At 59.9% G+C, this 57,158-nt stretch carries 57 protein-coding genes, 1 tRNA gene and 1 riboswitch (1 of these 59 running past the window's edge); of the genes, 33 read left to right on the forward strand and 25 right to left on the reverse strand.

Translation table 11 applies throughout. The features are described 5' to 3' along the window. Positions 1-2,422: Hint domain-containing protein (locus tag VWZ81_RS13180; RefSeq protein WP_416543294.1), on the forward strand; the 2,422-nt coding region annotated here is incomplete at its 5' end. Between the two features lie 68 nt (positions 2,423-2,490). Here VWZ81_RS13180 and VWZ81_RS13185 read toward each other — a convergent pair. After that, complete coding sequence (locus tag VWZ81_RS13185; protein WP_340544476.1) at positions 2,491-3,258, reverse strand: helix-turn-helix transcriptional regulator; 768 nt, start codon at positions 3,256-3,258, stop codon at positions 2,491-2,493. Between the two features lie 126 nt (positions 3,259-3,384). On the opposite strand from VWZ81_RS13185, the gene VWZ81_RS13190 reads away from it, so the two are divergent. From VWZ81_RS13190 to VWZ81_RS13250, 13 genes are all read left to right on the forward strand, one after another. After that, the gene (locus tag VWZ81_RS13190) at positions 3,385-5,367 is read left to right on the forward strand and encodes a CocE/NonD family hydrolase (RefSeq protein WP_416543295.1); all 1,983 of its coding nucleotides are present in this window, start codon (positions 3,385-3,387) and stop codon (positions 5,365-5,367) included. A gap of 22 nt (positions 5,368-5,389) precedes the next feature. After that, positions 5,390-6,952 carry an ABC transporter substrate-binding protein gene (locus VWZ81_RS13195; RefSeq protein ID WP_416543296.1) on the forward strand — a complete coding sequence of 521 codons (1,563 nt, stop codon included), beginning with the start codon at positions 5,390-5,392 and terminating at the stop codon, positions 6,950-6,952. A 73-nt stretch (positions 6,953-7,025) separates the two neighbouring features. Continuing rightward, positions 7,026-7,964 (forward strand): ABC transporter permease, encoded by a 939-nt coding sequence (locus VWZ81_RS13200; protein ID WP_416536542.1) that lies wholly within the window; start codon positions 7,026-7,028, stop codon positions 7,962-7,964. 11 nt (positions 7,965-7,975) lie between these two features. Then, a complete protein-coding gene (locus tag VWZ81_RS13205) occupies positions 7,976-8,833 on the forward strand; it encodes an ABC transporter permease (protein WP_340546277.1) in 858 nt (285 codons plus the stop codon). After that, entirely contained in the window at positions 8,830-9,813 is a 984-nt protein-coding gene (locus VWZ81_RS13210) for an ABC transporter ATP-binding protein (RefSeq protein WP_340544472.1), read from the forward strand. The genes VWZ81_RS13205 and VWZ81_RS13210 overlap by 4 nt, the downstream gene beginning before the upstream one ends. Then, on the forward strand, positions 9,810-10,733 hold the full coding sequence (locus VWZ81_RS13215; RefSeq protein WP_416543297.1) for an ABC transporter ATP-binding protein: 924 nt from the start codon (positions 9,810-9,812) through the stop codon (positions 10,731-10,733). Before VWZ81_RS13210 ends, VWZ81_RS13215 begins: the two co-directional genes overlap by 4 nt. A gap of 10 nt (positions 10,734-10,743) precedes the next feature. Next, on the forward strand, positions 10,744-12,348 hold the full coding sequence (locus VWZ81_RS13220; protein WP_416543298.1) for an amidohydrolase: 1,605 nt from the start codon (positions 10,744-10,746) through the stop codon (positions 12,346-12,348). Positions 12,349-12,610: 262 nt separating this feature from the next. Next, the gene (locus VWZ81_RS13225) at positions 12,611-13,117 is read left to right on the forward strand and encodes a YciI family protein (protein ID WP_416536539.1); all 507 of its coding nucleotides are present in this window, start codon (positions 12,611-12,613) and stop codon (positions 13,115-13,117) included. Between the two features lie 4 nt (positions 13,118-13,121). Then, positions 13,122-14,357 (forward strand): RNA polymerase sigma factor, encoded by a 1,236-nt coding sequence (locus VWZ81_RS13230; protein WP_416543299.1) that lies wholly within the window; start codon positions 13,122-13,124, stop codon positions 14,355-14,357. Positions 14,358-14,424: 67 nt separating this feature from the next. Next, positions 14,425-14,811: a VOC family protein gene (locus VWZ81_RS13235; protein ID WP_416537260.1), complete on the forward strand. Its 387-nt coding sequence runs from the start codon at positions 14,425-14,427 to the stop codon at positions 14,809-14,811. Between the two features lie 12 nt (positions 14,812-14,823). Then, positions 14,824-15,222: an MAPEG family protein gene (locus tag VWZ81_RS13240; RefSeq protein ID WP_340544464.1), complete on the forward strand. Its 399-nt coding sequence runs from the start codon at positions 14,824-14,826 to the stop codon at positions 15,220-15,222. Then, complete coding sequence (locus VWZ81_RS13245) at positions 15,222-15,566, forward strand: TfoX/Sxy family protein (protein ID WP_416537259.1); 345 nt, start codon at positions 15,222-15,224, stop codon at positions 15,564-15,566. The genes VWZ81_RS13240 and VWZ81_RS13245 overlap by 1 nt, the downstream gene beginning before the upstream one ends. A gap of 9 nt (positions 15,567-15,575) precedes the next feature. Then, entirely contained in the window at positions 15,576-16,253 is a 678-nt protein-coding gene (locus tag VWZ81_RS13250; RefSeq protein WP_416543300.1) for a DUF2461 domain-containing protein, read from the forward strand. A gap of 613 nt (positions 16,254-16,866) precedes the next feature. Here the strand turns inward: VWZ81_RS13250 and VWZ81_RS13255 are convergent. From VWZ81_RS13255 to ychF, 3 genes are all read right to left on the reverse strand, one after another. Beyond that, positions 16,867-16,956, reverse strand: a tRNA-Ser gene (locus VWZ81_RS13255). Between the two features lie 177 nt (positions 16,957-17,133). Then, complete coding sequence (locus VWZ81_RS13260) at positions 17,134-18,054, reverse strand: nucleoside hydrolase (RefSeq protein WP_340544460.1); 921 nt, start codon at positions 18,052-18,054, stop codon at positions 17,134-17,136. A 154-nt stretch (positions 18,055-18,208) separates the two neighbouring features. Next, positions 18,209-19,306 carry a redox-regulated ATPase YchF gene (ychF, locus tag VWZ81_RS13265; RefSeq protein WP_416537256.1) on the reverse strand — a complete coding sequence of 366 codons (1,098 nt, stop codon included), beginning with the start codon at positions 19,304-19,306 and terminating at the stop codon, positions 18,209-18,211. A 297-nt stretch (positions 19,307-19,603) separates the two neighbouring features. On the opposite strand from ychF, the gene VWZ81_RS13270 reads away from it, so the two are divergent. The 7 genes from VWZ81_RS13270 (at position 19,604) to VWZ81_RS13300 (ending at position 25,678) form a co-directional block, all read left to right on the forward strand. Further along, the gene (locus VWZ81_RS13270) at positions 19,604-20,116 is read left to right on the forward strand and encodes an acyloxyacyl hydrolase (protein ID WP_340544457.1); all 513 of its coding nucleotides are present in this window, start codon (positions 19,604-19,606) and stop codon (positions 20,114-20,116) included. 108 nt (positions 20,117-20,224) lie between these two features. Further along, a complete protein-coding gene (gene trpA, locus VWZ81_RS13275; RefSeq protein ID WP_340544456.1) occupies positions 20,225-21,016 on the forward strand; it encodes a tryptophan synthase subunit alpha in 792 nt (263 codons plus the stop codon). A gap of 153 nt (positions 21,017-21,169) precedes the next feature. Next, positions 21,170-22,333 carry an alpha-hydroxy acid oxidase gene (locus tag VWZ81_RS13280; protein ID WP_340544455.1) on the forward strand — a complete coding sequence of 388 codons (1,164 nt, stop codon included), beginning with the start codon at positions 21,170-21,172 and terminating at the stop codon, positions 22,331-22,333. A gap of 128 nt (positions 22,334-22,461) precedes the next feature. Beyond that, positions 22,462-23,091: a 50S ribosomal protein L25/general stress protein Ctc gene (locus tag VWZ81_RS13285; RefSeq protein ID WP_340544454.1), complete on the forward strand. Its 630-nt coding sequence runs from the start codon at positions 22,462-22,464 to the stop codon at positions 23,089-23,091. A gap of 200 nt (positions 23,092-23,291) precedes the next feature. Next, the gene (pth, locus tag VWZ81_RS13290) at positions 23,292-24,044 is read left to right on the forward strand and encodes an aminoacyl-tRNA hydrolase (RefSeq protein WP_416543301.1); all 753 of its coding nucleotides are present in this window, start codon (positions 23,292-23,294) and stop codon (positions 24,042-24,044) included. 77 nt (positions 24,045-24,121) lie between these two features. Further along, positions 24,122-25,285, forward strand: a complete 1,164-nt coding sequence (locus VWZ81_RS13295) for a serine hydrolase domain-containing protein (protein WP_416543302.1) — start codon at positions 24,122-24,124, stop codon at positions 25,283-25,285. A gap of 9 nt (positions 25,286-25,294) precedes the next feature. Beyond that, positions 25,295-25,678 (forward strand): DUF2237 family protein, encoded by a 384-nt coding sequence (locus tag VWZ81_RS13300; RefSeq protein WP_340544451.1) that lies wholly within the window; start codon positions 25,295-25,297, stop codon positions 25,676-25,678. 93 nt (positions 25,679-25,771) lie between these two features. Here the strand turns inward: VWZ81_RS13300 and trpB are convergent, their stop codons facing one another. From trpB to miaB, 17 genes are all read right to left on the reverse strand, one after another. Then, complete coding sequence (trpB, locus tag VWZ81_RS13305) at positions 25,772-27,025, reverse strand: tryptophan synthase subunit beta (RefSeq protein ID WP_416543303.1); 1,254 nt, start codon at positions 27,023-27,025, stop codon at positions 25,772-25,774. A 135-nt stretch (positions 27,026-27,160) separates the two neighbouring features. Then, complete coding sequence (locus tag VWZ81_RS13310; protein ID WP_416543304.1) at positions 27,161-27,811, reverse strand: phosphoribosylanthranilate isomerase; 651 nt, start codon at positions 27,809-27,811, stop codon at positions 27,161-27,163. Positions 27,812-27,817: 6 nt separating this feature from the next. After that, complete coding sequence (locus VWZ81_RS13315) at positions 27,818-28,168, reverse strand: LapA family protein (protein WP_340544448.1); 351 nt, start codon at positions 28,166-28,168, stop codon at positions 27,818-27,820. Further along, positions 28,168-28,452 carry an integration host factor subunit beta gene (gene ihfB / locus VWZ81_RS13320; protein WP_008560927.1) on the reverse strand — a complete coding sequence of 95 codons (285 nt, stop codon included), beginning with the start codon at positions 28,450-28,452 and terminating at the stop codon, positions 28,168-28,170. The genes VWZ81_RS13315 and ihfB overlap by 1 nt, the downstream gene beginning before the upstream one ends. Before the next feature lie 341 nt (positions 28,453-28,793). Continuing rightward, positions 28,794-30,473, reverse strand: a complete 1,680-nt coding sequence (gene rpsA / locus VWZ81_RS13325; protein WP_340544437.1) for a 30S ribosomal protein S1 — start codon at positions 30,471-30,473, stop codon at positions 28,794-28,796. 392 nt (positions 30,474-30,865) lie between these two features. Continuing rightward, positions 30,866-31,471, reverse strand: coding sequence for a (d)CMP kinase (cmk, locus tag VWZ81_RS13330; protein WP_340544436.1), 606 nt, complete (start codon positions 31,469-31,471; stop codon positions 30,866-30,868). Further along, on the reverse strand, positions 31,468-32,817 hold the full coding sequence (gene aroA / locus VWZ81_RS13335) for a 3-phosphoshikimate 1-carboxyvinyltransferase (RefSeq protein WP_416543305.1): 1,350 nt from the start codon (positions 32,815-32,817) through the stop codon (positions 31,468-31,470). Before aroA ends, cmk begins: the two co-directional genes overlap by 4 nt. Before the next feature lie 128 nt (positions 32,818-32,945). Next, positions 32,946-33,710, reverse strand: coding sequence for a tRNA (guanine(46)-N(7))-methyltransferase TrmB (gene trmB, locus VWZ81_RS13340; protein WP_416543306.1), 765 nt, complete (start codon positions 33,708-33,710; stop codon positions 32,946-32,948). Positions 33,711-33,815: 105 nt separating this feature from the next. Beyond that, a complete protein-coding gene (locus VWZ81_RS13345; protein WP_340544432.1) occupies positions 33,816-34,463 on the reverse strand; it encodes an ATP-dependent Clp protease proteolytic subunit in 648 nt (215 codons plus the stop codon). Between the two features lie 245 nt (positions 34,464-34,708). Further along, positions 34,709-35,890, reverse strand: a complete 1,182-nt coding sequence (metK, locus tag VWZ81_RS13350; RefSeq protein ID WP_340544431.1) for a methionine adenosyltransferase — start codon at positions 35,888-35,890, stop codon at positions 34,709-34,711. A gap of 6 nt (positions 35,891-35,896) precedes the next feature. Continuing rightward, positions 35,897-35,945, reverse strand: a riboswitch (SAM-SAH riboswitch). 61 nt (positions 35,946-36,006) lie between these two features. Continuing rightward, the gene (gene lnt, locus VWZ81_RS13355) at positions 36,007-37,518 is read right to left on the reverse strand and encodes an apolipoprotein N-acyltransferase (protein WP_416543307.1); all 1,512 of its coding nucleotides are present in this window, start codon (positions 37,516-37,518) and stop codon (positions 36,007-36,009) included. Further along, complete coding sequence (locus VWZ81_RS13360) at positions 37,515-38,414, reverse strand: hemolysin family protein (protein ID WP_340544429.1); 900 nt, start codon at positions 38,412-38,414, stop codon at positions 37,515-37,517. Before VWZ81_RS13360 ends, lnt begins: the two co-directional genes overlap by 4 nt. 5 nt (positions 38,415-38,419) lie before the next feature. Then, complete coding sequence (ybeY, locus tag VWZ81_RS13365; protein ID WP_416537249.1) at positions 38,420-38,950, reverse strand: rRNA maturation RNase YbeY; 531 nt, start codon at positions 38,948-38,950, stop codon at positions 38,420-38,422. A gap of 127 nt (positions 38,951-39,077) precedes the next feature. Beyond that, positions 39,078-40,085, reverse strand: coding sequence for a PhoH family protein (locus VWZ81_RS13370; RefSeq protein WP_416536521.1), 1,008 nt, complete (start codon positions 40,083-40,085; stop codon positions 39,078-39,080). A gap of 153 nt (positions 40,086-40,238) precedes the next feature. Continuing rightward, on the reverse strand, positions 40,239-40,535 hold the full coding sequence (locus VWZ81_RS13375) for a hypothetical protein (protein WP_340544426.1): 297 nt from the start codon (positions 40,533-40,535) through the stop codon (positions 40,239-40,241). An 11-nt stretch (positions 40,536-40,546) separates the two neighbouring features. Beyond that, positions 40,547-41,098: an OmpA family protein gene (locus VWZ81_RS13380; protein WP_340544425.1), complete on the reverse strand. Its 552-nt coding sequence runs from the start codon at positions 41,096-41,098 to the stop codon at positions 40,547-40,549. 206 nt (positions 41,099-41,304) lie between these two features. After that, positions 41,305-42,627, reverse strand: coding sequence for a tRNA (N6-isopentenyl adenosine(37)-C2)-methylthiotransferase MiaB (gene miaB / locus VWZ81_RS13385; RefSeq protein WP_416536518.1), 1,323 nt, complete (start codon positions 42,625-42,627; stop codon positions 41,305-41,307). Between the two features lie 142 nt (positions 42,628-42,769). Between miaB and VWZ81_RS13390 the strand changes: the two genes are divergently transcribed. Further along, entirely contained in the window at positions 42,770-43,639 is an 870-nt protein-coding gene (locus tag VWZ81_RS13390; protein WP_416543308.1) for a glycosyltransferase family 2 protein, read from the forward strand. A gap of 36 nt (positions 43,640-43,675) precedes the next feature. Here the strand turns inward: VWZ81_RS13390 and VWZ81_RS13395 are convergent, their stop codons facing one another. Then, a complete protein-coding gene (locus tag VWZ81_RS13395) occupies positions 43,676-44,473 on the reverse strand; it encodes a phytanoyl-CoA dioxygenase family protein (protein ID WP_340544421.1) in 798 nt (265 codons plus the stop codon). Between the two features lie 125 nt (positions 44,474-44,598). Between VWZ81_RS13395 and VWZ81_RS13400 the strand changes: the two genes are divergently transcribed. Continuing rightward, positions 44,599-45,498, forward strand: a complete 900-nt coding sequence (locus VWZ81_RS13400; RefSeq protein WP_416543309.1) for a LysR family transcriptional regulator — start codon at positions 44,599-44,601, stop codon at positions 45,496-45,498. 35 nt (positions 45,499-45,533) lie between these two features. Here the strand turns inward: VWZ81_RS13400 and irrA are convergent, their stop codons facing one another. Continuing rightward, positions 45,534-45,950 carry an iron response transcriptional regulator IrrA gene (gene irrA, locus VWZ81_RS13405; protein ID WP_260099685.1) on the reverse strand — a complete coding sequence of 139 codons (417 nt, stop codon included), beginning with the start codon at positions 45,948-45,950 and terminating at the stop codon, positions 45,534-45,536. 234 nt (positions 45,951-46,184) lie between these two features. On the opposite strand from irrA, the gene fabA reads away from it, so the two are divergent. The 3 genes from fabA to VWZ81_RS13420 are packed head-to-tail and all read left to right on the forward strand — an operon-like array spanning position 46,185 to position 48,768. Further along, positions 46,185-46,694 (forward strand): bifunctional 3-hydroxydecanoyl-ACP dehydratase/trans-2-decenoyl-ACP isomerase, encoded by a 510-nt coding sequence (fabA, locus tag VWZ81_RS13410; RefSeq protein WP_340544418.1) that lies wholly within the window; start codon positions 46,185-46,187, stop codon positions 46,692-46,694. A 46-nt stretch (positions 46,695-46,740) separates the two neighbouring features. Next, positions 46,741-47,970 (forward strand): beta-ketoacyl-ACP synthase I, encoded by a 1,230-nt coding sequence (gene fabB, locus VWZ81_RS13415; protein ID WP_340544416.1) that lies wholly within the window; start codon positions 46,741-46,743, stop codon positions 47,968-47,970. A 6-nt stretch (positions 47,971-47,976) separates the two neighbouring features. Further along, positions 47,977-48,768 carry an enoyl-ACP reductase FabI gene (locus VWZ81_RS13420; RefSeq protein ID WP_340544415.1) on the forward strand — a complete coding sequence of 264 codons (792 nt, stop codon included), beginning with the start codon at positions 47,977-47,979 and terminating at the stop codon, positions 48,766-48,768. A gap of 75 nt (positions 48,769-48,843) precedes the next feature. Here VWZ81_RS13420 and VWZ81_RS13425 read toward each other — a convergent pair whose 3' ends face one another. Together VWZ81_RS13425 and VWZ81_RS13430 are read right to left on the reverse strand one after the other, a co-directional pair. Further along, positions 48,844-49,917 (reverse strand): NAD(P)H-dependent flavin oxidoreductase, encoded by a 1,074-nt coding sequence (locus tag VWZ81_RS13425; RefSeq protein ID WP_416543310.1) that lies wholly within the window; start codon positions 49,915-49,917, stop codon positions 48,844-48,846. An 83-nt stretch (positions 49,918-50,000) separates the two neighbouring features. Beyond that, entirely contained in the window at positions 50,001-50,429 is a 429-nt protein-coding gene (locus VWZ81_RS13430; protein ID WP_340544413.1) for an FKBP-type peptidyl-prolyl cis-trans isomerase, read from the reverse strand. Between the two features lie 198 nt (positions 50,430-50,627). On the opposite strand from VWZ81_RS13430, the gene VWZ81_RS13435 reads away from it, so the two are divergent. From VWZ81_RS13435 to VWZ81_RS13465, 7 genes are all read left to right on the forward strand, one after another. Next, positions 50,628-51,314: a haloacid dehalogenase type II gene (locus tag VWZ81_RS13435; protein ID WP_416536512.1), complete on the forward strand. Its 687-nt coding sequence runs from the start codon at positions 50,628-50,630 to the stop codon at positions 51,312-51,314. A 7-nt stretch (positions 51,315-51,321) separates the two neighbouring features. After that, a complete protein-coding gene (locus VWZ81_RS13440; protein WP_416543421.1) occupies positions 51,322-52,194 on the forward strand; it encodes an alpha/beta fold hydrolase in 873 nt (290 codons plus the stop codon). Next, positions 52,191-53,165, forward strand: a complete 975-nt coding sequence (locus VWZ81_RS13445) for a threonine ammonia-lyase (RefSeq protein ID WP_416543311.1) — start codon at positions 52,191-52,193, stop codon at positions 53,163-53,165. The genes VWZ81_RS13440 and VWZ81_RS13445 overlap by 4 nt, the downstream gene beginning before the upstream one ends. 52 nt (positions 53,166-53,217) lie before the next feature. Further along, positions 53,218-54,420, forward strand: a complete 1,203-nt coding sequence (locus VWZ81_RS13450; RefSeq protein WP_416543312.1) for an endonuclease/exonuclease/phosphatase family protein — start codon at positions 53,218-53,220, stop codon at positions 54,418-54,420. Positions 54,421-54,516: 96 nt separating this feature from the next. After that, complete coding sequence (pcaD, locus tag VWZ81_RS13455; protein ID WP_416543313.1) at positions 54,517-55,308, forward strand: 3-oxoadipate enol-lactonase; 792 nt, start codon at positions 54,517-54,519, stop codon at positions 55,306-55,308. Further along, positions 55,301-56,023, forward strand: a complete 723-nt coding sequence (locus VWZ81_RS13460) for an alpha/beta fold hydrolase (protein ID WP_416543314.1) — start codon at positions 55,301-55,303, stop codon at positions 56,021-56,023. Before pcaD ends, VWZ81_RS13460 begins: the two co-directional genes overlap by 8 nt. After that, positions 56,023-57,158: the 5' portion of a class-II fumarase/aspartase family protein gene (locus VWZ81_RS13465; RefSeq protein WP_416543315.1), read on the forward strand. Its footprint extends 214 nt past the window's final position; the window shows 1,136 of its 1,350 coding nt (coding positions 1-1,136); its start codon is at positions 56,023-56,025; the stop codon falls past the right edge of the window. Before VWZ81_RS13460 ends, VWZ81_RS13465 begins: the two co-directional genes overlap by 1 nt.

Here is a 57,158-nt window from a genome sequence, read left to right on the forward strand (position 1 = left end):
GGGCGCTGACACGATTTCGGGCGGTACTGGCGCTGATAGCCTGTCGGGCGGGGACGATGCCGACACATTTGTGATCGAGGACGGCTTTGGCGCGGACACGATCATCGGCGGCGAAGGGGTCACCACCGGCACGGATTACGACACCATCGACCTTTCCGCCGTGACCAACCCGGTCACCGTGACCTTCACCGGCTCCGGCGCGGGCACGATAAGCGACGGGACAAGCACGCTCAGCTTCTCGCAGATCGAGCGGCTGATCCTGGGCGCCTCAGCCGATGTGGTGGATATTACCAGCGACACAGACGGAATGGAGATTATCGCCGGGGCCGGCAATGACACCGTGACCGGCGGCTCCGGCAACGACACGATTGCGGGCGGCGACGGGGATGATCTGATCGACGGCGGTGATGGCGACGACTTCCTCACAACCGGCCTTGGCAACGATACCCTGATCGGTGGCTCCGGCAATGACACGTTGATGAACTCCGACGGCGATGACAGCCTGGTCGGCGGTGCGGGCAATGACAGCATCGTTGCCACCGGCGGCAATGACACGCTCGAAGGCAACGACGGCGACGATACGCTTGAAGGCGGTGCTGACAATGACAGGCTGGTCGGTGGCACTGGCGCCGACAGTATGTCGGGTGGCGACGATGCTGACACGTTTGTCATCGAGGACAACTTTGGCGCGGACACGATCATCGGCGGCGAAGGGGTCACCACCGGCACGGATTACGACACGCTTGATCTGTCGGCCGTCACCGTTCCGGTCACGGTAACCTTTACCGGTACCGGCGCGGGCACGATCAGCGACGGCACCAGTACGCTCACCTTCTCCGAAATCGAGCGCGTAATCCTGGGCGACTCAGCCGATGTGGTGGACGCCACCAACGACGCAGGCGGGATCGAGATTATCGCAGGCGGCGGCAACGACACCGTGACCGGCGGATCCGGGAACGATACAATCGACGGTGGCGATGGCGAGGATACCATCGACGGTGGCGCGGGCAATGACAGCCTTCTTGGTGGACTCGGTGCCGACACTATCTCGGGTGGTGCTGGGGCGGACACGATTGACGGCGGCAACCAAAGCGATCTGATCCTGGGCGGTGACGGCAACGACGTGATCACCGACTCAGGCCTGAACCTATCGGATGACACCATAGACGGTGGCTTGGGCGATGACACCATCGACGGCGGTCTGGGCAAAGACAGCCTCACCGGTGGCGATGGAAACGATAGTATCGCCGGTGGTGATGGTCAGGATACCCTTCAAGGCGGAGATGGCGCGGACTCCCTCGACGGCGGCGGCAATAATGACGTGATCGACGGCGGCGCGGACGCCGATACAATCACCGGCGGCACCGGTGCCGACACGATCGAGGGTGGCACCGGGGACGACGTTATTGACCTTGGTGCCGATAGCGACAGGGATACCCTGGGAGTGTCCGATCTTGCCGGGTCGGATATCGTGACGAATTTCGACATGACCGACAGCGGCGATGGCACCACGGTAGACCAATTCGATGTCTCGAATCTGGTCGATGCAGATGGCAATCCGGTCAATGCCTGGGATGTTGTCGTCAGCGACACCAATGGCGACGGGACAGGTGATGCGGTGCTGACCTTTGTCAACGGCGAGTCGGTGACGCTGGTTGGCGTTCAGCGTTCGCAGGTGGACAACGCCCAGAAACTCAATTCGATGGGCATCCCGTGTTTCACGCCCGGTACGATGATCGCAACCCCAAGCGGCGAAACCAAGATAGAAACGCTGAAGCCCGGCGATCTGGTCACAACTCTTGAATACGGCCCGATGCCGATACGCTGGCTGGCCCTGTCGGAAGTCGCAGTTAAAACTGCGTCTCTACCGCAGAACCTCACGCCGGTCCGGATCAGGCCGGGCGTGCTGGGCAATGCACGTGCGCTGGTGGTGTCGCCGCAGCACTGCGTCCTGCTGACAGATCAGCTCACGAATGCGTCCTACTATGTGCGGGCTAAGCATCTGGCTGAAGAAACTACATTGGCTTCTTTTGCGCGGGGTCGTCAGAGCGTCACGTATATCCATCTTATGCTCGACAAACATGCGACGCTGATATCCAATGATATCCCGAGCGAAAGCTTCTATCCTGGGCCGATGGCTATGAAGATGATGTCGGCCGTAACTCGCCTAGAACTATACGCCCTACTCCCTGAATTGGATCAGATGCCTGTCGAACAAGCCTACGGGGCGCGGGCCGCAACCGTTCTATCACGCAATGAACTGCAAATACTCAACGGGCGCCTTGGACTTCTTCAAGGCAGGCGGCTGGCGGGCACCCCACCCTATTGGACTCACAGCCACAGGGGGCGCGAAACTGGCAGCCCACTAAGGTTTCACCCGATAACCAACCGCAGTTTTTGTGTCGAAAACGTCGACAGGTGACAGCCGGTTAGCGGCTCTCTGCCAGTTGGTCCTCACCCGGAAGAGACACGGTGAAATCGCAGTCCTATTCAGTCCTGCGCGTCCGCCAGCTGGTTGCGCACGATTACGTCGATCCTTGTGTCGTTGAAGCGAAAGATACCTGTTTGCTTCAGAGCATCCCGGACCGAGGTGCTTTCAGATAGCCGTTTCCAGACGGTCGGCGACGAGTATGGGGCCATACGCGGTTTGGTGGCGACGCCCATTGTCATCCCGTTCAGATATCTGACCTGTTGGCGATGCGCGGGAAACAGAATGGACTCCGACAAGAATCCATCCTCGCTGTTTGCGCTTTCCAACAGGTAGATGCGATTGCCCTTATAGGCTGCCAGCCCGGTATATTTCGTCCGTTGAACGATGCTTTGATCATCGCTCAAGGCACGTTCGAAGGTATGCGAAACGATATAGCCGTCCTGTTCACGCAGCCAGATCAGCGTGCGCATGATCTTGCCTTCCCAGGTCGGCGTTGTGAAATGGCCGTGATAGAACCCCAGGTACCGACGCAGCGGACCGGCCTGGTTCTCGAAAATTCTGGACAGCACGCGCGCCGGGCTTTTGCGGGAGGGCGCCGTCAATCTGTTCATCCTGCCCAAGAAGGCCGGGTGATCCAGGTCGAGGTCCTGTTCGCTGATATTGAAATGCCGGGCGATGCGCCGAAGGTTGTGCGCCGAGGGCATTCCACCGCCATTGAGGTATCGATTGAATTGCTGACGGTTCAAGCCGATATCGCGGCAGACCTGCGCAATGCTGCCGTAGTCAGCGCAGAGGGATCGCAGGTTCCGCGAAAAGTTTTCCGACATGCGACAAGTCCTTCGCACATAGACGCATTAATGCTTATAAAAGCTTAAACCTGCGTACAGTTGCTTACTAGGTGGTTTTTGATTTTCGTTCCAATTTTCGCTTGTGAGTCGCAAACGGTGATCGGCGTGCAAAACGAAATCAAGACACTAGAGAATGAGTGGATCCCTCTTCCCGACGGGCGAAAACTGGCGGCACGGGTCTGGCTTCCCGCTCTGCCGGGGGCTGCGCCGGCGATCCTGGAGTATCTCCCCTATCGCAAGCGGGACGGAACGGCAGCGCGTGATGAAACCACACATCGGGTGTTTGCCGCCCATGGCTATGCCTGTGTGCGGGTCGACATTGCCGGGACCGGCGACAGCCAGGGCCGTTTTGACGATGAATACTCCGAACAGGAGCTCTGCGATGGCGAAGAGGCTCTGAAATGGATCGCAGGCCAGGACTGGTGTGATGGCCACGTCGGAATGATCGGGATCAGCTGGGGTGGCTTCAACGGCCTGCAGCTTGCGTATCGCCGACCGCCGGAATTGAAGGCGGTTGTCACCATGGCCTCGACGGCTGACCGCTATGCCGATGACATTCACTACATGGGCGGCTGCCTGCTCAGCGATAACGCCAATTGGGCGGCACAGATGTTTGCCTATCTGTCTCGCCCTGCTGATCCCGACCTGCGGCCCGACTGGCGCGATGACTGGATCGCGCGGATGGAGCTGCTGCCTGATCTTGCCGCCGACTGGCTGGCGCACCCCACAAGCGATGAGTTCTGGAAACACGGATCGGTTTGCGAAGACTGGTCACGGATCGAGGTGCCGGTTCTGGCAATCACAGGCTGGGCGGACGCTTATGTCAACACGCCCCTTACCCTGGTTGAGAACCTGACTTCGCCGACCAAAGCGCTGATCGGCCCCTGGGAGCACCGCTATCCGCATATCTCAAAGATCGAAGCCGCAGACGCCCATTCGGAGATCATCGGATGGTTCGACCGATGGCTGAAAGGCGAGTTGAACGGGGCTGAAACACTGCCTGCCTTGCGAACATTCGTGCAGGAACATGACAACCCGTCCGGCAAGAACCAGCCACGCAGGGGTCGGTGGGTGTCAGAGGAAAGCTGGCCATCGAACACCATTCAGGAGCGCATTTATTTTCTCGGCGATGGTGCGCTGTGCCCAGCGGCCAAAGCCGGGGAGGTCGATATTGCCAATCCTGCCAGCGTCGGGTCCGCCAGCGGCTATTTCTGCCCGGGGATGCGGATCGACAACGAGCTGCCGGGCGATCAGGTCGAGGACGACAGGCACTCCACCTGCTTTGACATTTCGCTGGACGCGCCGCTTGAGATCGTTGGACGCCCGCGTCTGAAGCTGGCGTTTCGTGTTGATCAACCGGTTGCCCAGGTGGTGGCCCGGCTCTGTGATGTCGCGCCGGATGGCGTGTCGCAACGCATCACCTATCGGCCCTTCAACCTGACCCATCACAAAAGCCACGAAACCCCGGACGCTTTGGTGCCGGGCGAACGCTACGAGGTTGAGTTCGAACTGAACGCCTGTGCCCATCGGCTGCGCGCGGGGCATCGCCTCCGTCTGGCGCTGTCGACATCCTACTGGCCGATCGTCTGGCCCTCGCCCAAACCTGTGACGATCACGCTGGACTGCCCGGGCAGCCAGTTGACACTGCCTCAGCGACGCGTGGCTGGTGAACCGGAGCCTGCCAACCCCGGACCGCCAGACAAATTTCCGACATTGGCTGCGGATGTCCTGCGTGATCCGTCGAGCACGTCACGGCGTGGAACCGACGATGAAGGACGGACAACGCTCGACGCATTTGACGATTTCGGCATGTCGCGCGATCCCTATCACGGCCTTATCAGCGGCAGCCATGTAGCGACGCATTATTCCATCCATCCCGATGATCCCGCCAGCGCCAAGATGGTGGCCGACTGGCGGTTCGAGTTCCGCCGCGACGACTGGCAGGTTCGGATCGACACGCATTCGCGCATGTCCTGCGACGAGACGCATTTCTACCTGCACCGCAGTTTGCGGGCCACGGAAGGGCCCGATGAAACCGAAGTCCTGTCAAAAGAATGGTCGCGGACCATTCCGCGCGGGCTTCTCTGAACAACCCAACGGGGAGATCACAATGAAGATCGAATGGATGAAGGCACCAACAGGACGCCGAAACTTCCTAAAAGGCGCGACAGCGCTTGGTGCGGCCGCCGCAATGCCTATGGGCTGGGCGGGGACCGCTTTTGCCCAGCATGATGGCGTCCTGCGCGTCCGCGCCTATGGCGACGCTCCGAACATGGATCCCGCGCATAGTGTCGGCGTTGTGGAAGAGGAGATCCACGCCGCAATTTACAACAAGCTGATCCAGTACAAGCCCGGCTCCGAATGGGGCTGGCAACTTGATGCGGCGTCGATGATCGAACAGGTGGACCCGACCCATATCAAATTCGCCCTGCGCGATGACATCGGCTTTACCAACGGCCATGGCGCGATGACAGCCGAGGATGTCAAATTCAGCTTCGAACGGATCGTGGCCGAGGCCACCGAAAGCCCGAACAAGCCGGATATGGGACCGCTCAGCCATGTTGAGGTCACTGGCGAGCGCGAAGGCACCATTGTGCTGAACGAGCCCTTCGCGCCGCTCTGGTCTATTGCCTTGCCCTATATCACCGGCAACATCGTGTCCAAGGCCGCGGTTGAGGCCACTGGCGGGCGGATCGGCTCCGACCCGGTCGCCGAAAGCGGCCCCTATCTGCGCGCGAGCTGGAGCCCCAAGGAGAAGACAGTGTTGCAGCGAAACCCCAACTGGAAAGGGGACGCACCGGCCTGGGATACGATTGAAGTCTACCCGATCGACGATGAAAACACCGCCGAGATCGCATTCGAGGCAGGCGAGCTGGACCTGACCCGCGTCTCGCTAGGATCGGTCGCGCGCTACCGTGGCGGCGTTCCAAACGGCGGGACCCTCGTCGAAAACCCCTCGCTGTTCTATGTCTGGCTGGGGATGAATCTGGATCACCCGAAACTACAGAACCAGAAACTGCGGCAGGCGATCCAGCATGCCATCGACGTGCCGACAATCCTGGAGGCCTCCTACTTTGGCGCGGCGGATCCGTCGACAGGCATCATCGCACCGGGTCTGGCAGGAAACCGTGCTCAGGGTCTTGTGGCGCCGCAGGCCAACATTGAAAAGGCAATGGCACTGCTTGCGGAATCCGGCGAGACAAATGTCTCCCTCACGCTCGATATCCTGAACAAGACGACCTACACGACGATGGCTCAGGTCATTCAGGCGATGCTGGCGCAAATCGGGATCACGCTGGAAATCAACGTTCTGGAATCCGGTGCGTTCTGGGCGAGCGGCGAAAACGAAGATCTTCAACTGGTGCTGAACCGCTTCTCGATGGCGCCTGATCCCTCCTATGCAACGGCCTGGTTCACCACTGAACAGGCAGGCATCTGGAACTGGGAACGTTTCCGCAATGACGAATTCGACAAACTCCACGCCGCCGCATCTGCGGAAACCGACAATGCAGAACGCGCTGCAATGTATCAGCGAGCGCAGGACCTGATGGAAGAAAGCGGCGCCTATCGCTTTATCACCCATGAAGCAACGCCGGTCGTGCATTCCTCGCGTGTTGTTCCGGCCCTGCGCCCGGATGGGCTTTCGCTGCTCAGATACTTCGGCAAGGCGTAACCTCCCTACGTCTCTGCGTGTGGCTGCCCTCGGGCGGCCGCACGCGATTACCCCGCCCAGAAAGGCCCGATCGATGTTCAACTTTGCTCTGAGGCGGTTTGCGCTTGCGGCGCTGATCCTCTTTGTTGCGGTAACACTCATGTTCCTGATGATCCGTGCAGTCCCCGGCGATCCGGTGCAGATCATGCTTGGTCCGCGAGCGACCCCGGAGCTTCAGGCACGGCTCACCGCCGAACTGGCGCTGGATCAGCCGATTTGGCGGCAACTGGTGATCTTTTACAGCAACATGATGCAGGGCGATCTGGGCACCGACGTGTTTTCGGGCCGCTCGGTCACCCAGATTGTCTTTCAACAGCTTCCCTTCACGCTTGAGCTGATCTTTGCGTCGATCCTCTGGTCTGCCGCCCTCGGCATCGGGCTTGGCGCCTATGCCGCGGCCCATCCCAACACCCTGATCGACCGAAGCGTCGCGGTGCTGTCGGTGAGTTTCGTCGCGGCCCCCGCATTTGTCGTGGCGCTTTTGTCGCTTTTGCTGTTTGCCGTGCAGCTCCAGTGGTTCCCGGCGATTGGTGTCGGTGACGGGTTCTGGGACCGGCTGGATCATCTGGTTTTGCCCGCGTTTGCAATCGGGCTGAGTTGGGTCGGGTATATCGCGCGGCTTGTACGTGCCTCGATGCTGGAAGTGCTTGGTGAACACCACATCCGGACCGCCCGCGCCTTTGGTCTCTCCGAGCGACGGATCGTCATGGTCTACGCGTTGCGGATCGCCGTTCTGCCGGTCGTCACCGTGATCGGCGTCGGGATGGGCTTTCTGCTCAGTGCGGCCGTTTTTGCCGAGATCGTCTTTGCCCGGCCCGGTCTGGGCAAATTGGTGATCGATAGCATCACCACCCGCAACTACCCGATCGTCATGGGCTCGGTGCTCATCTCAACGGGGCTGTTCGTTATCTCGACCGCCGTTGCGGACCTCGTCAACGCCTGGCTGGACCCGCGCGCGAGGACCTCGACATGACGTCCTCGACCATGGGTAAACCGCGCTCCGAACTCGGCATTATTCTCAAAGGCGTCGCCGGGAACCCGCTGGGCCTGATGGGGCTGATCATCGTCGGGGCCATCGTGTTCAGCGCCATCTTCGCGCCATGGATTGTGCCCTACGATCCGATTGCCATGAATATTCAGGACCGTATGCAAGGCCCATCGGCCAGCCATTGGCTGGGCACCGACCAGCTGGGCCGAGATACCTTCAGCCGCGTGATCATGGGCGGACAGGTGGCGCTGAAGGTCGCCTTGCCTGCGGTCTTTGGTGCCATGGTGATCGGTCTGACACTGGGAATGATCGCGGGCTACGGGCCAAAATGGCTCGACAATCTGCTGATGCTTCTGTTTGACACCATCCGGTCATTCCCAACCGTGATGTTCGCGCTGGCCGTCGTCGCGCTGGTGGGTCCCAGCCTGCAAACTGTGGTTTTCGTGGTCATGGCGACCTCGATCCCGACCTATGGCCGTGTGGCGCGCACGCAGACGCTCACATTGCGCAACTCGGAGTTCATACTGGCCGAACGCTCCATGGGGGCCAGCATGGCCCGTATTCTGGGTGTCCATTTGCTACCCAATATCATTGGCGTCCTGGCGGTTCTGGCTGCCATGGACATCCCCACGGTGATCGCGCTTGAGGCCGGTCTGTCGTTCCTCGGTCTAGGGGTAAAACCGCCGACACCCAGCTGGGGTGCATTGTTGAAAGATGGCTATGCCCTGATCCGGCAAACGCCGTGGTTGGTGGTCGGAGGCGGCCTGCCGATCATCATCGCAACGCTGGGCTTCACCTTCCTCGGCGAATCCCTGCGCGACGTGGTTGACCCGAAATTGAGAAAGAACCGATGACCGAAACCTTGTTGGAGATCGACCATCTCAGCGTCGACTATAAAACCGAACGCGGCGACCTGAAAGCCTTGCGCGATATCACCTTTGACGTCCGCAAAGGGGAAATCGTCGGGATCGTCGGCGAAAGCGGCTGCGGAAAGTCGACGCTGATCTCGTCGATCCTGCGGTTGACGGCACCGAACACGCGGTTCCGTGAGGGCGCGGTACGGTTCAAGGGGCAGGACCTGTTGCAGGCCAACGAGCGTCAGATGCGCGCCCTGCGCGGCGACGATATCTCAATCGTCTTCCAGGACCCGATGCAGACCCACAACCCGGTGCTGACCGTCGGTCAGCAGATGGTCGATATCCAGCACCGGTCCTCCGCGTCCAAGGCCGCAAAACGCGCAACCGCCGCGAAAATGCTGGGGGCTGTGGGCATTCCCGATCCCGACGCGCGGCTGAACCAGTTCCCGCATGAATTCTCTGGCGGGATGCGCCAGCGGATCGCCATTGCCATGGCGCTGATGTCCGAGCCTGACCTGCTGATCGCCGATGAACCCACAACGGCACTGGATGCCACGCTTGAAGTACAGATTATCGAACGCTTGCAGGAGCTTCAGCGCGAAATGAACTGCGCGATCCTATTCATCTCGCATCATCTGGGCGTGATTGCGGAACTCTGTGACAGGGTGGTGGTGATGTATGCGGGCGCAGTCGTCGAAAGCGGCGATGTACGCGAGATCTTTCACAACCCGAAACATCCCTACACCCGCCGCCTGATCGAATGTGATCCGGGCCACATCAAGACCCGCGCCCGTGTCCTGCCGACCATTCCGGGCGAAGTTCCCGATCTGGCGAACCTGCCCGGCGGCTGCATTTTTCGCGACCGGTGCGATCAGGCAATCGCCCGCTGCGCGGCAGACGTGCCGCCACTTGAGCGACTGGGAGACGACGGTCATCTGGCTGCCTGTTGGCTGAACCATGAGGAGATGACGGCGTGAGCCTTCTGTCTGTTGATAACCTTCAAACCAGCTATGGTCGGGTCAATGTGCTGGCTGGCGTCAGCTTTGACGTGGCCCCGGGCGAAACCTACGCGCTTGTCGGCGAAAGCGGATCGGGCAAGACAACCGTCATTCGCGCAATTGCCGGGCTGGCCCCGGCGCAGGCCGGTTCGGTCAAATTCGACGGCAGGGAAATCCGCGGCCTGCCCGAACGGCAGCTGCGCCCCCTGCGCAAGGACATCGCCATGATGTTTCAGGATCCGGTCGGAAGCCTGTCTCCGCGGCTGACCATCGGCAGTCTGATCACGGAACCCTACAGGATTCAGGGCATGAAGAGCCGCGACCTGCACGCCGAGGCGAAGCGCCTGCTGGAGATGGTCAACCTGCCTGCGCATTTCGCCGACCGCTATCCCTATCAATTGTCCGGCGGTCAGGCACGGCGTGTCGGGGTGGCCCGCGCACTGGCGCTGGAACCCAGGTTGATCCTGGCCGACGAACCGACAGCGGGATTGGACGTCTCCGTGCAGGGCGAGTTGCTGAACCTGCTCAATGAACTGCGCGAACGGCTGGGGCTGGCCATGGTGATCATCACCCATAACCTCAGCGTCGTGCGCCATGTGGCCGACCGTATGGGGATCATGTATCTGGGGCGGCTGGTGGAAGAAGGCACCACCGAAGCAATATTCGAAAGCCCGCGCCATCCCTACACCCGCTGCCTTCTCAGCGCGAACCCGGAACCTGACCCTGACGCCCGGCTGGAACGCATCGCGCTGAAGGGCGAACCGCCGAGTCTGATGAACCGGCCAAAGGGATGCGAGTTCCGCGAGCGCTGCCCCTTTGCCCATGACATTTGCACCCAAACACCCAGATGGGAGGTGACCGCAGGCCATGGCCTGCGCTGCCTCGCGCCACTCTCGTAGCGAGCCCGCAATGACAGCCACGCTTTATTCCAACGGCACCATCCTGACGATGGACGTCGAAAACTCTCAGCCCGAGGCGGTGCTGACCGAAGGCGGATTGATCCGTGCCGTCGGCGACGAAACCGTCCTGCGCGCCCAGATGCCCGGCGGCACGCGGCTCCATGACCTGCAGGGCCAGACGCTTATCCCGGCCTTTATCGACCCGCATGGGCACTTTCCCGATCCGGGGTTCATTGCGCTTTTCCGTGTCGATCTTGCGTCACCGCCACGTGGCGACTGCATCGATATGGCAACGGCGCTAAACCGCCTGCGTGCCAAGGCAGCCGACACCCCAAAAGGCGAATGGGTTATGGGGGTTCTTTTTGACAACACCGCAATCGCCGAGGGTCGGATGCCGACCCGGGCTGAACTGGACGACGTGTCCACAGATCATCCCATCTGGGTGCTTCATGCCTCGGGCCACAATGGCGTCGCGAACTCCGCCGCCCTTGAAATGCGCGGCATCTCACGGGATACGCCGGACCCACTGGGCGGCCGCTATGGCCGCCGGGATGACGGCGCGCTGACAGGTCTCATCGAAGGCCTGTCCGCCATGGGCGAAATGGGCGATACCGATTTCCTGATCAATCGCGAAAGATTCTGGCAGGGTTTCGCGGTCTGCCGCGACGATTACCTCGCCCATGGCGTGACCTATGCGCAGAACGCCTGGACCTCGCGGGTAATGCTGGAGCATTTTGCCTCGCTCGGACCAGACAAAGATCCCGGTATCGACCTGATGCTGCTGCCCATTGGAGAGCTTGAACCGGGGCTTTGGGACACTCTCGACTGGCCCGGCAATCGGCATTTCACCCTTGGCCCCCGCAAGCTATTTACCGATGGGGCATTCCAGCTTCAGACCGCCTATCTCTCTGCGCCCTATCACCGGCCAATTGACCCGAAACATTCCTGCGGGATGCCCTATGTGGCCGCTGAGGAACACCGCCGCGAAGTCAGGAAACTACATGACCTCGGCCACCAGATCCATTGCCACTGCAACGGTGATGCCGGGGCCGACATGTTCATTGATGCCGTGGCCGCCGCCTTGGCCGACACCCCACGCGCGGATCACCGCCACACGATCATTCACGGCCAGACCCTGCGCGACGACCAGCTTAGCCGTATGGCTGAGCTTGGCATCACGGTCAGCTTCTTCTCGGCCCATATCCATTTCTGGGGCGATCGCCATTACAGTACGTTTCTCGGCCCCGAGCGCGCCAGCCGCCTGTCCCCCGCCGCGTCGGCCGAGCGATTTGGGGTCCGCTACACCCTGCACAATGACGCCTCCGTAACGCCAACCAGGCCGCTGCATCTGGCCCATTGCGCCGTCAACCGCACCACATCAAGCGGGCGGCTGCTCGGGGAAAGCCAGAAAATCAGCGTCCTCTCGGCCCTGCGGGCACAAACGATAGACGCGGCCTGGCAGGTCTTCCAGGAAGATATTCGTGGATCAATAGAGCCGGGAAAATGCGCCGATCTTGCAGTTCTCTCAGGCAATCCGATTGCGGCCTCAGAGAACCTTCTGGATTTGAAAGTGACGGCGACAATTCGAGCGGGCAAAATGGTGTCGGGAGACTGACCCTCCGACGAGGTCTGTGTGACTGTGGTCGTGACGGGTTCATTTTTGATCGCTTCACAACCTATTCAGAGAGACCATAGCCGAGGACACAGATTGCAGCAGCTTTGCATTTGGCAATTACCCAATCTCGTATGCGTGTGCGCCCGCAACATGCCTCATCTCCATTGCGCTGTTGCATTGGGAGGGGATGCCACGCTCAAGCGTTGCAAAGAACCAATAGGACGCAGACCTGCTAGAATACCCGCCGCGCAAGCGCAGCGTCATGGGCGATTACAAGGGTTCGCGATCCAGCCGCGCGACCAGCAATCATCTTTTTTCAGAAATCCACGCAGGTATTGTCGGATTTGCATTGGCCCGCGCGTTCTTGCAGCATGTGATCAGTGCACTGGAGAAAACCATGATCTATGCAATTACAATCTACGGAGAAGCCGGGCTTTTTGAAACACTCCCCAAAGAACGGCAGGACGAAGTGCTGGCCGGACATGGCGCGTTGCAGGAGGCGCTGAAGAAACGAGGGGAGTTCATCTCGATCAAGCTGATGCCGCCAACCTCGGCAGTGATGCTTGACCCTGCACCGGCGGTCGATCAGCCTCCGTTGATTGTGGATGGGCCCTATGCCGAGACCAAAGAGAGTTTCTTGGGATTTTACGCCGCCGACTTTGAAAACCTGGACGATGCTCTAACCCATGCCAAGATGATCTCATCCCCGGTGGTTCGGCTAGAAGTGCGGCCCGTGGCCTGGGCTGGAGGTGCGATTTCATCGGAATAGGCATGTGTCGGACTGGCTAGAAGCAACAATCACCAGACAGCGTCCGCAGGCGCTGGCCGCGCTGACCCGCTACTTTCGCGATATAGACATCGCGGAGGACGCCTTTGCAGAGGCCTGTCTCAAAGCCCTCAAGGTCTGGACGGACATCGGCGCACCCCGTGATCCTTTGGCCTGGCTGCTGGCCACCGCCCGCAACGCGGGGCTCGACACGCTGCGCAAGTCCCAGCGGCACCATGCCATCCTGGCGCGGCACTGTGCAGAGTTTCAACCCATGACAGAGGCACCCCCTGATCCCGATGAACTGCGCGATGACGTCCTGCGCCTGTTGTTCATCTGTTGCCACCCGGAGCTGGAACGGCGCGATCAGATTGCCATCGCGCTGCGCATCGTCGCCGGGCTCAGCGTTGCGGAAATTGCACGCGGCTTCCTGATCAAACCGAAGGCCATGGAACAACGGATCACCCGCGCGAAGAAGAAAATTGCCAGTGGTACCGTCGCCTTTGAAACGCCCAGCCCGCAGGAGCGGGGCGCGCGGCTGGGTGAGGTCTCGCTGATGGTCTACCTGATGTTCAACGAGGGCTGGTCGGCTTCTGGTGGTGAGACCCAGATCAAGCTCACAGTCTGCGAAGAGGCAATCCGCCTCGCTCGTCTGCTGGCAAACCTGTTCCCGGCCATGGGCGAGCAGGCGGCGCTTCTGTCGCTCCTGCTGTTTCAACATTCGCGGCGTGACGCACGCATGGATGCTGATGGCCAGCTCGTCCCGTTGGAGGATCAGAACCGCAGCCGATGGGATCTCTCCCAAATCGCCGAGGCGACGGCGCTGCTACAAAAGGCCCAGAGGATCAATCATCGGGGGGTTTACATCATTCAGGCCGCGATTGCTGCGGTCCATGCCCGCGCGCCCTCCGCAGAAGAGACCGATTGGTCACTGATCGCTGCGCATTACGCCGCGCTCTATGCCCTGCAGCCTTCGCCCGTTGTGCGTCTCAACCTCATCGCAGCGGAGGCACGGATTGAAGGCCCTGCCTACGCGTTGGCCGCGTTGGAGCCGCTGGCTGACGATCTGTCGCAATACCGCTGGTTTCATGCCATGAGAGGCCGACTGTTGCAGGACACCGGCAATCATCCAGCGGCCATCAAGGCGTTTGAAGCAGCGCTTTCACTCAACCCGACAGCACCGGAACGCGCCGCCGTTCAAGGAAAAATCGCGCTCAGCAAAAAAGAACTGCCCGACGTGTAGGGGTTGGGAGTGGTCATGCGTCCTTGGGTCAGACCTGCATTCGGGCAGGCAAACAGGGAGAAGACATATGAGCATTCTTGAGATGACAGCAATTGGAAACGCCGGCTGGATCGGGCACTCCGGGCCGGATCAGGAGAAGGCCAAAACCTTTTATCAGGAGGTGCTAGGCTGGACCATCAACAATATGCCGATGCAGGACGGGTCCAGCTACTCGGCGATTGCGGTGGGCGAAACGGCGATTGGCGGTTTTTCTCCCATGCCCGAGGAGAGCGGAAGCTGGACGATTTTCTTTACCGTTGCCGATGTGGACAGCTGCGTGACCACCGCAAAGGCCAAAGGCGCAACCGTCCTGCAAGCCCCCATGGATATGCCCGGTGTCGGTCGCATGGCAACGCTCACAGATCCGCAGGGCGCCCGCTTTGCAGTGATCACCTATGCCCAGAACCCGGCCTAAGGACGCGCTCAGATGGAACAAACACCACAGATCGCGCTGGCCGTAACGGCGATTTTCGTCCTTCTCAGCATCCCGATGGCGATCTCGGTCGGGGTGCGCCGGGCCAAAACCGGCATCCTGCTGCTGCATGGTGACGATGATGTGCTGCTGCGCCGGATCCGGGCCCATGGCAACTTTGTCGAATATGTGCCGCTTGCGCTTCTGGCCCTCGCCGGTGCTGAAATCGCCGGAACCGCAGCCTGGCTGGTGGCCCTATGCGGTGCCGTGCTCATCCTGGCGCGGCTCATCCACTACTTTGGCCTGCTTGCATCGGCGGATAGTAAAGGGCGCGCCGTCGGTGCCGCGCTGACAACCTTGGCGATGTTCATGCTCGCCATCGCCATCCTGTGGCAACTATTTGGGGCTGCCTGATGCCTTATGACGAAGGCCTTAGCCAACACATGCGCGGCGCACTCGCCGCGCATGTGGGGATCACTGAAAAGCGGATGATGGGCGGTGTGTGTTTTTTCCTGAACGGCAATATGCTTTGCGGTGCGCGACGGCACAAAGATGGTGTCGGGCGGTTTATGTTCCGTATCGGCAAGGAGAACGAAGCGGCCGCCCTTGCAGACCCGACCGCCCGCGTCGTCATCCACGGCAAGCGCAAGCTGGGTGGCTTCATCCTGGTAGATGAGGCCGATTGCCCGGACCCCGCAATGAAGCGCTGGCTGCAGCAATGCCTGGCACATGCAGCAGCCCTGCCCGCCAAAAAGTGAGGGACAATCATGAATACATTCGACAGCTACAGCCCCGATGCGCTGCAATTCCTGCGCGATCTGAAGGCGAACAACACCAAAGACTGGTTCACGGCACATAAAACGACATATGAACACTGCATCAAAGATCCCACCAAGGTCTTTGCGGCTCACATGGAGAGCGCACTTGGTGCGCTGACCGGTCAACCGCATAGCAGCAAGATCTTCCGTATCCATCGCGACGTCCGCTTCTCCAAGGACAAGACGCCCTACAACGCTCATATCCACGTCGCCTTGAGACCAGAAAGAACAACCGCGCAGCCGCCCATGTGGTTCTTCGGTCTCTCGCCTGAGAAGCTGACGCTGGGCTGTGGCGTGTTTCAATACGACAACGAAGCACTCGCCAATTTCCGCAGGGCGATGGCGGGTCCTAAAGGGGCCGAGTTGATCGCATTGACGGACGAACTGCGTGCCTCAGGTATCCGCATCGGTGAGCCGGACCTGAAACGGGTCCCCAAAGGTTTTGATAAGGATCATCCGAACGAGGTTGCACTGCGACGCAAGGGGTTTGCCGCATGGATCGACATCACCGACACAGCCTTTGTCACGGGGCCAGATCTCGTCGAACGTAGCACTGCGACGTTTCAAAAGCTCATCCCGGTATTTGACCTGCTTTCCGACATCGGCTCCCCTACCGGCCCCTGCTAAAGAATCCGCAGTATCATCGGCACGGTCGCAATATGACACTTGTGTGGGAATACAGGCGGTTGACGCGCGTCATTTGATAGGCCTGAAGCACCTCTAGATGACAGAGCCCGATAGACGGCGGCAGAGCGGAGGCCGATCTCAGCGTGGCGCGGTGACCATAATGAATTTACTCGGCTTGCTTATCGCCGCAAAACCATATCGGGCGACCGGCCGCCAAGTCGGTTGGCGAAGGCCTCGGTGAACGACTATTTGCATCCATGGCCATGTGCTTACAGCCGAGGCGCGACCGGTAAGCGGATTGCTTCACGGACACAGAGAGGATTCCGGCGCGATTGCCGACGTTGTCCGCTTGGAGCATGGCGCCTTGAGCGAGATAGTGGCAGCCCGCCGCTCGATCCAAGACACAGGCTGATCCAGACCGTTTCGCGCGGCCCGCACCTGCGATACCGGCGCCCGACGCGAAAGCGAAGGTGGTCAAGAGGACCACATTCACGGCCCTCAGGGCAGAGCGATCCCCAATATGTGCGGCTCATCAGCCGGATGGAAATCCATCGTGAGCGCCCTATTCCACCCCAACATTAAGAGAAACAGAATACGACAATATTGAGGAAGATGGCGGAGACGATGGGATTCGAACCCACGAGACCCTTCCGGGCCTACTCCCTTAGCAGGGGAGCGCCTTCGACCACTCGGCCACGTCTCCGCTGACCCGTCTATCAGCGCAACCAAGCCAAGAACAAGGGCGAAATGCTGTTTTCGGCAAAAAAATTGCAGCCCTTGACCAGGGGGACAAAAACAGCAATCGCCCCGCCGCAGGCGTGCTGCAGCGGGGCGATGTGAGACGCTGTTCGGACGAAGGAAACCATCGTCGCGCACCGCTTCAGGGCAGGATGGCAAGCCGCTTCAGGAACAGAGTTTTCACCGCATCGGCGTCAACTGCCATGTAGACGTCGATCGGCTTGCGGTCGCTGTCTGTGGCAAGGCGGGTTTCGCCTGACGTTTCACCGTCGCAGGACACCTCCATTGCAACCGAGCGCGCCGTGAACAACTCAGGATGCGTGCAGGCAATGACTGCGGCCGGATCATGAAGCGAGCAGCCGTCAAACTTGCCGACGGTTTCATAGAAATGCAGGTAGAAGACCGACATTTCTTGCAACATCCCACCCAGCTCAGGGGATTGCGCGGCAATGGCGGAGAAATCCTCGGCGGTGCACAGAATGCGATGCGTGACATCCAGACCGACCATCTCGACCTGCGCGCCGGAGCCGAAGACGACGTCGGCCGCGTGGGGGTCGTGATAGATGTTGGCTTCGGCGTGGGGGGTGATATTGCCGCCCTCTTCCAGCGAGCCACCCATGATCACGATCCGTTTCACATTTTTTGCAAACTCGGCGTCGCGCTGAATCGCATGGGCGATATTGGTCAGCGGACCAATCGGACAGATCACCAGCTCACCCTTGTGCTCGCGCGCCATGCGGATCAGGAAGTCAGCTGCATCCTCCTCCAGAGCTTGCCCTTTCGGCGTCTTGGCCGGAATGTCGCCAAACCCTTCGGCGCCATGCACATGGGCAGAGGGCGTAAACGGCGGCAGCACCAGCGGGGTCTCGGCGCCATGGGCGACTGGCAGGTCCAGACCCGCAGCTTCCAGCAAACGCAACGCGTTACGGGTGGCCGTTTTGGTGGTCACATTGCCAAAGATTGTCGTCAGCCCGAGTAGCTCGATATCCGGGGCCGCGGCCGCGTAGAAAATCGCCATGGCATCGTCGATACCGGGATCCGTGTCGATGATCAGCTTTGTCATTTTTATCCTTCCGACTAATTAATCGTGCGGGTTTAGCATTTCCGTTAGCGGCAACTCAAGCCTGCCACTTTCAGGAATAGACAACAGCTGTATCAAGAAAATGCCCGCCTTCACTGGAAGACGGGCACCAATATTGTCGCGGAGAGCAGAAAGATCAGGTGTTGAACAGGAAGTGCAGCACATCGCCATCCTTGACGATGTAGCTTTTGCCCTCGGCGCGCATCTTGCCCGCTTCCTTGGCACCCTGTTCGCCGTTATGGGCGATGAAATCGTCATAGGCGATGGTTTCAGCGCGGATGAAACCTTTCTCGAAATCGCCGTGGATGACGCCCGCCGCCTGCGGTGCCGCAGTACCGGACCGGATGGTCCAGGCGCGTGCTTCCTTGGGGCCAACGGTGAAATAGGTCTCCAGGTGCAACAGCTGGTAGCCTGCACGGATCAGCCGGTCGAGACCAGCCTCGGCAAGTCCCATTTCGGAGAGGAACATCTCTGCTTCCTCCGGCTCCAGCTGGCTGATTTCTTCTTCGATTTGGGCCGAGATGATCACATGGCTGTTGCCCTGAGCCGCAGCCATGTCCGCCACTTTGGCCGAATGCTCGTTGCCCTCGACCGATTCCGACTCGCCGACGTTGCAGACATAAAGCACTGGCTTGGTTGTCAGCAGTTGCAGCATTTTCCAGGCCTTGGCGTCCTCTGCGTCGACCTCGACCAGACGCGCGGGTTTGCCATCTTCCAACATCGCCTGTGCCGCCGCCAGAAGGCGGTCCTGCTGCTGAGCTTCCTTGTCGTTGCCCTTCAGCTTACGCACCAGATTGGCGCGGCGTTTTTCAATGCTTTCTAGGTCGGCCAGCATCAGTTCAGTCTCGATCACCTCGGCATCGGCAACCGGGTCAACGCGCCCTTCAACATGGGTCACATCGCCATCTTCAAAGCAGCGCAGCACATGGGCGATGGCATCGGTTTCGCGGATGTTGGCGAGAAACTGGTTGCCCAGACCCTCGCCCTGCGAAGCGCCTTTGACCAGGCCTGCGATATCAACAAATGTCATCCGCGTCGGGATGATCTGTTTAGAGCCCGCAATGGCCGCCAGCTTGTCCAGCCGGGCATCGGGCACGCCGACTTCACCGACATTCGGTTCGATCGTGCAAAACGGAAAGTTCGCCGCCTGCGCCGATGCGGTTTTCGTCAATGCGTTGAACAGGGTCGACTTGCCGACGTTCGGCAGACCCACGATTCCCATTTTAAAGCCCATTTCGGCCTCCTGATGCCACTTGGGAGGTGCTTCTAGGCAGCATTTCGAAGTGACGCAAGCGCGCATCTCCCGCCCCCTCCGCCAAGCGCCCCGGTCGAGGCTGGTGCAAAGAGCCGTGAAGACCTAGTCCCGATGCGGAGGTTCTGAGCAAGGAAAATTTCAAAACAAGGTGCAACCAATTGGCGACACTCGCGTTCCTTTGATCGGAATGTGATCCCTTTGCCCCGCCAGAAGGTGGACATTCTTATGATTTAACGGCTCATTTCAGCTAGGCTGACCAAAACGAGACTATTGACAATGACATTACGCACCTTCGTTACCGCGACGCCCCTCGCCTGCGCCCTGACGCTTGCCAGCGCCCTCCCTTCGGCTGCCGCCGACTGGATCTTTGGTGCAGGATATTCAAGCTTTTCCCGTGAAGGGGCAGAGGATAGCGCATTGATCTCGGTGGAATACCAGCATGATGCGTTCTGGCAGCGTGGCAACTTCGACGCAGCCTTTGGTGCCGCACTTGATTTGCAAACCACTGGCGATCTGTTCATCGGCGCAGGTGCGGTCGGCACGTGGCATCTCCAGCGCGGCTGGTTCATTGAAACCAGCGTAATGCCCGGTGCCTACGCCGAGAGTGTCCGGCTCAACGATCTGGGCTCAACATTTGAAATTCGCAGCGCAATCGCCCTTGGCAAGGAATTCGCAAATGGCAAATCTCTGTCGCTGGCGCTGACCCATAAATCAAACGCATCCACAGCCGATATCAACCCCGGGGTAAATTCGCTTCTGCTACGCTGGCACGTCCCCTTCAAGGGCTAGAGGCAGGCGCCCGCCTGGCGGAGGAGCAGCGTGGCAATAAGGCGAGCGGGATTGATTTCCGCCGCAACATTCGGCACACCGAAGCGGACACATTCAAAAGGCCCGATCATGACCCGCATTGATGCCAAATTCGCCGAACTGAAAGCTGCCAGCAAAAAGGCCTTTGTCGCCTATGTCATGGCGGGTGACCCTGACTTCGACACCTCGCTTGAACTGGTAAAGGGGCTGCCCGCGGCGGGCGTCGATGTGATCGAACTGGGCCTACCCTTTACCGATCCGATGGCCGATGGCCCGACCATTCAGCTGGCCGGACAGCGCGCGCTGGAAGCCGGTATGACCCTTGAGCGCACACTTGAGCTGGCGCGTGCGTTCCGCGCCGAAGACGACACCACACCCATCGTGATGATGGGATACTACAACCCTATCTATAGCCGGGGCGTTGATAAGTTCCTCAAAGACGCCAAGGCAGCTGGCATCGACGGGTTGATCGTGGTTGACCTGCCGCCGGAAGAAGACAGCGAATTGTGCCTCCCCGCGCAGGAGGCAGGGCTGAATTTCATTCGACTGGCCACTCCTACCACCGACGACAAGCGCCTGCCCCGCGTCCTGCAAAACACCTCCGGTTTCGTCTATTACGTCTCGATCACCGGGATCACAGGTGCAGCCGAAGCCGAAGCGACCAATGTCGGACCGGAAGTGGCGCGGATCAAAGCCAATACCGATCTGCCTGTTATCGTCGGCTTTGGCATCAATACGCCTGAAAAATCAAAGGCCATCGCCTCCGTCGCCGATGGCGCGGTGGTCGGCTCTGCCATTGTCGGCCAGATTGGCGCAGGCAAATCCGTCGCCGAGGTCCTCAGTTTCGTAAAGTCTCTCTCTGACGGGGCACACGCTGCCTGATCGCAATCAGCTGATCGCCGCCAACAATCATCAGGCCGCATCCCATCGGGTGCGGCTTTTTTGCCGTTCACATCCGCGCGCGAGCATCCTGCATTGCATCTCACCCGATGGATTGGTAATAAATTATTACCAAACAAGGGCGAGGATGACACCGTGCCAGTCATTACCAATATCGACGATCTGAAACGCATCTATGAACGGCGTGTCCCACGCATGTTCTATGACTATGCAGAAAGTGGCAGCTGGACCGAGCAGACCTTTCGCGACAACACCAGCGATTTTGAAAAGATTCGACTGCGCCAACGGGTGGCGGTCGATATGGCTGGCCGCAGCACCGCAAGCCGGATGATCGGGCAGGAAGTGTCGATGCCTGTTGCCCTCGCGCCGGTTGGTCTGACCGGTATGCAACATGCCGATGGCGAGATAAAAGCAGCCCGCGCCGCCGAGGCTTTCGGCGTGCCGTTCACGCTGTCGACAATGTCCATCAACTCGATCGAGGACGTGGCCGAGGCTACGACAAAACCCTTTTGGTTTCAGCTTTATACGATGAAGGACGAGGATTATGTCCGTCGTCTGATCCGGCGTGCAAAAGACGCCAAATGCTCCGCCCTGGTAATCACGCTGGACCTCCAAATTCTTGGCCAGCGGCACAAGGATCTGAAAAACGGCCTTTCCGCACCGCCGAAGCTGACCCCAAAGACCATCGCCAACCTGATGACCAAATGGACCTGGGGCCTGCAGATGCTGGGCGCCAAGCGGCGCAACTTCGGCAATATCGTCGGCCATGTGGACGGTATTTCGGACGCCTCGTCACTGGGTGCCTGGACAGCGGAACAATTCGACCCCTCGCTCGACTGGGGCAAGATTGCCAAGCTGATCGAGCTTTGGGATGGCAAGGTCATCCTGAAGGGAATTCTAGATGTAGAAGATGCCAGGATGGCAGCAAAAGTTGGTGCCGACGCAATCGTGGTCTCCAATCATGGTGGCCGCCAGTTGGATGGCGCACTGAGCTCCATTCAGATGCTTCCTGCAATCATGGAGGCTGTAGGCGATCAGATCGAGGTTCATTTGGACAGCGGCATCCGCTCCGGCCAGGATATCCTGAAGGCACTTGCCCTTGGCGCGACGGGAACCATGATCGGGCGCGCCTTTGTTTACGGGCTCGGCGCTATGGGACAGGCCGGCGTCACCCGGGCACTGGAGGTGCTGCACAAGGAGCTGGATACAACAATGGCGCTATGCGGTGAGAAATCTGTCGCCAATCTGGGTCGTCACAACCTGCTGATCCCCGAAGATTTCGGCGGGCGCTGGCAGTAACATACGGCGCGGCGACAGCCGTATTTCCGGTTTGCGACTTGCAATATCAGCCAATCCGGTCTATGCGCACGGCTTCACGCGGGGTGACAGCCTTGGAGGCACCCCCATTATCAAATTGGAGAATTATCATGGCTGGTCAGATTCCTGATCTTGTTTGCCAAGAACGTACGGGGTCGGGCAAGGGCGCCGCTCGTGCAGCACGTCGTGCTGGCATGGTTCCTGGTGTTGTTTTCGGTGGCGATGCCGAACCGATGTCGATCCAGATCCCCTTCAACGAACTGCTGAAAAAACTGAAAGCCGGCCGCTTCAAGTCCACCCTGTGGAACCTGAAAGTGGAAGGCCAGGAAGACGTGCGCGTGATCTGCCGCGACGTTCAGCGTGACGTTGTCAAGGACCTGCCGACACACTTCGACCTGATGCGTCTGCGTCGCACCTCGAAGGTGAATCTCTTCGTTCCCGTAGAGTTCATCAACGAAGACAAAGCCCCCGGCATTAAGCGTGGCGGCGTTCTGACCGCCGTCCGTCCCGAGGTTGAGCTGGTTGTGACCGCTGGCGACATCCCCGAGAAGCTGGTTGTTGATCTTGACGGTCTGAATGTTGGCGATACCGTCACCATCTCCTCAATCAAACTGCCGGAAGGCGCAAAGCCGACCATCGACCGCGATTTCGTTGTAGCCAACATCTCCGCTCCGTCGGGCCTGAAGTCCGCTGACAACGAAGCGTCTGAAGACGAAGCCGAAGTGGCCGCAGAAGAATAAGCTCCGACCGAAAGGTCCGGAACGACGAAGCGAGGCCATCTTTGGCCTCGCTTTTTTTTGTAGATATGGGCGGCAGTCTTGGCAGGTCGCCACCTTTCAAACGGATGTCGAATCGCGTCAGGGGCTGGATTTTTGTTCGCAAACGCGCCATGTAGCCTGATGAGATAGAGCCCCACACCAAACACATCGTAGAATTGTCCATGAAACTTTTTGTTGGCCTCGGAAACCCCGGCGCGAAATATGCAGGCAACCGGCACAATATCGGCTTTATGGCGCTGGATCAGATTGCGAGCGACCACGGGTTTTCGCCCTGGAAATCAAAGTTCCAGGCCCAGATCAGTGAAGGTATGCTTGGCGAAACCAAGGTCCTGCTGCTGAAACCGCAGACCTTTATGAACCTGTCCGGTCAGTCCGTCGGTGAAGCTATGCGGTTCTATAAACTCGCCCCCGTCGATGTGATTGTCCTGCACGATGAGCTGGACCTTGCACCGGGGAAGGCGCGGGTGAAACAGGGCGGCGGCCATGCAGGCCATAATGGGCTGCGCTCGATCCATTCTCATATCGGTGCAGATTACGGTCGCGTGCGGCTCGGTATCGGTCACCCGGGTCACAAGGACGCCGTTGCAGGATATGTGCTACGCGATTTCGCGAAGGCAGATGAGGTCTGGCTCGATGATCTAATGCGCGGTATCTCCGACGGCGCCGCCCATTTGGCGGCGGGAGATGGCGGAAAATTCATGAATGCCGTTGCCCTGCGCGTGGCTCCACCGCGCAGCTCGAGCGCCGGGCCGGCGCCAAAGGGACAGAAAGCTGCCGTACCTTCGGAAAAAGCGGCAAAATCCGGAGACACGGCCAAGTCGCAGCCCTCCCAGCCTTCACAAGCCGATAGAACTGACACCGGCAATCAACCCCAGCCATCCGCCATAGAGCGGCTGCTGAACAAGTTCAAGTAATCAAAGTTTCCGTTGCGTCCTGTTTGCGCGGGCAGGCTCCGGCTGGCTAGGCTCAGCCGCGCCCGAGGAGGATTTTTATGCGTCGATATTTAAAGCTATTTTCCTATTTTCTCATAACCTTACTGATCTGCGCGGCCGCCCTTGCCTATTGGCAGCGAGAGTCGCTGAGCCGTCTGATGGCCGTGAACAGGCTGTTTGATGCAGATCGTATTGTTTCTAATTTCTCAAATATGGAGGCGGCATTCCTGACGGTCCCCCTTGATCGTGGCGACACTGCGGTCAGCCCCCTGCCGCGCGGCGTTGAAATGACGCTGCCAGCCGGCGCCCAAGACTGGATCAATGAGCGGACGGTTACGTCTCTCTTGGTACTGAAGGGCGGTCAGCTTCGTCACGAAAGCTATTATCAGGGGACAAAGCCGGGTGATCTGCGGATTTCCTGGTCGATGGCCAAGAGCTACCTCTCGGCGCTGCTGGGCATTCTGTTGCAGGAGGATAAGATCCGCTCGCTCGATGATCTTGTCATCGAGTATGCGCCCGACCTGAAGGGCAGTGCCTATGAGCGGGCCAGCATCCGCAATGTGTTGAATATGGCCAGCGGAGTTAAGTTCAACGAGGATTATCTGGACTATAACTCCGACATCAACCGTATGGGGCGCACGCTGGCGCTTGGCGGCACGCTGGATGAGTTCGCCGCTGGCCTGACCGAAACAATCGGAGCCCCGGGCGAGGCCTGGCAGTATGTCTCCATCGACACCCATGTGCTGGGAATGGTCATCCGCGGGGCAACGGGCCGCACCGTCCCGGACCTCCTGTCAGAGAAAATACTGAGGCATCTCGGCCTGGAACAGGCGGGCTATTATCTGACGGATGGCGAGGGCGTTGCCTTTGTGCTGGGAGGGATCAACCAGACCACGCGCGACTATGCACGCTTTGGTCAGATGATTGCCCAGAACGGCCGCTACAACGGCATGCAGGTGGTTCCGCAGGCCTGGATCACCGCCTCCACCCGGCCATCGGCGCCGACAAAGGCCGGTCGTATCGGGTATGGGTTTCAATGGTGGATCCCCAAGAATGCCGTACCGGGCGAATTTCTGGCCAGAGGGGTCTACGGGCAGTATATCTATATCAATCAGGCCCGCGAGGTGGTGATTGTGGTAACCAGCGCTGATCGGCGGTTCCGTGATCCCGGTGTCGCTGATGAAAACGTCAGAATACTGCGGGCCCTTGCCAAATCTCTGTAGGATCCGACCATGGACCAAGACGACAGCATAAACGTATTCGGGAGAGCCCTGGCCTCCTGTTCCACCGCTCCGATGACCGGGTTCTTTCGTGACGGCCATTGCAACACCTGCGCGCAGGATCAGGGCAGCCATACGGTCTGCGCGGTGATGACGGATGAGTTTCTGGCCTATTCCAAATACGTCGGCAATGACCTCTCCACACCGCGCCCCGAATTCGGCTTTGCCGGGCTGAAGGCCGGGGACAGCTGGTGCCTTTGTGCCGCGCGTTTCCTTCAGGCGGCTGACGAAGGTTGCGCACCACAGGTCAACCTTGCGGCGACACATAAGCGTGCTTTGGAGATCGTTCCGCTCAGCGTGCTGAAAAACCATGCTGCATCAGGGGAAACCTCTTAGGCGCAGCGGACCGCCTGCGAGCCTAGAGCCACGAATAAAGGCGCCCGCGATGCGAGGCGCCTTTTTCTTGATTATTCGCGCATTGTGGCAGGTTCAGTCGCTGTCGCGGCCTTCGGTGTCAGACATGTCAAAGCCGAGGTGACGGGCGACGGTAAAGATATCCTTGTCGCCACGACCACACATGTTCATCACGATGATATGGTCTTTTGGCAGATCCGGTGCGATCTTCATCACATGCGCCAGTGCATGGCTTGGCTCAAGCGCCGGGATGATCCCCTCCAGCGCACAGGATAGCTGAAACGCTTCCAGCGCCTCCTTATCGGTGATGGAGACGTAGTTGGCGCGGCCGATATCATTCAGCCAGGCGTGTTCCGGCCCGATCCCCGGGTAGTCCAGTCCGGCAGAGATCGAAAAGCCCTCAAGGATCTGCCCGTCGTCGTCCTGCAACAGGTAGGTTCGGTTGCCGTGAAGCACCCCCGGGCGACCGCCAGTTAGAGATGCGCAATGCTGCATCTTCTCGTCAACACCCTTGCCGCCGGCCTCGACCCCGATGATGTTGACCGATTTGTCATCAAGGAAGGGGTAGAACAGGCCCATGGCGTTCGATCCGCCACCGATGGCCGCAATCACAGTGTCAGGCAGGCGACCCTCCCCCTCCTGCTCCGCGAGCTGCCAGCGGACCTCTTTGCCGATCACGGCCTGGAAGTCGCGCACCATCGCCGGATAGGGGTGTGGGCCAGCCACCGTCCCGATGCAGTAAAAGGTGTCGTGGACGTTGGTCACCCAGTCGCGCAGCGCGTCATTCATGGCATCTTTCAGCGTTCCACGCCCCGAGGTGACCGGGATCACCTCAGCACCCAGAAGCCGCATACGGAAGACATTGGGCGCCTGACGCTGCACATCATGAGCGCCCATATAGACCACACATTTCAGGCCGAACTTGGCGCAGACCGTTGCTGTTGCGACACCATGCTGCCCGGCGCCCGTCTCGGCGATGATCCGGTTCTTGCCCATGCGGCGGGCGAGCAGGATCTGCCCCAGAACATTGTTGATCTTATGCGCGCCGGTGTGGTTCAGCTCATCACGCTTCAGATAAACCTTGGCACCGCCGAGATGGTCCGTCAGCCGCTCGGCGAAATAGAGCGGGCTGGGGCGACCCACATAGTTCTTCCAAAGGTCATCCATCTCCGCCCAGAAACTTGGATCATCCTTGGCGCGATCATACTCCTCTTCCAGGCTGAGGATCAGCGGCATCAGGGTCTCGCTGACAAACCGTCCCCCGAAAATACCAAACCGTCCCTGTTCGTCGGGACCGTTCATGAAGCTGTTGAATAGATCTTCGGCCATGGTTCTTTCCTTCTTCGCGGCGCTCGATATGAGTATAGCGCAGCCTGCCCCGGGTAAAGAGAGGTGCAGCGGATTATCGAGGCTGATGCGCAATGTCGCGGCGCTGGCGTTGGATCGCCGGAGCCAAGGTGCCGCTCAGCGGCGTGGCGCACCGGCGGCTTCACAGAATGCACGAATGCGGGCCGGATCCTTCACGCCAACCGTGCTCTCTGCACCGGAGGCCACATCGACCTGGCGCGCGCCGGTGACCCGGATCGCCTCGGCGACATTCTCAGGCGTCAAGCCGCCTGCCAGCATCCAGGGCCGCCGCCAGTATTTCTTGCGCGCCAGCAGACCCCAGTCAAAGATGACCCCATTGCCGCCGGGAAGAACGGCCCCCTTCGGCGCCTTGGCATCGACGAGAATCTGGTCCGCAACGGATTCGTAGGCTTCGATCCCCTGGATATCCTCAGCATTCGAGACTCCTAGAACCTTCATCACCGGCAGGCCGTAGCGTGCTTTGACCTGCGCAACCCGCTCCGGCGTTTCCTGCCCGTGCAACTGAACCATGTCCAATGGTACAACACTGGTGATTTCATCCAGCAGGGCGTCATCCGGATTGACCACCAACGCGACCTTGCACAAGCCCATCGGCGCCTCAACAGCAAGTACTGCCGCCTCCTGCGGGGTCACAGACCGGGGGGATTTCGGAAAGAAGTTGAAACCAATATAGGCGGCGCCCGCCTCAGCCGCAGCCGCGATGTCGCCCGGCGTTTTCAGCCCACAGATCTTGACCCGAATGTCCATGGGGCGTCAGCTCGCTTCGTCGAGAATAGCGAGGACCTCGTCCTTGCCCTCGTGTTTCTGCTTCTTCAGGCGATTGACCTCGCGCGAGAGCTTCTTCGCCTCGCGAGCCTTCAGATCTGCTTCGCGGCGATGTTTGTGTTCACGCAGCCATTCGATGATGAAGCCGATGATCAAACCAACCGCAATGCCACCCAGAACCACCACAAACAGCGGCAACGTGATCTGAAAATTATATCCCAGAAGTTCGGCAAAAGCCGTGGGCATCAGTTTGAGTTCAACCAGCCCCCGATTCGCCAAAGAAACAGAGATAAGGGCGATAGCAATCACCCCAAGATAGGCATAGCGAATATAGCGCATCAGGCTTTTCCGTTCAGGCGATCCCTCAAGAGTTTACCTGTCTTGAAGAACGGCACGTGTTTTTCCTCAACATGGACCGTTTCGCCGGTACGGGGATTGCGACCAACCCGCGCATCCCGCTGTTTCACCGAAAAGGCGCCAAAGCCCCGCAGCTCCACACGATCACCGCGCGCCATTGCGTCGGTCACCTCTTCGAACACGGTATTCACGATCCGCTCCACATCACGCTGATACAGGTGCGGGTTTTCGTCTGCAATCTTCTGGATCAATTCCGAGCGGATCATCTCTCGGCCCTCCCAAGCCAAGCTAGGCACAGTTTCTATCCACCGACTATAGGTACAAAACCTCAAACCGGGAACAGTGGATACGGGCCTGCCCCGCAAATAAGTCAGCGTTTGCCTATCATTAGGCTCGTTCAGGCGGCTTTCACCCACAAAGCAGAGATGGGGCACGCCGGATTCATCTGCAAGGGTCGGGACAGATTTTGTGATTCGCAGTCAGGCCCGGCGGTGTTTTCCCCCCGCCTGCCGCCACGGGAGAGAGGATTGGCCTGCGACAAAAAGAAACGGCCCCACCCAACAGGGCAGGACCGTTCATACTCGTCAGCCTAGGCTGGCTGCTGAAATCAGTCGCCTGTTTTCAGCGCTGCGCCGAGGATATCGCCCAGCGATGCGCCGGAATCCGAGGAGCCGTACTGTTCGACAGCTTCTTTTTCTTCCGCGATTTCGCGTGCTTTGATCGACAGGCCCAGACGGCGGGTCTTGCTGTCCACGTTGGTCACGCGCACATCAACCTTGTCACCAACCGAGAAGCGCTCGGGGCGCTGTTCGGCACGGTCACGCGACAGATCGGAGCGGCGGATGAAGGACTTCATGCCTTCGTATTCCACTTCGATGCCACCTTCTTCGATGGCGGTGACGTTCACGGTCACGATGGAGCCGCGCTTCACGCCGCCCACGGCTTCTGCGAACTTGTCGCCGCCCAGGGCTTTGATCGACAGCGAGATACGCTCTTTCTCGACATCCACTTCGGAAACAACGGCCGAAACCATGTCGCCTTTGCGGTAGTTCTGAATCGCGTCTTCGCCGCGCTCGTCCCAGCTGAGGTCGGAGAGGTGAACCATGCCGTCGATGTCGCCGTCGAGGCCAATGAACAGACCGAATTCGGTGATGTTCTTGACTTCGCCTTCGACCTGGGTGCCCTCGGGGTGAGTCTCAGCAAAGACTTCCCACGGGTTGCGCATGGTCTGCTTGAGGCCCAGGGAAACGCGGCGCTTGGCACCGTCGATTTCCAGAACCATGACGTCGACTTCCTGAGAAGTGGAGACGATCTTGCCCGGGTGGACGTTCTTCTTGGTCCAGGACATCTCGGAGACGTGAACCAGACCTTCGACGCCCGGCTCCAGCTCAACAAATGCACCGTAATCGGTGATGTTGGTGACGCGACCCTTGTGCACGGAGGACAGCGGGTATTTGGCGCCAACCAGATCCCACGGATCTTCCTGCAGCTGCTTCATGCCGAGGCTGATGCGGTGGGTGTCTTTGTTGATCTTGATGACCTGAACCTTGACGGTTTCGCCGATCGACAAGATCTCGGAGGGGTGGTTCACACGGCGCCATGCCATGTCGGTGACATGCAGCAGGCCGTCAACGCCGCCCAAGTCAACAAACGCACCGTATTCGGTGATGTTCTTGACGACACCGTCCACTGCCTGGCCTTCGGACAGGTTGCCGATAACTTCGGCGCGCTGCTCGGCGCGGGACTCTTCGAGGATCGCACGACGGGACACAACGATGTTGCCACGACGACGGTCCATCTTCAGGATCTGGAACGGCTGCTTCAGACCCATCAGCGGGCCAGCGTCGCGCACGGGGCGCACGTCAACCTGCGAACCGGGCAGGAATGCAACTGCGCCGCCCAGATCGACGGTGAAGCCGCCTTTGACACGACCGAAGATCGCACCTTCGACGCGCTGGTCGTCTGCGTATGCTTTTTCCAGGCGATCCCATGCTTCTTCGCGGCGGGCCATCTCGCGGGAGATAACAGCTTCGCCACGGGCGTTCTCAGCAGCGCGCAGGAAGACTTCGACTTCGTCGCCAACAGAGATTTCGGGAGCTTCGCCAGGGTTTGCGAATTCTTTAAGCTCAACGCGGCCTTCCATTTTGTAGCCGACGTCGATGATGGCCTGGCCCGCTTCGATTGCGATGACCTTGCCTTTTACGACAGACCCTTCTTCGGGTGTGTCCATTTCGAAGCTTTCGTTCAGGAGGGCTTCGAATTCCTCCATCGATGTGTCTTGAGCCATGTGGTCTCAGGTTTCCTTTACAAATCGGTTTTATCTGGCCGGGCGGTTGTCTCCGCCGGTCTTGAAGATTGGTCCGTATGAGGCGCAGCACATGCCGGTCTGATCAGACAAACACAAAGGGCCGAGGTATGCCCCGACCCTGCTCAGAATGCCGCCCGTGCGTTAACCGCCTCTATAGTGACAGCGCGCTTAGTATGCGGATTCCCCCTTCGGCGCAAGGGAAACCGTCATAAATCTCCACAAAGGACGGGCCGGCACACCGACAATAACCGCTGGAACGAGCAAAAGCACGCGAGGTTTCGCTCTGCCATGGGACGCAACAGCGGCTTATCGCCGTGACATGGCTATCTGATCTGCCCTACAAACTGCGGATTAGGGATTGCCAACGGCCGCTAGCGGCGTGCCTCAATGGCTGCAATGGCCATCGCCACAGCTTCCTCAATGCTCAACGCGCTGGTGTCTAGGATCACCGCATCGCTGGCAGGTTTCAGAGGCGACTCGGAACGGTTTGTGTCGCGTGCATCGCGGGCCTTCACATCTTCCAGCACCTCGGCAAAGCTGGTGGGGTTTCCAGCAGCCATCAGCTCCTGCAAACGTCGCTGCGCGCGCACTTCGGCGCTTGCCGTCACGAAAAGCTTTGCCTGCGCACGCGGGCAGATCACGGTGCCGATGTCCCGCCCGTCCAGCACCGCGCCCCCAGCCCGACGGGCAAAGGCGCGTTGAAAATCGACCAAGGCCGCGCGCACTTCAGGGATCACAGCAACCTTTGAGGCGGCCTGGGCCACCTGTGCCGTACGCAGTTCAGGGCGCTCAAGATCCTCAGGCAGCAGCGCAAGCGCGGCCTCAATCGGCTTATCACCTGCGAGCATCCGCGCGCCAACGGCACGATAGAGCAGCCCGGTGTCCAGGTGACCAAAGCCGAAATGAGCCGCAACCGCCCGCGATATCGTGCCCTTACCTGCAGCAGCGGGGCCATCAACTGCGACCGTGAAGCTCATGACGGTGTCTCTAGCCGTGCCCCCAAACCGGTCATCAGGGACGTGAAAATCGGAAAGGAGGTGGCAATTGGCGTGCCATCGTCAACCGTCACCGGTTTCTGCGCTCCCATGCCCATGACCATGAAGGACATTGCAATGCGGTGATCGAGAAAACTCTCGCAGGTGCCGCCACCGGGCACACCTTCCGGACCGAGACCAGAGACCGCCCACCAGTCGTCGCCCTCCTCGACCATCACGCCGTTGGCCCGCAGGCCACGGGCCATCGCGTCGATCCTGTCGCTTTCCTTGACGCGCAGCTCCTTCACACCGGTCATCATCGTTTTGCCGGTGGCAAAAGACGCCACCACAGACAGAACCGGATATTCGTCGATCATCGAGGCGGCGCGTTCTGGCGGGACATCAATCCCCATCATTTCGGGCGAATAGCGTGCGCGCAGGTCGGCCACCGGCTCCCCACCCTCTTCGCGCATGTTTTCAAAGGTGAGATCCGCGCCCATATCCTGAAGCGTGTAGAACAGCCCTGCCCGCGTCGGGTTCAGGCCGATACCGGGGACCAGCACATCAGATCCGGGAGTGATCAACGCAGCACATACCGGGAAGGCCGCGCTGGAAGGATCACGCGGCACCGCAATGACCTGCGGCTTCAATTCGGGCTGTCCTGTCAGCGTGATAACGCGCCCCTCATCGGTATCCTCGACAGTGATTTCGGCGCCGAAGCCTGCCAGCATGCGCTCAGAGTGGTCGCGGGTCGCCTCTTTCTCGATCACCACCGTCTTTCCGGGTGCGTTCAGACCGGCCAGCAAGACTGCGGATTTCACCTGCGCCGAGGGCACCGGAACGGTGTAGCGCACGGGGGTTGGATCCGCGGCACCGACAATCGTCATCGGCAGACGTCCGCCCGAGCGGCCAACAGACTGCGCACCAAACAGGGCCAGCGGATCGGTCACCCGCGCCATAGGCCGCTTGTTGAGGCTGGCATCGCCGGTAAATGTCACTGTGATGGGAGAGGTCGCCATAACCCCCATGATCAGGCGTACGCCCGTACCGGAGTTACCGCAGTCGATCACCTGATCCGGCTCGGCCAGACCACCGACGCCGACGCCATGCACCGACCAGTTTCCGCCACCATGGTTGATGACCTCCGCCCCCATCGCCTGCATCGCCTTGGCTGTATCCAGGACATCCTCACCTTCCAGCAAGCCCGAAATCTTGGTCTCGCCAACGGCCAGCGCCCCAAGGATCAGCGAGCGATGCGAAATCGACTTGTCGCCTGGAACCTCAGCGATGCCGGTCAGCGGATCGGCGCGGTGCGAGGTCATCGGGATGGGCGTACCGTGTCCGGACATGAGGAACCTTTCGAAATGCTAGCGTTCACAATTGGACCTACCCAATCGCTCGGTTTCGGTCCAGCGTGTTTTCCCGCTGCCGCCATTCCCGGCAGAATATCGTGTTCGTCGGACGGGCGCGAATGAGATCAGAGGCGACGAAAGGTCATATAGTGGGGCGTACGGCCTTCGCGCAGAGCCTTTTGCTCATAGCGGGTCGAGATCCAGTCATCCCAGGCCACGCGCCAGTCATCCGGCCCCTCTGCCAGCCACTCGAATCCGGCCTGCGGCACCTCTTCCATGGTTTGGCGGACATAATCGGGGATATCGGTTGCCACCCGGAAGATCGCGCCCGGTTTTAGGCATTTTGCCAGCGGCTCGAGATGCTCTTGGGTCACGAAACGGCGACGGTGATGGCGGGCCTTAGGCCAGGGGTCGGGGTAGAGCAAAAAGGCACGGGAGATCGACTGTTCCGGCAGAACATCCATCAGATCGCGTGCATCGCCGTGATGGACCTTTATATTGTCCACCCCCGCGCGGCGGATCTTGCCCAAGAGCATAGCGACACCGTTGATATAGGGTTCTGCGCCGATGATCCCGACATCCGGGTTCGACTTCGCCTGATGCACCAGATGTTCGCCGCCGCCGAAACCAACTTCCAGCCAGACATCGCGCCCTCCGAACATCGCCGCCAGATCAAGATCGGAGCGATCGGGGTTCACGTCCCAGCCAACAGCGCCCGGGCTGAGTGAGGCGAGATCTTCGTCGATGTAGCGCTGCTGGCTGTCTTTCAGCTGCTTGCCTTTGAGCCGCCCGTAAAAGTTCCGCCAGGGCGCACCGCTCTGATGTTTGTCAACCGCATTGGGCCGGCTGTCGCCAGTAGGCGCCGGGGTGGGTTTGCTGTCATCAGACATCGGGAGACTTTCCTATCGCGCGTTCAAAACCTGGCCGCCCCTCTGCCCCATGCTTGCGTCTGGGTCAAGTCAGCCGGCAATAGATGCTGTTCGGGGCAAGCCCTATCAAGGCTTCTCGCGCAGCACCCCGGCCGCCATCAGCCGCAACCGGGTCGGGTACCAGACGTCCTCGGGCTCGGTCTTCAACGTTTCGATCGCAAAGGCCGGATCAACACCGCGCTGCATCATATACTTCAGATGCCGAAAGACCTCCGACTGCGTGTCGCGATAGATCCAGGTGCCGAACTCAAAAGGCGTCGCCCAGTTCTCATCCTTGCGCCACAGGCGATAATAGCTCTGCACCGCTTTGGGCGCCCAATCACGCTGATGAAAGCCGATCTTTGATCCCAGCGTCATCTGGCGACGATCACCGGCCAGGAAGATATCGACGCAGGCGCTGATACATTCGCCGACCACCCAGGTATCAAGCGCGTGGCCCTGAACGATGTCGGCAATCGTCTCACCTGCGTAGACGCTGCCGCCGCCGCTATTGAGCTGCAGCCGTGTTATGGCCGGGTTCGCATCAAGGATTTCACGGAAAGGTTCGATATCATCATCCGTAATCTCACCGGCTGTCTCCTGAGATGTGCCATCTCCGTTGTCAGCAAACTGGGCGTCGGTGTCATAGATCAGCGTATTGCCGTCTATCTTGAACTTCGCGGGCAGCGTCTCGCGGGCCATGGCGGGGCCAAGCCCGGTGAGGCCAACAGACATCAGAGCAACAAGTCCAAGCAAGCCGCATTGCGCAGCCCTGGCAGGGGCGCGTTGAGAAAATAACAGAACATAACGAAGACAGGGCAAACGCAATTCCATGTAGATCCGGGTTCGCAGCTATATTGCCAGCAAAGCGCCCGATCTTCCACGTCTTTTGCCAAGGCCGTTATGAGCGGCTACGGCTGGATGAAAAAAAGGCGGGGACTTCCCCGCCTTTGTCGTTCTTGTCTTATCGCCTAATGGCGTCAGATCGCTTTTGTCAGCGCGTCGACCAGATCGGTGCGCTCCCAGCTGAACCCGCCATCTGTGTCAGGCTCACGGCCAAAGTGCCCATAAGCCGCTGTTCGCTCGTAGATCGGTTTGTTCAAGCCGAGGTGATGACGAATGCCACGAGGCGTGAGGTCCATGATCTGATCAATGGCCGCCTCGATCCGGGCCGCATCAACATCGCCGGTGCCGTGGGTATCCGCATAGATCGACAGCGGCTTGGCCACGCCGATCGCATAGGACAACTGGATTGTACATTTATCGGCGAGGCCCGCAGCGACGACGTTCTTGGCCAGATAGCGCGCGGCATAGGCGGCCGAACGGTCGACCTTGGTCGGATCCTTGCCGGAAAACGCGCCGCCGCCATGAGGCGCCGCACCACCGTAGGTGTCCACGATAATCTTGCGACCGGTCAGCCCCGCATCCCCATCCGGTCCGCCGATGACGAATTTTCCCGTCGGGTTGACGTGCCATACCGTCTCATCCGTCAGCCAGCCATCCGGCAGGGTTTCGCGGATATAAGGCTCGACGATGGCACGGATATCGTTGGAGGTCAGCGTTTCATCGAGATGCTGTGTCGACAGAACCAATGAGCTGACGCGTGTGGGTTTGCCGTTTTCATAGACCACCGACAGCTGCGATTTTGCGTCCGGGCCAAGCGTCGGCTCGGAGCCATTCTTGCGCACTTCCGCAAGCCGGCGCAGGATCGCATGGCTGTACTGGATCGGGGCCGGCATCAGCGCTGGGGTCTCATTCGTGGCAAAGCCAAACATGATGCCTTGATCGCCGGCACCCTCTTCCTTGTCGGCGGCCGCATCAACACCCTGTGCGATATGGGCAGACTGCTCGTGCAGCAGATTGGTGATTTCGACGGTTTCGTGGTGAAACTTGTCCTGCTCGTAGCCGATGTCTTTGATACAGGCGCGGGCGATTTCGTCGATCCGGCCCATGTAGTCGTGCAGTTTGTCCTGATCCGACAAACCCACTTCCCCCCCGATCACCACGCGATTGGTGGTAGCAAAGGTTTCGGCCGCAACGCGGGCCTCAGGCTCTTCGCTCAGAAAGGCGTCAAGAACAGCGTCCGAGATACGGTCACAGACCTTATCCGGATGGCCCTCGGAAACCGATTCCGAGGTGAAGGTATAATTCGTGCGGGTCATGAAAGGTGCTCCGTTGGGTTTAGCCTGCCACGCCAGGAAGCCGTTGTGGCAGTAATCGATCCGCAGTACGCGGGGAGACGTGTGTCGTCAATCTATAAAGCCGAGAGGTTAAGCAGCTATGACCCGCGCGCAACTGTGGTTCTGCGTCGCAGCGCCAACCCGCCGAGGAGGATGCAGCCGAGAAACACTGGCAGGTCACCGGTCCGCGAATAGAGCGTAGGCGGCAGCGGCGCAGGCAGCGCTGCGTCCAGATAGCCGGCCTCCCCCAAAGGCAGCGCATCCAGGACGCGGCCATGTGGATCAATCATTGCCGAGATGCCGGTATTGGCAACCCGCACCATGGGCAGCCCCTGCTCAATAGCACGCATCCGCGCCTGGACCAGATGCTGATACGGACCGGAATAGGTGCCAAACCAGGCATCATTGGTGATCTGAATCAGCAGATCAGCCCGGTCCGGTGCCCCGTTCACATCCTGTGGGAAAACCGCTTCGTAGCAGATCAGTGGCAGCGCTTTGCCGACCGGCAGATCCAACAGCCGCGGTCCCGGCCCCGATGCGTAACCTGCCCCGGCCTGAGAGGCGAACCCATGGACGCCAATACGCGCCATCAGATTGCCAGCTGGAATATACTCACCAAAGGGAACCAGATGCGCCTTGTCGTAGATCTGGCCAACGTTACCAGCGCCATCCAGTACGATTGCTGAATTGTAATAGCGGCCCTCTTCCCGGCGCTGAATGCCCAGCAGAACTGGGGTAGTTCCAGCCGCATCCGCAATCTCGCTCAACACGTCATCCGCATAATTCAGCATCAACGGAACGGCTGTTTCAGGCCAGACAATCAGATCGACGGGCTGTCCGCTGCGAGCTGGCGCGCGCGAATAGTCCAGCTGGCGATCAACAAACGACCAGCGCAGATCCGGGTGCCATTTCTCGTCCTGGGGCGCATTGGGCTGCACGAGCCGAACAATCTTACCCGTCAGCATGGCAGAGGGCTGCTGCGGCATCAGCAGGATAGCCCCACCGACAAGCAGCATGGGCAGCAGCGCAACGACCGGACGACGCGATATCAGCCCTAGCGGTACAGTCGCAACGAGGGTGAAGAAGGCTAGACCATGTGGCCCGATCCAGGGCAGCAGCCCTGCGGCAGGCGTATCAATCCAGAATTGCCCGAACGCTGCCCAGGGCAGCCCAGTGAGGACATAGGCCCGCGCAAACTCGGCAAGCGACAGCGCGGCAATCAGCAGGACGATCCGGTGGCCACCGCGCCTGAGCCGAACAGCCAAACCGAACGCCAGGGCCCAAAACAGCGCCAATCCGGCGGCAAGACCGACGACGGCAAAGGGCGCCATCCAGGCGTAGCGTTCTGCATCAATCTGAAACGGCTCGTAGATCCAGATCATGCCGACGGAAAGATAGGCCGTCCCCAGAAGCCAGCCGAAAAGTGCGCCCTGCCGGGAGGTCGAAAGCTGAAGCAGTTGATATCCCACTGCGCCCAGGCAGAACGGAGCCAGCCAGAGCATATGGAACGGTGCAAGCGCGAAGGCCAGAAGACCACCCGCAGCAACCGCCGTGACCAATGGCAGAATGACCGGCCGCAGCCCGACATACCGCCGGACCGCAGCAATCATCCCGAACAATCGGGCAACCGCACCCGCAGGCGTTTGATCCGGCGCGGGTCGGCATCCATAACCTCGAACTCAGGCCCGTCGGGATGCTGGATGACCTCACCCCGTGCAGGGACGCGTCCTGACAGCATGAAGACCAGACCGCCAAGGGAATCGATCTCCTCGCCGTCGACGTCATCGTGACTGGTCAGCGACCGACCGATTTCATTCTCGAACTCATCCAGCGGGGTACGTGCCTGCGCGACATAACAGCCCTGTTTCTCACGGAACCAGGTCTGATCTTCGCCCGCGTCATGCTCGTCCTCAATTTCGCCAACAACCTGCTCGATCAGGTCTTCGATGGTCAGCAAACCATCGACGCCGCCATATTCATCAATCACCAACGCCATGTGGCGGCGCTCTGCCTGCATTTTTGTCAGCAGAACGCCAATCGTCATGGACGGCGGGACAAACAGCAAAGGACGCACCATAGCGTCCAGCGCGAAATCGGCATCGGTGCCGTTGAAACCGTGCATCAGGGCAAAGTCCTTGAGGTGGACAAAGCCGATGGGTGTATCCAGCGTGCCCTCGTAGACGGGGATACGGGTAAAACCGCTTTCGCGGAAGACCTGAACAAGTTCGTCTTTCGGAGTCGAGGCTGGGATTGCCACGATTTCCGCTGCGGGAATGGCAACGTCCTCGACCCGCAAACGCCGCAGATTGATCATCCCGTGCGGCTGGTTCGCCAGGCGTGTTTCCGGTCCGGAATCCACGTCTTCCTCGCTTTCGGTCGGAGTAAAGGAGCTGAAAATACGCCCCAGAAACCCCGTCGATTGTCCAGCCGCTGCGGTGTCGCCAGCGCTGTCCTTGTTCTCCAGCGCGCCCTGCGCTGCGTTAGAACTTCCGTCTATATCGTCCATCGTTCCTATCCGATACGCCCGTGATTGGGGCTGTCATCCAATGTATATGGGTCATCGATACCCATTTTGCCAAGTATCTCCACCTCAAGACCTTCCATCAAAGTGGCGTCCGGGTCACGAATGTGATCGTAACCCAAAAGATGCAACACTCCGTGAACGATCAGATGACGCAAATGGTCGGCCAATGGCTTGCCAGCGGCCTCGGCCTCGCCTGCGCAGGTCTCATAGGCAATCGCAATGTCGCCGAGCGGTATTTCGCCGGTAAAATCCGCCTCGGGTCGCAGCGGGTCACCCCCCGGTTCCTCGGCGGCAAGTTCCTCAGCTGGCCAGCTGAGCACATTTGTCGGCTTGGCCTTCTGACGGAACTCAGTGTTCAATTCCATGATCCGCGCATCATTGCAGGCCAGCAGGGATAGTTCGCAGTCGTCCGGATCGAGATTGAAATGCGACAGCGCCGCATCAACGGCCTGCTCGGCATGCGCTGACAAGCCGATGTCCTGCCAGCGAGCGTCTTCAATGGAGATGTCGAGAGTCATAGTCCAGTCTCAATGCCAAGGCAGCCCGTTCCGACAGGTCCGGGAGAGCGTTTCTTGGGTGGTTTTCCATGAAGGCCCCAACCCAATATGAATTTGCATCCCCCTCGTTCAGCGACCGAATGCTGGTTCAGACGGATTTCTCATCCGCCTCATAGGCCTCGATGATGGCCGCCACAAGCGGATGTCGCACCACGTCACGAGATGTGAAGTAGTTAAAGCTCACCTTGGGGATTTTGCTTAGCAGACGTTCCGCATCCGCCAGCCCCGACGCCACGCCGCGCGGCAGGTCAACTTGGCTGCGGTCGCCGGTGATGACCATGCGCGATCCCTCACCCAAACGTGTCAGGAACATCTTCATCTGCATGGTGGTGGCATTCTGCGCCTCATCCAGAACAACAAAAGCATTGGATAGCGTACGCCCCCGCATAAAGGCCAGCGGCGCGATCTCGATCTGTTTTTCTTCCAGCAGCTTCGCCAACTGTTTGCCGGGTAGGAAATCATTCAGCGCGTCATAGAGCGGCTGCATATAAGGATCGACCTTATCTTTCATGTCGCCGGGCAGATAGCCGAGCTTCTCGCCCGCCTCCACCGCAGGGCGGCTGAGGATGATCTTGTCGACATGCCCGGTAATGAACATGCTCACGCCAACAGCAACAGCAAGATAGGTTTTGCCGGTGCCAGCCGGACCGATCCCAAAGGCAAGCTCATGTTCGAACAGCGACTGGACATAGGCTTTCTGAGCGTCGGTACGTGGCTCGACGAGTTTCTTACGCGTCTTGATCTCAACCTTGCCGCCCCGGAACATCTCCAGCTGGCTGCCGGGATTTTCCACCTGCTCCTGTCCCATCCGCAATTCACGATCAATATCGCCGGCCTCAACACTGCGGCCGGTTTCCAACCGGTCATATAGCGCTGCCAGAACCGCCGCGGCCTGATCGCGGGCGGCTTCTTCTCCCAGTACTGAGAGTTGATTGCCGCGCCGGACAATCTGAACACCAAGCGTCTGCTCGAGCGTCGCGAGATTGCGGTCGTATTCACCGCACAGATCAATCAGCAGTCGGTTATCAGGAAATTCGAGCAGCGCCTCATGTGAGGAATCCTGCTCATGCGATGGGGTCAAAGTGCCAATGGCCAATCCGGTCTCCTGTCTTTGACGTTGCTCTTTCAGTGTGCCTCTCCGGTCGCCCCTGCGCAAGCTACGCGTCGGCAATTTCACGCGATTGAAACAAAATGGCCGCCCGAAAAGGACGGCCAATAGGCAGTTGTTTGCAGTGGTAACGAAATTCCGTCAAATCGGGTCCTCGATGCTGGACCCGGATTTGAACGGACCAACCGCCGTATTCGGAGGAGCGACGCCGGAACAGACCGGGCGGCCATCCGGCGCCAGCCGTTGCGACAGGTAACCTTCTACCCCGTCGTCAATGATCCAATGATCGCAGCCGGTCGGATCAACCCAAATCCCCGCCTTCAGCTGAGACAGATCCTTGCTGTCAAAACCACGATCCACGGTTTTGTCGACCTTGTCGCCACAGGCAGACAGACCGATCGCCAAGGACGCAAGAAGCGCTGTTCTGGTGAATGACATAACGATGCTCCTCAGCGCAGGCAGATAATTTCGACGCGACGGTTCTGCGCCATATTCACGGCCGAGTCGTTCGGCACGCGCGGATCACGCTCGCCATAGCCCCGCGCCTCAAGGATGCGGGCGCCAACCGATTGGCCGACTTTTGCGACCGCATCGGCACGGCGCTGAGACAGCCGCATGTTATATTCATCTGATGCGCGACTGTCGGTATGGCCCGTGATGATGAAGGATCGGGCATTCGCGGACTGGAAAAACTCGCGCAGGCGCTGTTGCCCGGCGGCGCTGATGTGATGCCTGTTGGTGGCAAAAAACTGATCGCTGGGCATCACGCCGCAGATATTGCCCCGACGGCAAACCGGTTTCCCGTCTCGCGTGACATGGGGTGTCATGAAACCTTCGGCGCCATCGTCCATCACCCAATGCTCGCAACCGTCGGGATCAACCCAGATGGTTGGAATATAGCTCTGACCGATCACACCGGCGTCCTGCGCCAGCAAAGCGCCCACATTCAAGCCGACAGTCGCGACAACGGTGGCCACGAGTCCGCAGAGTTGTTTCCTCATTGGTTTCAACACACCCAATATCCCCCTTACACCAGTCATTCGCAGGCGTCATTCTTGCGGCCACGCAGGCTTTGTGCGGGCCGTTACCGTGATATTCGCAGGTATAGAACGCAAATTGCAATCATTTGCTTAAGGAAATCAGAAGTTTCACGACGCCATGTCGCGCTGGGGGCGCAATCGGCTGCGCGACCGCCCCTCGCCCATGATCAATCGATCAGAGCGCCGGCCAGTGAGTTGGCCCCAGAGGACAGGATCCGCACGCGGGCAAGATCACCGATGGCGCGATCACAATCCGCAACATGCACCGCATGCAGGTAATCGGATTTGCCAACCATCTGGCCCGCGAAGCGGCCCGCCTTTTCAAACAGAACACCAACCTCGCGGCCAACCATGCTGTCCTGAACCTCGCGCTGTTGCTTGGTCAGCAGGGCCTGCAGGCGCTGAAGCCGGTCGTCAGCCGCAGCCGGGTCAACCTGAGGACGCTCTGCCGCCGGGGTGCCGGGGCGGGTGGAGTATTTGAAGGAATAGGCGGTGCCGTATTTCACCTCTTCCACCAGGTCCATGGTGGCCTGGAAATCTTCTTCGGTTTCTTCCGGGAAGCCAACAATGAAGTCGCCTGAGATCAGGATGTCTGGGCGCGCGGCGCGGATCCGCTCGATAAGGCGGATATAGCTCTCGGCGGTATGTGCGCGGTTCATCCGCTTGAGGATCTTGTCGGAACCCGCCTGTACCGGCAGGTGCAGATAGGGCATCAGCTTGGCACAGGTGCCATGCGCCTCGATCAGGTCGTCCTGCATGTCATTGGGGTGCGAGGTGGTGAAGCGAATGCGCTCCAGCCCGTCGATCTTGTCCAGCTCCCAGATCAGCTGGGCCAGGGTCAGGTCGCCGTTGGCGCCAGCACCGTGATAAGCGTTCACGTTCTGGCCGAGGAGCGTGATTTCGCGCACGCCACGCTCCACCAATTCCTGAGCCTCGCGCAGAATGCGGTCCGCCGGGCGCGACACTTCGGCGCCGCGGGTGTAGGGCACCACGCAGAAGGCGCAGAACTTGTCGCAGCCTTCCTGCACCGTCAGGAACGCAGTCGGGCCGCGTTTCGCCTTGGGGCGGTTTTTCAGTTTCTCAAACTTGTCTTCCTCGGGGAAATCGGTGTCCAGCACCTTCTCCCCCTTGCGGGCCTTCGCTTCCATCTCCGGCAGCCGGTGATAGCTCTGCGGGCCGACCACCAGATCGACCAGCGGCTGACGGCGCATGATCTCCTCGCCCTCGGCCTGGGCGACGCAGCCCGCGACGCCGATCTTCAGGTCTGGCTTCTGCGCTTTCAGCCCCTTGAAGCGCCCCAGTTCGGAATAGACCTTCTCCGCTGCCTTTTCCCGAATATGGCAGGTATTCAGCAGGATCATGTCGGCGTCATCCGGCGATTTGGTTTCAACGTAACCTTCGCCGCCCAGCGCCTCGGCCATGCGTTCACTGTCATAGACATTCATCTGACAGCCATAGGTCTTGATAAACAGCTTCTTCGGAGCGCTCATGGGGACAACCTTTTCACCGGAGGGTCGCAACAGCGGCGTGGCATAGCCGGAAACGGCCCTGCTTGCAATGGCGCGCGGATTACCCGACTTTAGCAGCAACCGCCAGACTGGGAAGTCGGCAGAGAACAGCAGGCAATCAGATATGATGCATTCATCGCTCGAAGGGTTTCTTAACGCCGCGGACAAGATCCTGACAACAGGGCCTGTCGCTCTGATCTTTGTTGAGGATAAAGTGGAGATAGCGACCACCCTGCGCCACCATCTTGATCTCGGCTTTGCGACAGTTGTGGCCTTTATGCCGGACGCTTTCGACATCCCCTACGATTTGGAGACGCGCATCCACCGTGTGCCCTTTGACTGTAGCGCGCGTGAAGCGGTGATCGAGGCCATCAACAAGGTGATCGCGAGAGCCGCACCGGGTTGCTGGCTCTATTACTGCTATAATGCAGAGTACCTGTTCTACCCCTTCTGTGAGAGCCGCAATGTTGTCGAACTCTTGGGGTTTCATGGCGAAGAGCGGCGCTCGGCCATGCTGACCTATGTCATTGATCTTTATGCCGCCGATCTGGACGCAGCACCAAACGGCGTATCGCTGGAAACCGCGCATCTGGATAAATCCGGCTACTATGCACAGGCCCGCATTGATCCACAGACCGGCCATCCGCTTGATCGCCAGCTGGATTTCTACGGCGGCATACGCTGGCGCTATGAAGAACATATCCCCGCAGCAAGCCGAAAGATCGACCGGATTTCGCTGTTCCGTGCAAAACCGGAACTATGGCTGTTTGAGGATCACCGGTTCAACGAACCGGAGTACAACACCTACGCCTGCCCCTGGCACCACAATCTGACCGCCGCGATTTGCTCTTTTCGCACCGCAAAGGCGTTGAAACGCAACCCGGGATCCTCCTTTGAGATCGACAGTTTTCGATGGCACAACTCGGCGCCCTTTGACTGGCATTCTCGTCAGCTGCTTGATCTGGGCCTGATGGAGCCGGGACAGTGGTTCTAGGCTCCGAGCGCCAATGCAGCGCGACCCTGTCATAGCTTAGCGCTGCAATAGAACGGGAAACCAATCCTCGCGGAGGGTCTGACCCGACACCATGTCATGGCCCGGATAGGGCGGCGAGGTTGGGCCAGGGCGTTCAATATAGCGTGCGTCCTCCCCGACCAGACGCAACGAAAAGGCGCGGCGACGGGTTTCGCTGGTATTGGCGCGGGCGCCGTGCAGCGTCCGGTAATTAAAGGCGACGGCGTCACCTGGCTGCATCTCCCACTCCAGGATTGTCATCCCTTCGGCATCGGGATCCGGCACCGGCATGTACTGCCCCTCATCAGCAAAGAAGCCCTCCTCGGAGACCCAGCGCGTTGGCAACACCTCCTTCTCCCAGCGGTGCGAGCCTGCAACGCATCGCAGCGAGGCGTTCGTGACAGGATCGAGCGGCGACCAGAAGCTGATGGTCTGCTGCCCTTCGACGAAATAATAAGGCCCATCCTGATGCCAGGGCGTCGCCATGGAGGTGCCCGGCTCTTTCACCAGCACGTGGTCGTGGAACATCTGCACCCGTTTGGACTGCATCAGATCTGCGGCCACCTCCGCCACAGGCGATTGTTCGATTGCCTGCTGAAACTGAGGGATCCGGGTCCAATTGCAATAGTCATCAAAGAACCGCCCGGTCTGCCCGGGTTTTTCATTGTTGGAAGCATAGGGACCGGGCTGCGCCATATTCGCCTCGACGCCGTCGCGCAGAATATCGACCTGATCGACGAAGAGACCGCGGATCAACACAACGCCATCGCGTTGGAAATCGTCAATATGGTCTCGGGTGATGAGGGGATGGGGCATCGATCAATCCTTGGTATCGGGAGTACGGGTGACAGCATCTGGTTGCAGTCACCCGTTTCGGGCCGATGTTGCACCCGGCGGGGCGGCGTGCTCAAATAATATCTTAGTATGCAGAAAATAAACTGATGTTATACCTAACTCTACGCCACTACGAATATGTCTGCGCGATCGCTCAGCACGGCAGCCTGTCGGCGGCGGCTGCCGCCGTGCATGTCAGCCAGCCCGCGTTGTCCACAGCGCTTGCCCGGATTGAAGCGCAGCTGGGAGAGCCCCTGTTCCTGAGGCGTCGCGGGGCCGGCATGATCCTGACCCCACAAGGCCGCAGGTTCGCAGACCGTGCACAAGCGCTCCTAGATCAGGCCGCGCGGCTGGAACGTCGGGGCGCAGATCAAACCGACGGCCAGCAGCTGACCTTGGGATGTTTTACCGATCTGGCTCCCTTTCTGTTGGCCCCAGCGCTGCAGCGCCTTCGGATCGGCTTGCCCGGTGTGGCCATCCGCTACAGGACGGATCACTTTAAACCGCTGCTGGCCTCGATGACCGCCGGGAATATCGACTTGGCGATCAGCTATGACCTGGGCGTGGATGCAAGCTTCGTCCGGCATGAGGTGTTGCGGCGCGGCCCCGTAGCGCTGATGCCCAATGGTCACCCACTGTCAGATCGTGACCGCCTGCCCTTGGCCGATCTGGCCGAACAGCCCCTGATTCTGTCGGAAGAAGGATTATCCGTGCGCCACATGCTTGGGCTGTTCAAATCCATTGGCGCGCTGCCCCGAATTGCCCACCGGGCGGCATCGGTCGAGCTGCTGCGCAGCCTGGCCGCCCATGGCGAAGGGATCGGCATCACCTACAGCAGGCCCCCCGATTTACGCTCCTACGATGGCAAGCCACTGGTCGCGATACCCATCAGCGACACATCGGCAGAGGAGCCCTTGGTCCTGATCAGCCACAGCCCGCCGTCAAAAGGCAGCGTGATAGAGACCGCGCAGCAGATTCTGGCGAAAACGGTTACGGAAATACTCTAGCACGCACATGAGCGCAGCGCCCGGCGTTCCTACGATCAGACCTTGCGCAGTCGGATCACAACGTCGACGGACGCGATTTCAACGCCCTGCGGCGCCGCGGGCAGGCTCTTGATCACCAGCTGATCGGATGGCGCATCCGACAGACGCCCCTCGTCTTCCCAGTAAAAATGGGGGTGGTCGTGCGTATTGGTGTCAAAATAGCTTTTGGACCCATCGACTGTGATTTCCTGCAAGACGCCAGCATCGCAAAAGGCGCGCAACGTGTTGTAGACCGTCGCAAGTGAAACAGCTGCACCCTTGTCCTTTGCCGCGTCAAACAGGCTCTCGGCGGTCACATGGCGATGCTTGCCGTCGCCCACCAACAACTCTGCCAGCGCCACCCGCTGACGGGTCGGGCGCAATCCGGCTGTTTCCAGCCAGTTGGTAGCGATATCTGCGGGTGTTGGCGTCATGTAGCGGTCCTGCATAGCGTTGCTGGCCGCATTTATAGGCCGAAAGGGTCCTTGCATTCAATTCAATTTGCGTAGCTCCGATCTGTATCTGTAGACTGTCACAGTTGAAAAACCTGAAGGCCACAGGCTGAATGCTGGTGTGCCCTCGGCACCCGGAACCCTTGCAGGAGAGTCGAAACGGGTGCTACAGGGAGCCAGATACACGATCATAACATAGGCAGGAGAAGCGCCAGCATGGCCGATTACCCCAGCAGCTTTGACAAAGACGATTTGCTGAAATGCGCCAGAGGCGAGCTGTTCGGCCCTGGCAACGCACAGCTGCCCGCCCCTCCCATGTTGATGATGGATCGCATCACCGATGTGTCGGCCGATGGCGGCGCCCACGGCAAGGGTCACATTACGGCCGAGTTCGATATCACGCCTGACCTGTGGTTCTTTGACTGTCATTTCCCCGGCAACCCGATCATGCCCGGATGTCTGGGTCTTGACGGCCTCTGGCAGCTCACTGGCTTCAACCTGGGCTGGCGTGGCTGGCAGGGTCGCGGCTATGCGCTGGGTGTAGGCGAGGTGAAACTGACTGGAATGGTGCGACCCGACCGCAAGATGCTGACCTATAAGATCGATTTCACCAAAGCGATCCAGACCCGTCGCCTGACCATGGGGGTTGCCGACGGCATCGTGGAAGCCGATGGTGAAGTTATCTACCAGGTCAAGGACATGAAGGTGGCCCTCTCCGAGAGCTGATCCGCAGCTCTCCCCGCCCCTTGAACAAGAAATAGGAGTACGCATCATGCGTCGCGTCGTCGTCACCGGTCTGGGCATCGTCTCGTCCATCGGGAACAATGCCGAAGAGGTTCTTGCCTCTCTCAAAGCAGGAAAATCTGGCATCGAGGCCAGCCCCGAAATGGTCGAGCATGGCTTTCGCAGCCAAATTGCGGGAACGCTCAAGCTGAATGTTGCTGACCATGTCGACAAGCGTACCCTGCGTTTTATGGGGGCTGGCGCGGCCTATGCTCATATAGCGATGAGCCAGGCAATTGCCGATGCCGGCCTCTCCGAAGATCAAGTGGTGAATGAGCGGACCGGTCTGGTGGCCGGTTCGGGCGGACCGTCCACATCGGCCATGCTGGCAGCCCATCAGACCGTGCTGAAAACCGGGGCCACGAAGCGGATCGGGCCGTTTGCCGTTCCCAAGTGCATGTCTTCCACGATCTCGGCAAATCTGGCCACAGCCTTCAAAATCAAAGGTATCAACTACTCGATCACCTCGGCCTGCTCGACCTCGCTGCACTGTATCGGCAATGCGGCTGAGCAGATCATGATGGGTAAGCAGGATGTGATGTTCGCCGGTGGTGGCGAGGAACTGGACTGGACCCTGTCGTGCCTGTTCGATGCGATGGGCGCGATGTCGTCCAAATACAACGACACGCCGGAGAAAGCCTCCCGCGCGTTTGATCAGGACCGTGACGGTTTCGTGATCTCTGGTGGCGGCGGTATCGTCGTGCTGGAGGATCTGGATCACGCCCTGGCGCGCGGTGCCAAGATCTACGCCGAAGTGACCGGCTTTGCCGCCACCTCCGATGGCCACGATATGGTCGCCCCCTCCGGCGAAGGCGGCGAGCGCGCCATGCGTCTGGCCCTGCAATCCCTGCCGGACGGCCGCAAGGTGGACTATATCAACGCCCACGGCACCTCGACCCCGGTCGGCGACGTCGGCGAGATCGAAGCGGCCCGCCGGGTTTTCGGCGCGGGCAACGTGCCGCCGATTTCTTCGACCAAATCAATGACCGGTCATGCGCAGGGCGCGGCGGGCGCACTGGAGGCGATCTTCTGCCTTCTGATGCTGGACAATGACTTCATCACGCCGTCGATCAACGTCGACACGCTGGCCGAGGGCATCGAGCCGGGAGAGGTCGCAACCCAGCTGGTGGAAAACGCGGGCCTTGACAGCGTAATGACCAACAGCTTCGGCTTTGGCGGCACCAATGGCTCAATGGTATTGAGCAAATACAAAGGATAACGGCGGATGTCAGGAGTATTGACGGGCAAACGTGGCCTGATCATGGGGGTCGCAAACGACCGTTCGATCGCTTGGGGCATCGCCAAGGCCATGGCCGATGCGGGGGCCGAACTGGCATTCACCTATCAGGGTGAAGCCTTTGGTAAACGGTTGGAACCGCTGGCCCAGAGCGTTGGCAGCGACTTTATGGTCGATGTGGACGTCACCGATGATGCGTCGCTCGACACCGCATTCGAGCAATTGGCGGCACGCTGGGACAGCGTCGACTTCGTGGTGCACGCCATCGCCTATTCGGACAAGACCGAGCTGACCGGACGCTTCCTCGACACCAGCCGCGAGAACTTCAAGAATTCGATGGATATCTCTGCCTATTCCTTTGTCGAGGTGGCGCGCCGCGCCTACCCGCTGATGAAGGCCAATGGCGGCACGTTGCTGACCCTGACCTACCAGGGATCGAACCGAGTGGTGCCCAACTACAACGTGATGGGTGTCGCAAAGGCGGCATTGGAAAGCGCCACGCGTTACCTGGCCAATGATCTCGGCCCGGAAGGCATCCGTGTGAACGCCATCTCCCCCGGCCCGATGAAAACCCTGGCAGGGGCCGCCATCGGTGGTGCCCGCAAGACGTTTAAACATACGGCTCAGAACGCCCCATTGCGCGATAACGCCACGTTGGAAGCGGTTGGTGGTACAGCCGTCTATCTCGCCTCCGACGCAGGGGCCTGCACGACGGGCGAGATCATCCGCGTCGACGGTGGTTTTCATGTCCTTGGCATGCCGCAGCAGGACAATCTCTGACCTGCTGCCAATCCCTGTCACAAGAACCAAGGGCACCCAGCGGGTGCCCTTTCTTGTTGCTGTCTCCGCTTGACATCACTGTTCCTCAGCCAGTTCTGAAAGAAGCTGCTGCATGAGATCAGCCGCGGGCATAGCACGAACTCCGGCAGCGCCCTGCCCGGCCCATTGCGCGCCATATCCGGGCTCGCCAGCCTGCTTCGCCGCAGTGTTCAGGGCTTTCCCGGCATCATAGGCAATGGGGTAATCCGGAATGATCGTCGGATCGAGCTTCTGCGCAAGGTCGGTGAAACGGTTTCTCAGACAGCGGGCCGGGCGCCCTGAAATTACCGTCGTCATCTCTGTTTTCGGATCCGCGGCCAGCAAGGCGGCCCGATAGCCCGCACCGGCACTGCTCTCGGGACAGGCGATGAACGCGGTGCCCAACTGCGCAGCAGCGGCACCTGCTACCAGCGCCTTTGCGATATCGGCACCGGTCATCAACCCGCCTGCGGCGATCACCGGCAGGTTCAGGTTGGTGACCAGTTCGCGGACCAGTTCAAGAGTTCCAAGCCTGGAATCCGCGCCGCGCGGATCAAAGATACCCCGATGGCCTCCGGCCTCCCACCCCTGTGCAACAATGGCGTCGATCCCGGCGCTCGCCAACACAGCAGCCTCGGCAAGTGAAGTTGCTGTGGCCAGCAAGATGATGCCGGCTGACTTCAGAGCCGAGATCACCCCCTGCGGCGGCAAACCGAAGTGGAAGCTGACAACTGCCGGGCGCTGCGCAATCAGCATCTCCTGCATATCGGTATCAACGCAGAAGCTGGTGTAGATTTCGCGCAGCGCCTCCGGCGGCGCCGTATTGTAGCTGTGAAACACCGGTGCCAAGGCGCTGAGCCAGGCCGCCTCGCGGGAGGGATCCTCAAGCGCTGGCCGGTGGCAGAACACATTGACGTTAAAGGGTCGGCCAGTCAGTGCCACCGTTTGACGCAGCATCTCCTCAGCCTGGTCGATGTTTGCCGCTCCGATACCCAGGGCGCCCAACCCACCGGCATTGCTGACAGCCGCCGCCATCTGGGGCGTGCTGACGCCGGCCATGGGAGACTGGAGAATCGGCACGGACATACCCAGACGATCCATCAATGCGGCTGACGTAGAAATATCAGTCATTCCGTCCTCTTTCACCACGGCATATCCCGCTGCAAAAGAGCCGGTTTGACGAGGCGGCGCAAGAGGCACCGCCTCAGATGCGATCAGTTGATCGAGACCAGCTCGATATCAAAGATCAGGTCTTTGCCTGCCAGGGGATGATTGGCGTCAAGGGTCACAGTCGCCTCGCTCACCTCAACCACGGTCACCGGCAGCACTTCGCCGGTTGGAGCCTGCATCTGCAATTGTGTTCCAACCTCAAGCGGGATGTCATCAGGGATCCCTTCACGCGGAATGCTCTGCCGCGCCTCGTCGTGGCTGGGGCCATAGGCCTGATCCGCGGGAATGTTGAGCGTTTTCGTCTCGCCTGCGGCCATGCCGAGCAGACCGGCGTCCATACCCTCGATAACCTGACCAGAGCCGACGGTGAACTCAAGCGGCTCGCGCCCTTCAGAGCTGTCAAAGACACTGCCGTCTGTCAGCTTGCCTGTGTAGTGGATGCGTACGGTATCGCCGCTTTTTACCTCGGTCATGGGACCTCCAGTTGCTTTCACGTTACAAAGGCGCGCACAGTATAGGACACCACCGTGATGTAAACCCGATGATCCGAAGCAGCCCCGGTCGCACCGTTCCCGGGCGTCCGCAGAGCGGCGGGAAATGATTGTGGCTGGAATTTGCGCCCCGTTTGCGCCTAGGCTGGGACAACCGCAGGACATCGAACCGGAGGCCCCATGGCAATCAGCACCTGTATCTTTGATGCCTATGGCACATTGTTCGATGTGACAGCGGCCGCACGGCAAGCTGCAGGTGAGCCGGAATTTCCGCATCTGATCGACCATTGGGCAGAGCTGGCCAACCACTGGCGGCTGAAGCAGCTACAATACACTTGGCTGCGTGTAATCACAAACTCACATGCCGATTTCTGGCAGGTCACCCAGGACGGGTTGGATTGGGCCATGGAGGCCACCGGCCTGAGCGGTGACCCGCAGCTGCGAAAGCGCCTGCTGGATCTCTACTGGCAGCTTCAGGCCTATGATGAGGTTCCGCAGATGCTGCGCGCCCTCAAGACTGCGGGCCTGCAGACCGCAATCCTCTCCAACGGATCACCCGAGATGCTGGACGGAGCCGTTCAATCCGCAGGGGTCGGCGACCTGCTGGACGATGTGCTCTCTGTCGAAAGCGTTGGTGTCTTTAAACCGGACCCGCAGGTCTATGACCTTGTCGGCAAACGCTTTGGCTGCCAGCGCGATGAAGTGCTTTTCGTGTCCTCCAACGGCTGGGACGCTGCCGGTGCGGCGGGATACGGGTTTACCACGGCTTGGGTGAACCGAAGTGGTGAACCTATGGATCGCCTGCCGTGGAGGCCGCATCACGTGCTGAGGAATCTGGCCAGTATCCCTGACCTGGCGGGGGGATAAACCCGTGCTGAACACGCCACGCGCACTCTCATATTTTACCAGCTCTGACGGGCTGGAGCTGGCCTATGACGATCCAGACTTCGCCCCCCAGACAACAGCCATTTCCCGCCCACCCCTATTGTGCCTGGCAGGGCTCACACGCGACGGGCAGGACTTTCGCTACCTGCGGCCGCATATTCATGGCCATCGCCTGATCACCCTGGACGCCCGGGGTCGGGGCCGGTCTCAATATGCAGACGATATCCACAGCTATTCGGTCCCGCGCGAGGCGCAGGATGTGATCGAGCTGATGGACCATCTGGGCATTGATCGCGTGACGCTACTCGGCACCTCGCGCGGCGGGTTGGTGGCGATGGCACTGGCCGCTCTACACAAGGAGCGATTGGCCGGTGTGATCCTGAACGATGTCGGGCCAGAAATTCCGGCAGATGGGATCACCCGGATTATGGCCTATGTCGGATATCGTCCGGCAGCCAAAACCCACGAAGAAGCCGCCTCCGCGCTTGCGACCCATATGGCGCCAGCGTTTCCCGATGTGCCGATGACACGCTGGCGCGAAGAAGCCGAGGTTTTTTACACGCAGACCCGGACGGGTTTGGCGCTGCGCTATGACGCCCGGTTGCGTGAAGCTCTCTTGGCGCAGGCTGCAGCGGGGCCAGCGCCGGATCTCTGGCCATTGTTTCAATCACTTGAAGGTCTGCCCTGCGGCGTGATCCGCGGCGCGAACTCCGACATTCTGACGGCTGAGACCTACGAGAACATGCAGCGCCGTCTGCCGGACCTGATCGCCATGGAAGTGCCGGATCGCGGCCATGTCCCGTTTCTGGACGAACCCAAGGCGCTTGCCCTTATCCACCGAATTCTCGAGGTCGCCCAATGACATCCTTTGCCGCAATCAGTGCCGCTGCGGAGCGCCTGCGGGGCCACGCCCGCGAAACGCCGTTGCTCTCCTCCCCCTTTCTGGACGACATCGCGGGTCGCCGGGTACTGATCAAGGCCGAGTGCCTGCAACATACCGGATCGTTCAAGTTCCGGGGGGGCTGGGCCGCGCTGTCTGCGCTCAGCCAGGATCAGCGCAAGAAAGGCGTGCTTGCTTATTCAAGTGGCAATCATGCGCAGGGTGTGGCCGCAGCGGCGGCCGCCCATGGCACACCCGCCGTGATCCTGATGCCGCAGGACGCCCCAAGAATTAAGATCGCCAACACCCGTGCGCTCGGCGCAGAGGTGGTGCTGTTCAATCGCGCCACCGATAATCGTGACGCCATTGGGGCAGAGCTGGCAGAGGCTCGCGGCCTCACCCTGATCAAGCCCTACGACGACGACGAGGTCATCGCCGGTCAGGGCACAGTTGGTCTGGAAATCGCCCGACAGGCTGCTGAACAAGACGTGACCGAGGCGGATGTTCTGGTCTGCTGCGGCGGTGGTGGTTTGACTTCGGGTGTTGCCCTGGCGCTGGAACAAGCTGCGCCAAAAATGCGGGTTCGCCCCTGCGAACCGCAGGGGTTCGATGACGTTGCCAGGTCACTGGCCGCCGGGCGGATCTGTCGCAATGAGACCACGGCCGGCTCACTCTGTGACGCTATTCTCACGCCTGCACCCGGCGAAATCACCTTCCCGATCCTGGCACGGCTCTGCGGTTCCGGAATTGCTGTCAGCGAAGACGAGGCCATGCACGCCATGGCGCTGGCCTATTCGAGGCTCAAAATCGTGCTGGAGCCTGGCGGTGCTGTCTCGCTGGCGGCAGCATTGTTTCACGCAGACCACCTCAACGGATCGAGCGCGATTGCCATTGCGACCGGTGGTAATGTCGACCCCGCCATTTTTGCCGAAGCGCTACAAAAGTTCGGATAGGCTTCACACTCGCACCGGTCGATCCGGTGCCCTTCGCCCCTGGAGTGCCCCTATGACCGAGTTCACTATCGCCTCCTTCAATGTGAAGAACCTGATCGGTCCCGATCAAGAATACTACAGGTTTCAAAGCTACACGCCCGAGGAATATGCTTGGAAATCCGATTGGTTGGCCGATCAGCTGCTGACGCTCGATGCCGATATCGTGGGGTTTCAGGAAATCTTCGATGAGGCGACGCTGCGCGAGGTGGTCGCCGAAACCGATCGGCGTGGCAAACAGGTAAACGCCGCGACCCTGCCCGATCGCTCCAAACGCTATCACCGCAAGGCCATATTCCGCAAACTCGTCTACACGCCCTATACCGATGCCAAGCTGGCCTATGCTGCCAATACGAATGACCACGACACTCCGGGCAAGCGTCGCCCCGGTCTCGCGATTCTGTCACGTACGGGTTTTGTGGAACCGGTCGAGATTATTCAGGACCTGCCGCTGCCGCTGGATATCCCGATGGCCTGCCTGGGCGGCGAGGATGACGCAGGCTACTACACGCTGCGACGGCTGTCTCGACCGATCATGAAGGCCCGCATTCCCGTCGCGGACCAGATCATCAGCGTATTCAACTGCCACCTGAAATCGAAACTGGGCGAGTTCATAACACCACTTGGGGCGCCTTATGCGCCCGAAACCGTGCTCACGGCTTATGATGCCAGTGGGCGGGCCATGGGCGCGTTGCGGGCCGCTCTGCGGCGTATGGCCGAGGCCTGGGTTCTGCGCCGCGCCATCCTGGACGAGCTGGAACAGGACCGGCCGGTCATGGTCCTGGGAGACTTCAATGATGGCGAGGATGCCGTCAGCTCTGAAATCATCAGCGGCGAGACACCGTTTCGCAACTACTCCTGGATGCTGCGGCATGACGCTCGCCACTCGGGAGATCGCTACAATCCGGACGAAGACCGTCAGATCAGGGAGATGATCGACCGGGTTCGCCTGCGTTCGGCGGAAAAGCTGTTTCTCAAGAAATCTCTCCGTGACGTGGTATACACCACCACATTCGGAGGCGTGCACCAGAGCATCGATCAGATCTATATGTCCCGCCATTTTGATCCCGAATGGACAGGGGCCATCGGCGAAATGCAATATTTCAGCGTCTTCAACGACCACCTTACTGATGGCAGCCACCCCGAAGCGCCTTATAACAAGCTGGCCTCCGACCATGGGCAAATCATGGCCCATATGCGGCTCGAGACTGCCGAATAGAGCCGCGATCCAGCCGCATGGCGGTGCTCGGATCGGGTTTACGTCCTGAAACACGCAGGCTAGGGAAGCGCATCGAATAAGCTCAGGAGGAGTTCCATGCCGCTTGCAGATCTGGGTGACATCCGGGTGAACTATCAATTGGATGGACCGCCTGACGGCCCGACGCTGGTGTTCGCCAATTCCCTCGGCACCGATCTGCATGTCTGGGACGACGTGGTGACGCGCTTGCCGCCGTCGCTGCGCATCATTCGCTATGACCTGCGCGGCCATGGCGGCACGTCGGCCACGCCCGCTCCCTATTCGATGGGCGCTCTGGTACGCGATGCCGAGCGTCTGCTGGATCATCTGGGGGTGCGGGACTGTATTTTTGTTGGCTTATCGATCGGCGGGATGATCGCGCAGGGGCTGGCCGTCAAGCGGCTGGATCTGATACGCGGACTGGTGCTCTCGAATACGGCGGCCAAGATTGGCACCGCCGCCAAATGGCAACAGCGCATTGATGCGATCAAGCAGGATGGGCTTGATTCGGTCGCCGACACGATCATGCAGAACTGGTTTGCTCCAGCCTTCTACAGGTCCCCGGAGCTGGCCCATTGGCGCGCCCAGCTGCTTGGGCAATCGGTCGAAGGCTATATCGGCTGCTGCGCGGCCATCGCCGGAACTGATTTTTACACCCCAACCAGCGGCCTGCGCCTGCCAACCTTGGGCATCGCGGGATCGGATGATGGTGCAACGCCGGCAGATCTGGTTCGCGAAACGGTGGATTTAATCCCCGGATCAAGGTTCGAGCTGATCCGCCGCGCCGGACATCTTCCCTGTGTCGAACAGCCCGATATCTTTGCCGACCGTTTGGTGACCTTCCTGAGGGAGCTCGGGCATATTGACTGATCTGCTGCTGGTCCACGGCTCCTGCCACGGTTCGTGGTGCTGGCGCGACGTCCTGCCTCAACTGGAAGCACGCGGGATCAACGTACGAACCATCGACCTTCCCGGCCCTCGTATAGGCGGCAACGCGCGGTGGTGCGATCCAGTCGCTGTCACTTTGGAGGAAACCGTAGCCGCTGTCCGCGACGCCGCGCGATCAGAGACTATCGTTGTGGGCCATTCCTGGGCCGGCTACCCGATTTCAGCCGCAGCCGATATCGGCCCACCGCTGCGTGGATTGATTTACCTTTGCGCCTATGTCCCCCGGAATGGCCTGTCGATGATCGACATGCGCAAACGCGGCCCAAGCCAACCGCTCATCGGCAAGGTTTTGAAAACCGCAGACGGGCAAAGCTACTGTTTCGACCCCGAAGCCGCACCGGATCTGCTATACCACGATTGCCCGAGGTCAGTGGTGGAGTATGCGCTGTCGCGACTGGCACCGCAACCGATCAGGCCGCAAGACACGCCCGTGAAACTGGGTCCACAATGGGCCGCGACACCAAAAGCCTATATTCGATGCACCCAAGATCGCGTCATCCCGCCAGAATATCAGGCAGAAATGGTGGCGGATTGGCCCACTGATCGGATAAAAAATCTCGACACGTCACATTCGCCGTTCTTTGCCGCGCCCGATCAACTGGCAACGGTGATGGCAACCATAGTGAAAGATCTCTGATGGCCGCTTCTCTTTTCGACAGTCAGCTCTATGCCGCGCTTTTTCCTGCCGGAGATGTCTCCCGGCTGTTTTCAGACAGTGCTGAAATCCGTGCCATGCTGCTGGTCGAAGGTGCGCTAGCGAAGGCGCAGGGCAAAGTCGGCATTATCCCCGAAGACAGCGCCGCCGCGATCGGACGCGCCGTGATGGAGGTCGCTCTTGATCCTGGGGCACTGGCTGCCGCGGCTGGGCAGAACGGCGTGCCGGTTCCAGGTCTGGTCGCAGCGCTGCGGAGCGAGATGAGCGCGCCGGAACATGCACAATATGTTCATTGGGGCGCAACCTCGCAGGACATCATGGACAGCGCGCTGATGCTACGCCTGCGACAGGCGCTTGCGGCGGTGGAAGGAGATCTGATGGCGCTGCTGGCCCAGCTCTCCGATTTGGCTGAAGCCCATGCCAGCCTGCCGATGGCCGCACGCACCTACGGCCAGCTGGCCACGCCAACAAGTTTTGGCGCTGTCGTGGCAGCCTGGGGACAGCCCCTGCTTGGGCTGTTGGACGAATTGCCAAGGTTGCGCGACAGCTGTCTGCTGGTGTCACTTTCAGGCGCCGCGGGCACCTCTGGCGCGCTTGGCCCCCGGGTTGCGGAGCTGCGCGCAGAACTGGCCGCTGGTCTGTCGCTCGCCGATCCGGGTCGCAGCTGGCATACCGACCGCACGCCGGTCTTGCGTATTGCCGATTGGTTTACCCGGGTCTGCGTTGCATTGGGCAAACTGGGTACTGACTGCCTCGCCCTCCGTCAGAGTGGTATTGATGAGATTGCGATCAGCAGTCGCGGCGCCTCATCCACGATGCCACAGAAGCAAAACCCGGTAGGCGCCTCCGCATTGGTTGCGCTGACGTCGCAGGCAAACGCCCAGCTCTCGGCCCTGCATCATTCTGCTGGCCATCAGCACCAACGGGACGGCACAAGCTGGCTCGGCGAATGGTTAAGCCTGCCGCAGACCGTTTTCTGCGCCGCCAGTGCCGTGCGGATTGCCAATTCCATGACCCGGGGGCTGACACCGGATGTCGACCGCATGCGGCACAATCTGAACGCTGCCAACGGTACCATTCATGCCGAAGCGTTGAGCTTTGCTCTGGCTGAGCATAT

Source organism: Phaeobacter sp. JH20_34, assembly GCF_048056095.1.
GTDB classification, from domain to species: Bacteria; Pseudomonadota; Alphaproteobacteria; order Rhodobacterales; family Rhodobacteraceae; genus Phaeobacter; species Phaeobacter bryozoorum.

Bases quoted from the DNA above. Each gene is read 5' to 3' on its own strand.
- pth (WP_416543301.1), top strand. From the start codon at position 23,292: ATGAAACTTTTTGTTGGCCTCGGAAACCCCGGCGCGAAATATGCAGGC.
- VWZ81_RS13395 (WP_340544421.1), bottom strand. From the start codon at position 44,473: ATGCCCCATCCCCTCATCACCCGAGACCATATTGACGATTTCCAACGC.
- VWZ81_RS13450 (WP_416543312.1), top strand. From the start codon at position 53,218: ATGACCGAGTTCACTATCGCCTCCTTCAATGTGAAGAACCTGATCGGT.
- VWZ81_RS13210 (WP_340544472.1), top strand. From the start codon at position 8,830: ATGACCGAAACCTTGTTGGAGATCGACCATCTCAGCGTCGACTATAAA.
- pcaD (WP_416543313.1), top strand. From the start codon at position 54,517: ATGCCGCTTGCAGATCTGGGTGACATCCGGGTGAACTATCAATTGGAT.
- VWZ81_RS13225 (WP_416536539.1), top strand. From the start codon at position 12,611: ATGGGCGATTACAAGGGTTCGCGATCCAGCCGCGCGACCAGCAATCAT.
- VWZ81_RS13310 (WP_416543304.1), bottom strand. From the start codon at position 27,811: ATGGACATTCGGGTCAAGATCTGTGGGCTGAAAACGCCGGGCGACATC.
- VWZ81_RS13205 (WP_340546277.1), top strand. From the start codon at position 7,976: ATGGGTAAACCGCGCTCCGAACTCGGCATTATTCTCAAAGGCGTCGCC.
- VWZ81_RS13300 (WP_340544451.1), top strand. From the start codon at position 25,295: ATGGACCAAGACGACAGCATAAACGTATTCGGGAGAGCCCTGGCCTCC.
- VWZ81_RS13270 (WP_340544457.1), top strand. From the start codon at position 19,604: ATGACATTACGCACCTTCGTTACCGCGACGCCCCTCGCCTGCGCCCTG.
- VWZ81_RS13185 (WP_340544476.1), bottom strand. From the start codon at position 3,258: ATGTCGGAAAACTTTTCGCGGAACCTGCGATCCCTCTGCGCTGACTAC.
- VWZ81_RS13435 (WP_416536512.1), top strand. From the start codon at position 50,628: ATGGCAATCAGCACCTGTATCTTTGATGCCTATGGCACATTGTTCGAT.
- VWZ81_RS13250 (WP_416543300.1), top strand. From the start codon at position 15,576: ATGAATACATTCGACAGCTACAGCCCCGATGCGCTGCAATTCCTGCGC.
- VWZ81_RS13240 (WP_340544464.1), top strand. From the start codon at position 14,824: ATGGAACAAACACCACAGATCGCGCTGGCCGTAACGGCGATTTTCGTC.
- irrA (WP_260099685.1), bottom strand. From the start codon at position 45,950: ATGACGCCAACACCCGCAGATATCGCTACCAACTGGCTGGAAACAGCC.
- VWZ81_RS13220 (WP_416543298.1), top strand. From the start codon at position 10,744: ATGACAGCCACGCTTTATTCCAACGGCACCATCCTGACGATGGACGTC.
- VWZ81_RS13200 (WP_416536542.1), top strand. From the start codon at position 7,026: ATGTTCAACTTTGCTCTGAGGCGGTTTGCGCTTGCGGCGCTGATCCTC.
- metK (WP_340544431.1), bottom strand. From the start codon at position 35,890: ATGACCCGCACGAATTATACCTTCACCTCGGAATCGGTTTCCGAGGGC.
- cmk (WP_340544436.1), bottom strand. From the start codon at position 31,471: ATGAGCTTCACGGTCGCAGTTGATGGCCCCGCTGCTGCAGGTAAGGGC.
- ybeY (WP_416537249.1), bottom strand. From the start codon at position 38,950: ATGACTCTCGACATCTCCATTGAAGACGCTCGCTGGCAGGACATCGGC.
- ihfB (WP_008560927.1), bottom strand. From the start codon at position 28,452: ATGATCCGCTCGGAATTGATCCAGAAGATTGCAGACGAAAACCCGCAC.
- VWZ81_RS13425 (WP_416543310.1), bottom strand. From the start codon at position 49,917: ATGACTGATATTTCTACGTCAGCCGCATTGATGGATCGTCTGGGTATG.
- aroA (WP_416543305.1), bottom strand. From the start codon at position 32,817: ATGTCCGGACACGGTACGCCCATCCCGATGACCTCGCACCGCGCCGAT.
- VWZ81_RS13285 (WP_340544454.1), top strand. From the start codon at position 22,462: ATGGCTGGTCAGATTCCTGATCTTGTTTGCCAAGAACGTACGGGGTCG.
- VWZ81_RS13195 (WP_416543296.1), top strand. From the start codon at position 5,390: ATGAAGATCGAATGGATGAAGGCACCAACAGGACGCCGAAACTTCCTA.
- VWZ81_RS13345 (WP_340544432.1), bottom strand. From the start codon at position 34,463: ATGTCTGTTGGCCTCACCGGGCTTGGCCCCGCCATGGCCCGCGAGACG.
- trpA (WP_340544456.1), top strand. From the start codon at position 20,225: ATGACCCGCATTGATGCCAAATTCGCCGAACTGAAAGCTGCCAGCAAA.
- VWZ81_RS13420 (WP_340544415.1), top strand. From the start codon at position 47,977: ATGTCAGGAGTATTGACGGGCAAACGTGGCCTGATCATGGGGGTCGCA.
- VWZ81_RS13380 (WP_340544425.1), bottom strand. From the start codon at position 41,098: ATGAGGAAACAACTCTGCGGACTCGTGGCCACCGTTGTCGCGACTGTC.
- fabA (WP_340544418.1), top strand. From the start codon at position 46,185: ATGGCCGATTACCCCAGCAGCTTTGACAAAGACGATTTGCTGAAATGC.
- trpB (WP_416543303.1), bottom strand. From the start codon at position 27,025: ATGGCCGAAGATCTATTCAACAGCTTCATGAACGGTCCCGACGAACAG.
- fabB (WP_340544416.1), top strand. From the start codon at position 46,741: ATGCGTCGCGTCGTCGTCACCGGTCTGGGCATCGTCTCGTCCATCGGG.
- trmB (WP_416543306.1), bottom strand. From the start codon at position 33,710: ATGTCTGATGACAGCAAACCCACCCCGGCGCCTACTGGCGACAGCCGG.
- VWZ81_RS13245 (WP_416537259.1), top strand. From the start codon at position 15,222: ATGCCTTATGACGAAGGCCTTAGCCAACACATGCGCGGCGCACTCGCC.
- miaB (WP_416536518.1), bottom strand. From the start codon at position 42,627: ATGAGCGCTCCGAAGAAGCTGTTTATCAAGACCTATGGCTGTCAGATG.
- VWZ81_RS13375 (WP_340544426.1), bottom strand. From the start codon at position 40,535: ATGTCATTCACCAGAACAGCGCTTCTTGCGTCCTTGGCGATCGGTCTG.
- VWZ81_RS13235 (WP_416537260.1), top strand. From the start codon at position 14,425: ATGAGCATTCTTGAGATGACAGCAATTGGAAACGCCGGCTGGATCGGG.
- VWZ81_RS13315 (WP_340544448.1), bottom strand. From the start codon at position 28,168: ATGCGCTATATTCGCTATGCCTATCTTGGGGTGATTGCTATCGCCCTT.
- VWZ81_RS13295 (WP_416543302.1), top strand. From the start codon at position 24,122: ATGCGTCGATATTTAAAGCTATTTTCCTATTTTCTCATAACCTTACTG.
- rpsA (WP_340544437.1), bottom strand. From the start codon at position 30,473: ATGGCTCAAGACACATCGATGGAGGAATTCGAAGCCCTCCTGAACGAA.
- VWZ81_RS13390 (WP_416543308.1), top strand. From the start codon at position 42,770: ATGATGCATTCATCGCTCGAAGGGTTTCTTAACGCCGCGGACAAGATC.
- VWZ81_RS13445 (WP_416543311.1), top strand. From the start codon at position 52,191: ATGACATCCTTTGCCGCAATCAGTGCCGCTGCGGAGCGCCTGCGGGGC.
- VWZ81_RS13430 (WP_340544413.1), bottom strand. From the start codon at position 50,429: ATGACCGAGGTAAAAAGCGGCGATACCGTACGCATCCACTACACAGGC.
- lnt (WP_416543307.1), bottom strand. From the start codon at position 37,518: ATGATTGCTGCGGTCCGGCGGTATGTCGGGCTGCGGCCGGTCATTCTG.
- ychF (WP_416537256.1), bottom strand. From the start codon at position 19,306: ATGGGCTTTAAAATGGGAATCGTGGGTCTGCCGAACGTCGGCAAGTCG.
- VWZ81_RS13400 (WP_416543309.1), top strand. From the start codon at position 44,599: ATGTTATACCTAACTCTACGCCACTACGAATATGTCTGCGCGATCGCT.
- VWZ81_RS13360 (WP_340544429.1), bottom strand. From the start codon at position 38,414: ATGGACGATATAGACGGAAGTTCTAACGCAGCGCAGGGCGCGCTGGAG.
- VWZ81_RS13260 (WP_340544460.1), bottom strand. From the start codon at position 18,054: ATGACAAAGCTGATCATCGACACGGATCCCGGTATCGACGATGCCATG.